Origin of the sequence: Streptomyces sp. NRRL S-920, assembly GCF_000717945.1 — a bacterium.
Taxonomy (GTDB): domain Bacteria; phylum Actinomycetota; class Actinomycetes; order Streptomycetales; family Streptomycetaceae; genus Streptomyces; species Streptomyces alboniger.
Window position 1 is genome coordinate 1 of sequence record NZ_JODF01000045.1, and the last position, 55402, is coordinate 55402.

Genomic DNA, 55402 nt, shown 5'->3' on the forward strand with positions numbered 1-55402 from the left:
GGTGGGGAACGCCGCGCAGCGGCGAAAGGGGCGAGGATGCGGTCCAGGCAGCCCCAGACCAACGCACCGGCGCAGGGCCGGACACGGCAGGCCGATGCAGGGCATGGGCAGCCGCAGGTCGATGCAGGGCTCGGGCCGGTGGGTGGGGAGCACCGGGTGGTGGGGGTGGCCGGTCAGTCGCGGGGCCCCGCCGAGGCGGGCCGGGGGGGAAGAAGGGCGGGCCACGTAGTGGGCTGGGCTAGCGGCCGTCGTAGCCTGCCGTCGGCATGGACAGGCGGCGGTGCACCCTGGCCTTCATACGGGAGTCGTACGCCGGCTCCGCGAGCCCCGCCGTCTCCACCCGCACCCCCCGCCGCGCGCACTCCGCCGCGAACTCCTCGGGGCACCGCAGCGCCCTCTCCAGCACCCTGCGGCTCGGGACGACGAAGAGGTCCACGAGGCCCGCCTCGACATCCCCCCACAGCACCACGTGGTCCGCGCGCAGCCCTCGTACGACCAGTTCCCGCGTGATCACATACCCCTGCTCGGCGGCCCACCGCGCGCACATCGCGTGCTGGCTGCGCGAGTCGACCAGGAAGGGGTCGGCGTCCAGTTCCTCCAGAGGTGTGAGGCTGGCGATCGCCGCCGCACGCACCACGGACGTACCGGCACCCGTGACCTCGCCCATAGAGTCCCCTTCACCGTCCGTGCGCCCCTCACCGTCCGTCCCGGCCGCAGACCCTACTCCTGGCCGTAGGCTCATAGACAGTCGTACGAAGGAGGAACCGGGTGCCGGTCGAGGTCACGTGGTGGGGCCATGCCACCTGCACGGTCGAGGACTCGGGCGTCCGCGTCCTGACCGACCCCCTCTTCGCCCGCCGCCTGGCCCATCTGCGCCGCCGCAGGGGCGCCCCGCCGCCCCCGGCCGCGGCGGTCGCCGATGTCGTACTCGTGTCGCATCTGCACGCCGACCACCTGCACGTCCCCTCACTCGCCCGGCTCGCCCCCGGCACCCTCGCGCTGGTCCCCCGCGGGGCGCCGCGCTCGGTGCCGGGACTGACCCGCAGGCTGCCCCACCTGCGCTTCGTCGAAGTCGTGGCCGGGGACGAGATCCCGGTCGGTGACCTCGTCGTACGCGTGGTCCCCGCGCTGCACGACGGGCGGCGGCTGCCCCTCGGTCCGCGGCTCTCCCCGGCGCTCGGCTATGTGGTGTGCGGGGAGGCGCGTACGTACTTCGCGGGGGACACCGGGCTCTTCGACTCGATGGCCGAGGAGGTCGGGGACGTGGACGTGGCGCTGTTGCCGGTCGGCGGCTGGGGCCCCTACCTGGGCCACGGGCACCTGGACGCGGGCCGTGCCGCCGAGGCGCTGACCCGGATCGCGCCGCGCAGCGCGATCCCGGTGCACTATGGCACGTACTGGCCGATCGGCATGGACGCCGTGCGCCCTCATGAATTCCACGCGCCGGGGCCGGAGTTCGTGCGCCGCGCGGCTCAGCTGGCCCCCGGGGTGGCGGTGCACCGGCTCGCGCACGGCGAGAGCGTGCTGCCGGAGGTGGCCCGGTGATACTCGCCGTGGCGGCCCAGGTGGCGCCGGACAGCACGCAGCAGGCGGTCGCCTATCCGTCGTTGTTCCTGTTGGTGGTGATCGGCGCGTTGGTGCCGGTGGTGCCGACGGGCGCGTTGGTCAGCTCGGCGGCGGTGGTGGCCCTGCATCAGACGGTGCCGTTCTCGCTGCTCATCGTCTTCGGCGTCGCGGCGCTCGCGGCGTTCCTCGGTGATGTCGGCCTGTACTGGCTCGGGCGGCGCGGCATGCGGTCCAAGAACGGCTCGCGTTGGCTCGCGGCGCTCCGCGACCGGGCGCCCGAGGAGCGGCTGGCGCAGGCGCAGGCCAAGTTGCGGGACCACGGCGTGATGGTGCTGGTGCTGTCGCGGCTCGTTCCCGCGGGGCGGATCCCGGTGATGCTGGCGTGCCTGATGGCGAAGATGCCGCTGCGCCGGTTCATTCGCGGTGACATACCGGCGTGCCTCGCGTGGGCGGTGACGTACCAGCTGATCGGCATCCTCGGCGGTTCGCTGTTCAAGGAGCCGTGGGAGGGCGTCGCGCTGGCGGTCGCTCTGACGGTGACGATCAGCGCGGCGCCGGCCGTGTGGCGCAAGGTCAGACGGGCCCCCGCGTAAGGCGCCCCTGGTTCACGAGGCCCCCGGGGCCCGGTCGAGCACCCGCGACGCCCCCACCGGCAGATCCCACAGGTCCTCCCGGGGCCGCCCCGTCTTCTCCCACGCCGTACGCACCCGGGTGAGCGGTTCGAGGACCGGCTCGGCGGAGAGCAGGAACGTGCCCCAGTGCATGGGTGCCATCCGCCGCGCGCCCAGGTCACCGGCGGCCCGGACCGCTTCCTCCGGGTCGCAGTGCACGTCGCTGAGCCACCACCGCGGGTCGTACGCCCCGATGGGCAGCAGCGCGAGGTCGATGCCGGGGTAGCGCTCGCCGATCCGCTCGAACCAGTGGCCGTAGCCGGTGTCGCCCGCGAAGTAGACCCGCTGTCCTTGGGCGTCCGTCATGACCCAGCCGCCCCACAACGTACGGCAGGTGTCGGCGAGGCTCCGCTTGGACCAGTGGTGGGCGGGCACGAAGTCGAAGCGCACGCCGCCCAGTTCGGCGCCCTCCCACCAGTCGAGTTCGGTGACGCGCGTGAAGCGGCGGCGGGTGAACCAGCGGCCGAGCCCGGCGGGGACGAAGACGGGGGTGTCCCTCGGGAGTCTGCGCAGGGTCGGGGCGTCCAGATGGTCGTAGTGGTTGTGGCTGATCACGACCGCGTCGACGGGCGGCAGCGCGCTCCAGGCGACGCCCACGGGGGTGACGCGGGCCGGGGTGCCGAGGATCCTGCGGGACCAGACGGGGTCGGTGAGGACGGTGAGGCCGCCGATACGGACGACCCAGCTGGCGTGGCCCGCCCAGGTGACGGCGACGGTGCGGGCGTCGACCTCGGGCAGCGGGCCCGGTTCGAACGGCAGCCGTCCGATGTCGGCGAGGCCTTCGGGGCGCGGTCGCAGGGCCCCCTCGCGCGCGAACCTCGCGAACCCTCGCAGTCCGGGCAGCGGCGCGGTCAGCCGGTCGGCGAACGTCCTCGGCCAGCGGCGCGCGGCGCCGGGCGCGGGGAGCGGCGGGGGCGGTGGGGACGGCGTGGGTGTCCGCGCCTGCTCCTGCACCTGCTCCTGGGTCTGCTGCTGCGCCTGTGGGGTCACCGAGGAGGCTCCATTCGCTGTGTGTCCGCGCGGAGATCGTCGAAGGCCGATCCGAACATGCTCAACGCCCTTTCCACGTGCGGCAATTCCAGGGGGTCCGGCGCGCCGAGAGACACCAGGCGTTCCGAGGGCGTTGAGCCGAGGAAGGGTCCCGTGGAGAGCCGTACGCGCAGGGCGTCGATGTCGTCGCCGAAGCGGTGGCCGCCGGGCGCGGGCATGCCGAGCCGTTCACCGAGGAAGTCCTCCAGGTCCTGTGCGTCGCCGACGCCCCGGGCTGCGAGCGCCGGCCGCAGCGGGCCGAGATCGGCGTAGAGGTGGCGGCCCGCCCGCGGGGGCCTGGCCAGCGCGCCCGCGGCGAGCACGGCGCGGTGCGCGGCGTCGGCCACGCGCGCGTGGAGGCGGACGGCGGCGGCCAGGCGCGCGGTGATCTCGTCCGGTTCGCCCAGTGCGTACGTCGCCGCGGCGGCGGCCGGGGCCGCTGTGGAGGCCCCGAGTGCGGTGAGGACGTCGAGGGTGCGGGCGCGCAGGTCCGCGCCGTCCTCGGTGGCGGGGAAGCGGGCCACGGCGGCGGGCAGCGACGGGGGCAGAAAAGGGCCGGTGAGGTCGCAGAGGACGGTCACCCGCTCGTGGTCCATCTCGGCGGGGCCGATCAGGACGGTCTCGTGGGGGTGGTGCAGCGTGTCGCGCCAGGTCTCGTCGCTGACGACGTGCAGACCCTCGTCCGCGGCCGCCTCGACGACCTCGTGCAGCACTTCCGGCGGCGGCACGGTGGCGGTCGGGTCGTCGGCGACGCTGAGCACGAGCAGCCGGGGCCTGCCGCCTTCGGCGCGGACGCGCCGGACGGTCTCCAGGAGGGCGTACGGGTCCGGGACGCCGCCGCACTCGGCGGGCGTCGGCACGTGAAAGACCCCGCGGCCGAGCAGCCGCGCCTGGGGCGCCCACCAGGCGGGGCACGGGCGGGGCAGCAGGACGTCGCCGCCGAGGGCCGCGGTGAGGGCGAGCAGCAGGGGCGGGGCGCCCGGGGCGGCGGCGACGTGGCCGCGTTCGACGGCGAGCCCGCGGCGGGACCAGTAGCCGCTCGCGGCGTCCAGGAGGGCGGGGCCGCCGCCGGGGGGCTCGCCGTGTGAGCGGCCGGCGGCCGAGGCGACGGCGGAGGCCAGCTCGGGCAGGACCGGGAGGCCCGGCTCGGGCGGGGGCGGGCCGTACCGGACGGGGCCGCGGCCCGCGGAGTCCGTCCGCCTCATACGTACCTCCGTGCACTCGCGTGACTGTCTCCTGCCCCGTGGGACGGATCTGTACCCAGGGCACGGGTACGGGTCTTACCCAGGTCACGGGCCTGCACCCACGGCACGGCTCTGTACCCAGGACATGCCCGCACGTGCCCGGCGCAGCCGTACATGCCCATCACAACGCGCTCCCGTGCCCGCCGCCCGCGCTGGGCCCCGCCCGGGTGAGCGCGCGGCGGCACGGCCCGAGCCGGTCGGTGTCGACCGGCTCGGGCCTTGGTGCGGGCTGGAGAGGCGGACCTCAGCGGGCCAGGGAGACCAGCTCCCGCTCCAGGCCGCGCCCCTTCGTCTCGACCAGCGCCGCCGCGACGTCCGCGAGCTTGCGGTTCGTCGTCTGGGAGATGCGCCGCAGCACGCTGAACGCGGCGTCCGCCTCGCAGCCCAGTACGTGCATGACGATCCCGCACGCCTGGTCCACCACGGGCCGGGTGCGCAGGGCCGTGCCCATCTGGTCCAGCTCGCTCAGCGCGGCGCGGTAGTGCCGGTCGCGCACGAAGCTGGCCGTGGCCAGGTCACCGAGCGCCTGCGCGGGGCCGTGCGGCGCGTCGTCGAGCGCGCCGGGGCGGAAGCTGAACAGGCTCAGGGTGACCGTGAGCCCGGCGCGCTGGAAGGGCAGGGTGACGCTGGAGCGTACGCCGGAGTCGAGGGCCATCGCACGGTACTCGGGCCATCGCTCGTCCCGCAGCAGGTCGTCGGAGTCGACCGGTGTCCCCCGCTCCTCGGCGGCCGGGATGGGCCCCTCCCCCGAGCGGAGCTGCACCGAGACGAGACCCGCGAGGTCGGGGTGGGTGACGGCGGCGGGGTGTTCGTCGCCGCCGTCGGTGACCGTGGTGCTCGCGCCGCAGCAGGCGGGGGTGCACCGTACGGCCTGTTCGGCGAGTTCGGAGAGCCTGCGGCCGGGAAGAGCTGATTCCGGTCGGAGCAGGTCCGGGTCCGGCAAGGGCGCCATGGGGTGTTCCTCCTCTCCCCTTCGGCTTCCCCCCGGGCCCTCCGGAAAACAGGATCAGCCGTTAGGTTCAACCCATGCACCAGATGGAGGAGTTCGGTGAAGACCTCACGGATTTCGTGCGCCGTGTCGCCGCGCTGAAGTCGGCCCGCTCCGTCCCGGGGGACGGCCTCGGCAGGGTACTTGACGCGGCGATCTTCGAACTCGACCACGTGGTCGGCCAGTTGTGGCCCACGTATGAGCGTCTGAGCGCCGAGGGGCAGTTGAGCGGCGCCTCGCCGGACCGGGACGAGCAGCGGCTGCTGCGGGCCATCTTCCAGCGGATGCCGCTGCCGGTGGCACTGATCGACAGGGAGACCGCGATCCGGCGGATGAACCTGGCGGGCGCCGCCCTGACCGGGGTCCGTACGGGCTTCGCGGCGGGCCGGCCGCTGACCGGGTTCCTGATGCACGCCGACCGGGTCGCGTTCCGTTCGCAGGCCGCCGCCGTCGCCCGTGGCGAGGGCGACCGCAGTCTCGTCGTACACCTCCAGCAGAGCCCCGCCACGCCGGTCCGGGCGACGCTCACCGCGCTGCGGCCCGGCACCGAGCCGCGCACGGCCGTCCTCGTCGTGCTCCAGCCCTCGGTGACCCGCGCGCAGCAGTCGCCGAGCGTGCCGCGGCCCGTGCCCGACCTCGGTGAGGCCACCCGGCACGCGGCGCAGCTCGACCTGGCGGACGCGATGACGACGGCGCTGCTCACGGCGCCCGCCGACCGTGCGGCGGTGCTGGAGCGGGCCGCCTCGGTGCTGCACGGGCGGTTCGCGGACTGGGTGGTCGCCGACGCGGGTGCCGCGCGGCTCCGGCGTACCGTCGTGCTCGGGCCGCCGGGCGCGCCGGTCGCCGACGTGCTGGCGCAGGACCCCGCCGCGTGCCCCCTCGTGGTGGAGGCGGCGCGCGGCGGGGCGGGGTCGTTGCAGGTGCGCCCCGAGGACCCGGACGCCTTCGGGCGGGACGCGACCGGCGCGCATGTCCTGGTCCGCGCCGAGGTCACGTCCTTGCTGTGCGTGCCGCTGAGCGCCCGCGCGGACGGCCCCGTGGAGGGTGTCCTCACGCTCTTCCGGTGCGGCGCGCGCCTCGCCTTCTCGATGGCGGAGGCGCGCGCGGTCGACGTGCTGTCCCGGCACATGGCACTCGCCATGCGGCGGTAGGCGGCGCCGGGCGGTGTCAGGCGGCACCAGGAGGTGTCAGGCGGCGTCGCGCATGACCTGGTCGCGCAGCCGGTCGCAGCAGCGGCTGATCAGCCGTGAGACGTGCATCTGCGAGATGCCCATCTCGTCGGCGATGCGGCTCTGCGTCATATCGCCGAAGAACCGCATGTAGAGGATGGTCCTCTCCCGCTCGGGCAGTTGCGCGATGCGCGGCTTGACGGCCTCGCGGTCGACGACGACGTCGAGCGCGGGGTCGGGGCCGCCCAGGGCGTCGCTGAGGGAGTAGCCGTCCTCGCTGCCCGGGAGTTCGGCGTCCAGGGAGAGCGCGGTGAAGCTTTCGAGCGCCTCCAGGCCGATCTTCACGTCCTCCTCGCTCAGATGGGCGTGCTCGGCGATCTCGGCGGTGGTGGGGGCGCGTCCGGAGACGGTCTGGGAGAGGTCCTGGCGGGCGAACCGCACGCGGTTGCGCAGGTCCTGGACGCGGCGTGGCACGTGCAGGGTCCACATGTGGTCGCGGAAGTGCCGCTTGATCTCGCCGGTGACGGTCGGCACGGCGTAGCTCTCGAAGGCGGTGCCGCGCCGCGGGTCGTACCGGTCGACGGCCTTGACGAGGCCGAGGGCCGCGACCTGGCGCAGGTCGTCGAGGGACTCGCCGCGGTTGCGGAAGCGGCCCGCGAGGCGCTGTGCCATGGGCAGCCAGGCCTGGACGATCTCCTGGCGCAGGGCGTCCCGTTCGGGGCCCTCCTCAAGATCGAGAAGGCGTTCGAAGGCCTCGGTGGTGTCCGGGGCGTCGTCGTGAGAGTGGCGCGTGCTCCTGGCCGGTGCGGCCGTGTTCCTGGGCGGTAACGCGGTGCTCGTGTGGGAACGCATGGTGCGTCGCAACTCCCTTGGGGGGTGCCTGGGGATGGACGGTCACCGTGGGAGTGCGGGCGTCGGACCACGACGGGAACACACCCGGGGCGCGCGATGCGACCGCTCCCACGGACGTGCCTCCGGTCCGAAGCACTGTTTCTTCGCCTGCCCCGCGTGGGGAGGACCAAACGCCCCCGATCCGGCCGTAGGTTTCCTCCGGGTCGCCCCGGACACCCGGGGGTGACCGCCGATTCCCGACCCGCCCGGAGGGTTCCGCCATGAGTGTCACGGTCGCCGACCACATCCTGGAGAGGCTGCGCGCCTGGGGGGTAGAGCAGGTCTTCGGCTATCCGGGTGACGGCATCAACGGCCTGCTCGCCGCGTGGGGCAGGGCCGAGGACCAGCCGCGGTTCGTGCAGGCGCGACACGAGGAGATGTCGGCGTTCGAAGCCGTCGGCTACGCCAAGTTCGGCAAACGCCTCGGCGTGTGCGTGGCGACGTCGGGGCCGGGCGCCATTCATCTGCTCAACGGCCTGTACGACGCGAAGCTCGACCATGTGCCGGTGCTCGCGATCGTCGGACAGACGCACCGCAGCGCGATGGGCGGCTCGTACCAGCAAGAGGTCGATCTGCACACGCTGTTCAAGGACGTGGCGTCCGAGTTCGTGGAGACCGTGACGGTGCCCGAGCAGCTGCCGAACGTCCTCGACCGGGCGATCCGCACCGCGTACGCGCGCCGCTGCCCGACCGCCGTGATCATCCCCGGTGATGTGCAGGAACTCGACTACACCCCGCCCCCGCACGCGTTCAAGATGGTCCCCTCCAGTCTGGACCGCAGCGGCTGGACGGCGATGCCGTCGCCGACGGCCCTGGAGCGGGCCGCGGAGGTCCTCAACGCGGGTGACAAGGCGGCGATCCTGATCGGCCAGGGCGCGGCGGGGGCCCGCGCCGAGGTCGAGGAGATCGCGGAGCTGCTCGGCGCGGGTGTCGCGAAGGCGCTGCTCGGCAAGGACGCGCTGAGCGACGAACTCCCCTACGTCACCGGGTCGATCGGCCTGCTGGGCACCCGTCCCTCGTACGAGCTGATGCGCGACTGCGACACGCTCCTGACGATCGGGTCGAGCTTCCCCTACGCGCAGTTCCTGCCGGAGCCGGGCTCGGCGCGCGGGGTGCAGATCGACATCGATCCGCACATGGTCGGGATGCGGTATCCGTACGAGGTGAATCTCGTCGGCGACGCACGGGCGACGCTGCGCGAGCTGATCCCGCTGATCGACAAGGACCGGCGCGCGGTCAGCCGCGAGTGGCAGGAGGAGATCTGCGCCAACGTGACGCGCTGGAAGGACGTCATGCGGCGCAGGGCCGAGCAGTCCGCGGATCCCGTCAACCCCGAGTACGTGGCGCGCGCCCTGGACCCGCTGCTGCCCGACAACGCGCTCATCACGTGCGACTCGGGCTCGGTGGCGAACTGGTACGCGCGTCATCTGACGATGCGGGGCGACATGCGCGCCTCGCTGTCGGGGACGCTCGCCACGATGGGGTGCGGTGTGCCGTACGCGATCGGGGCGAAGTTCGCGCATCCCAACCGTCCCGTGGTCGCCCTGGTGGGGGACGGCGCGATGCAGATGAACGGCATGGCGGAGCTGATCACGGCCGCCAAGTACCACCACCGCTGGGACGATCCGCGGCTGATCGTCGCCGTCTGGAACAACCAGGACCTGAACCAGGTCACCTGGGAGATGCGGGCCATGGGCGGCGCGCCGTCGTTCCTGCCGTCGCAGTCGCTGCCCGATGTGCCGTACGCGGAGTTCGCGCGGTCCATCGGTCTGACCGGGATCCGGGTGGAGCACCCCGAGGAGGTCGAGGCGGCCTGGCGGGCCGCTCTGGAGGCGCGGGAGCCGGTGGTCATCGACTTCCGCACGGACCCGGCGGTGCCGCCGATCCCGCCGCACGCGACGTGGGAGCAGATGGAGGCGACGGCGGAGTCGGTCCTCAAGGGCGACGCCGATCGTTCCTCGATGGTGAAGCAGGGGCTGAAGGCGAAGATGCAGGAGTTCCTGCCGGGGGCGGGCAGGGCGCGTGAGGACGGGAAGGGGCGCGGCCGCCGCGGCTAGGGCGTGTCCGCAATGTCCCGCGGGCGGCGCGAACCTGCCGGGTGGGCGGGGCATAGCCGTGGGGCACAGGGGTACTTCGGGCGGAGTCACCCCGAGGAGTGTCCGACGAACGAACGAACGCATGCAGGAAGGTCAGCCATGGCTGAATTCGTAAGGGACGTCATGACGCCGGGCGTGGTGGCGGTGCGCCCCGACGCTTCTCTCGTGGAGGCGGCGCAGCTCATGCGCGCCCAGGACATCGGGGATGTGCTGGTCGCCACGGACGGCCGGGTCATCGGTGTGCTCACCGACCGGGACATCGCGTTGCGTGCCGTGGCGGACGGCGCCGATCCGCTGACAGTCAGCGCCGAGGCCGTGTGCACGCCCAATCCCGTGGTGGTGGCCCCCGGTGACGCCGTGTCGGACGCGGTCGGTCTGATGCGCGACCACGCGGTCCGCAGGCTGCCCGTCGTCGAGGACGGGCACCCGGTGGGGATGGTGAGCCTCGGAGATCTCGCGCTCTCCCAGGACCCGTCGTCGGCGCTGGCCGACATCAGCCGCGCCGATCCGGACAGCTGGCCGGGCATCCACCAGGCCTGAGGGTCCCGCCGTCGCGCACCGCGCCCCCCGCCCGCCTTCCGGCGGTGCGCGGGCCGGTGTCGGGGCGACGTGGCAGAAGTGGCAGCGGAGCGGGATCGCGTCAGGGCGAGGTGGCCAGCCGCAGGGGCGTGGCGTCGTCGCGCGTACCGTCCCCGGGGGCCGTCCGCTCCTCCTGGGCCCACCAGGCGTCGCTGCCGTCCTCGATGTAACGCAGCAGGATCCCCTCGCGCAGCGCCCACGGGCACACGGTCAGCGCTTCGAGCCCGGTCAGCTTCATGGCCGTGTGGGCCACGACCGCGCCGGCCAGGCACTGTCCCGCGCGCGCGGCCGAGATGCCCGGCAGCTGCGCCCGCCGGTCGGCGGGCAGCTGCGCGAGTTCCTTGAGCGCCCTGCCCAGTTCGAGGCGGCCCAACTCCCGCTGGACGAACGGGCCGTAGCGCCCGGGGGCGGCGCCGCACAACCGGGCGAGCTGCTGGAACGTACGCGAGGTGGCGACCGCCGTGTGCGGCATCTCCCAGCGGATCCGCGCGGCCACGTCCCGCAGCTGGTGGCGCACTTGGCGCCGGACCGCCTTGATGTCGCGCCCGCGCGGCGGGTCCTGCCCGTCGAAGAAGTCCCGCGTGAGGCGGCCCGCGCCCAGCGGCAGCGAGGCAGCGTAGTCGGGCAGCCTGCTGCGGCCGAACGCGACCTCGAACGTGCCGCCGCCGATGTCGAAGAGCACCAGCGGTCCGGCGCGCCACCCCATCCATCTGCGGGCCGCGAGGAACGTCAGCTCCGCCTCGGCCTCCCCGGTCAGGGTGCGCAGCCGAAGCCCCGTCCCCGCCTCCACGGCGTCGAGCACCTCGGTGCGGTTCGGCGCGTCGCGCACGATGGACGTGGCGAAGGCGAACGGCTCCGCCACGCCCCACCGCCTCGCCTGTGCCCGTACGTCGCGCACCGCCTCGACCAGCTTGCGGACCGGTTCCTCGCCGAGCCGGCCGTCCCGGTCCACGTCCTCGGCGAGCCGCAGCCGACGCTTCACCGTGTGGACGGGCAGCGGCACCTGCCCGTCGGCGTCCGCGACCACCAGCCGTACCGTGTTCGACCCCACGTCCACCACGCCAACTCTCATGGCAGATCGGTTACCCCGCCGCGTGCGAAAGGAATCGGCCGTGGCCTGCCGCCGCCCCACGCGCCCCCGGTGCTCGCCGGTCTCACGCCCGGCGCCCGACCAGACTCAGCAGCCGCGTCTGCGCGTCGGCGTCCGGCGGCGGCTCCAGCGGCGGGTCGAAGAGGCCGCTCTTCTCCAGCTCCGCCGCGTACGGCGAGATCTCCCGTACGGAGAACTCGACGAGGTCCGCGGGCAGCGTCTCGTCGGCGCCGATCGCCCGGGACAGGTCCCAGGCGTGCACCACCAGGTCGGTGGTCATCTGGGCGCAGTAGAAGATGGCCGGGGTGTCGCCGAAGGAGAGGTGGACGGAGCGCTCCAGGGCGCCCGGTTCGCGGAACGCGGCGCGGGACGCGGTGGCCGCGGTGTCCCAGGACGCGACCGGGTCGGGGCCGAGCATGTCGCCGTCGAAGCTGTCGCCGACGGTGTCGACCGTGGCGCCGTCACGGAGCAGCGGCGGCACCCACAGTTGCTCGGACGTGAGGTGGTTGGCCAGGTCGCGCACCGTCCAGTCGGTGCAGGGGGTGGGCACGTCCCACTGGTCGTCGTGGACGGCGTGCACCCGGTCGGTGAAGAGTCTGAGTGCCTGGCCGTGCCGGTCGAGGACGTGCGGGGTGGTGGTGTCGTGCTGCGTCATGATGGCGTGTTCCCCCTCTCCCGCGCCCCCGTGCGGGTGCGGCCGGGCGCCACCGACCTGCGCGGATGGCGGCGCAGGTACTCGGCCTCCAGTTCCGCCATGCGCTCGTCGTGGGCCCGCAGGGCGTCGTCCGAGCCGTGCAGCAGGGTGGTGTGCCGGGTCCGGTGGATGGTCTCCAGCTCCTTGATGAGCTGCTGGTCGTCCAGCTGACCCGGGTCGACTCCGTTCATGGATCGCTCCGATCGCCTCGTCGCGTCGCTCCCTGCCCCCCGGGTACCCGCTCGGCGCGTACTACCCCAGGATGCACCGGGCGAGGTCCGGGCGCGCGGTACGGAACACGGTGGGCTACCGCGCGCGCTCCACCCTGCGCTCGTCCCAGACCGGCTCGGGGGTCTCCCGGACCCGGCCGTCGCTGCCGAAGACCAGATAGCGGTCGAAGGAGCGGGCGAACCAGCGGTCGTGCGTGACGGCGAGGACGGTGCCCTGGAAGCCTTCGAGGCCTTCCTGGAGGGCCTCGGCGGACTCCAGGTCGAGGTTGTCGGTGGGCTCGTCGAGGAGCAGGGCCGTGCAGCCCTCCAGCTCCAGGAGCAGGATCTGGAAGCGGGCCTGCTGGCCGCCGGAGAGGCGCTCGAACTTCTGCTCGGACTGGCCGGTCAGTTCGTACCGCCGCAGCCGGGACATCGCGGCGCCGCGGTCCTGCGCGTGCTCGCGCCACAGGATGTCGAGGAGGGTGCGGCCGAACAGCTCGGGGTGCGCGTGGGTCTGCGCGAAGTGGCCCGGCACGACGCGCGCGCCGAGCTTCCAGGCGCCGGTGTGCGCCACGTCCTCGCCGGCCAGCAGGCGCAGGAAGTGCGACTTTCCCGAGCCGTTCGAGCCGAGGACGGCGACCCGCTCGCCGTAGAAGACCTCCAGGTCGAAGGGTTCCATCAGGCCGGTGAGGCCAAGACCCTCGCAGGTCACGGCGCGGACGCCGGTGCGGCCGCCGTGCAGGCGCATGGTGATGTCCTGCTCGCGGGGCGGCTCCGGGGGCGGGCCCGCCTCCTCGAACTTGCGGAGCCTGGTCTGTGCCGCGTGGTAGCGCGAGGCCATCTCGTGGCTGACCTCGGCGGCCTGGCGCAGGGTGCGCACCAGCTTCTTCAGCTGCTCGTGCTTCTCGTCCCAGCGGCGGCGCAGCTCCTCGAAGCGTGCGAAGCGCTCCCTGCGGGCCTCGTGGAACGTCTCGAAGCCGCCGCCGTGCACCCACGCGTCGGCGCCCCCGGGGCTCTGCTCGACGCTGACGATCTTCTCGGCGGCGCGGGCGAGCAGCTCCCGGTCGTGGGAGACGAACAACACGGTCTTGCGGGTCTCCCGCAGCCGCTCCTCCAGCCAGCGCTTTCCGGGGACGTCGAGGTAGTTGTCCGGCTCGTCGAGGAGCAGGACCTCGTCGGTGCCGCGCAGCAGGGCCTCCAGGACGAGGCGCTTCTGCTCGCCGCCCGAGAGGGTGCGCACCTCGCGGAACTGGGCCCTGTCGTAGGGGACGCCGAGCGCGGCGGTGGTGCAGATGTCCCACAGCGTCTCGGCCTCGTAGCCCTGCACCTCGGCCCAGTCGGAGAGGGCCTGGGCGTACTGCATCTGGGCGGCCTCGTCGTCGACCGTCATGATCGCGTGCTCGGCGGCGTCGACGGCCTTCGCGGCCTCCCGGATCCTCGGCTGGGCGACGGAGACGAGCAGGTCGCGCACGGTGCTCTCGTCCCGTACGGAGCCGACGAACTGCGGCATCACGCCGAGGCCGCCGCTGACGGTGACGCTGCCGCCGTGCGGCTGTAGCTCGCCGGAGATCAGCCGCAGCAGTGTGGTCTTGCCCGCGCCGTTGGCCCCGACCAGGGCGACGACCGCGCCCTCGCCGACCCGGAAGGAGACGTCACCGAGCAGCGCCCGCCCGTCCGGCAAGTAGTACTCGAGGTGCGCGGCTTCCAGATGTCCCATGGGCGGGATTCTCCGTGTCCGGCCGCCGTCGCGGCAAACCGGTTTGTGCGGCGGTAGTGGCCGCGACCGGTCCGGGTACCCGGAGCATATGACCGCAGATGTCTCCCCCTCACGTCAGGACGGCCCGCGGGCCCGGCTGCTCGCCCTCGACTACCGCGTCTTCGAAGCGGTCGCCTCCCGGCACTGGCCGGGCGCCGACCGTCTCCTCCCCCGGCTGAGCCGCAGCGCCAACCACGGGCTGCTGTGGTTCGGCACGGCCGCGGCGATGGCGGCGACCGGCACGCCGAGGGCCCGCCGGGCCGCCGTGCGCGGGGTCGCCTCGCTCGCGCTGGCCTCCGCGACCATCAACACGCTCGGCAAGCGCTCGGTGCGGCGGGCCCGGCCGCTGCTCGACTCGGTGCCGCTGATCCGGCAGCTGAAGCGGCAGCCGATCACCACGTCGTTCCCCTCGGGTCACTCCGCGTCCGCCGTGGCCTTCGCCACCGGTGTGGCGCTGGAGTCGCGGGCCTGGGGCGCGGGGGTCGCGCCCGTCGCGGGCGCGGTGGCGCTCTCCCGTGTCTACACCGGCGTGCACTTCCCGGGTGACGTCGTCGCGGGCGCGGCTCTCGGCGCGGGCGCGGCCTTCGCGGTGCGCGGCCTCGCGCCGACCCGCGGTCAGCTGCCCGCCCCGGGCAGGCCGCGTCCCGAGGCGCCCGCCCTGCCCGGCGGCGAGGGCCTGGTTCTGGTCGCCGAGTCCGGTGCGCGCGCCGGTGAGCGTGCGAGGGCCCTGGGGGCCGTCCTGCCACTCGCCGAGGTCATCACCTGTGAGCCGGACGACGTGGGCGCCGAGCTGGAGAAGGCGGCGGGCCGCGCGCGGGCCCTCGGGGTGTGCGGCGGTGACGGCTCCGTCAACGCCGCGGCGGGTGTCGCCCTGCGCCACGGGCTGCCGCTCGCGGTGCTGCCCGGCGGCAGGCCGGACCACTTCGCCTACGACATCGGCGTGGAGGAGACGCGCGACCTGTGCCGTGCCGTGGAGGAGGGCGGCGCGGTGACGGTCGACGTGGGCCGCTTCCGCTCGCCGGACGGCACTCCCGAGGAGGACAGGACCGAGGGGATCTTCCTCAACACCTTCAGCCTCGGTGTCCTCCCGGAGACGGTCCGCCGCAGCGACCGCTGGGCACGCCGCCTGGGCGACCGGCCCGCGTCCGCCCTCGCCGCCCTGCGGACGCTGCGCTCGACGCCCGCGCCGATGAGCGCCGAGGTCCGGGGCCGCAGGCGGCCGCTGTGGCTGCTCTTCGCGGGCAACGGCTCGTACCACCGGTTCGGTCTCGCGCCGGGGCGGCGGCTCGACCTGGCGGACGGGCTGCTGGACGTACGCGCCGTGCACGGCGGGCGGAAGCCGGGCGTGCGGCTGCTCGCCGCCGCGCTCGCCGGTTCCGCGGTCCGCACCCCGGTCCAGGCGGCGGTGCGACTGCGGAGTCTGCGGGTGGACGACATCGGACCGGGCACGGTGGCGGCGTACGACGGTGAACTCACCGACGTCCAGGGCGCATTGCTGCTCGACAAGCTCTCGGAGGCGCTCACGGTCTATCGGCCGCTCCCCGTCATCGGGTGACCAGATACTGATACACGGGTCTCATTATTCGGCGCGGCGGCGTAGGTTCGGCGTACCGCAGCAAGCGTGCAGCGAACCTGGAGGAGTCCGCCATGCCGAAGGAAACCGCCGTCTATACGCACGGGCACCACGAGTCCGTGCTGCGTTCCCACACCTGGCGCACCGCCGCCAACTCCGCCGCGTACCTCGTCGGTTCGCTGAAGTCGGACATGACGGTCCTCGACATCGGCTGCGGGCCCGGCACCATCACCGCCGACCTGGCGGCGCTGGTTCCGCGGGGCCGTGTCACGGGCGTCGACCACGCGCCGGACATCCTCGGCACGGCACGCGCCACGGCTGGTGAACGCGGCCTGGACAACGTGGACTTCGCCGTCGCGGACGTGCACGACCTCGACTTCCCCGACGACACGTTCAACGTCGTGCACGCCCATCAGGTGCTCCAGCACGTGGGCGATCCGGTGCGGGCGCTGAGCGAGATGCGGCGGGTCTGCAAGCCGGGCGGCATCATCGCGGCCCGCGACGCCGACTACGCGGCGATGACCTGGTACCCGAAGGTGCCCGCCCTGGACGACTGGCTGGACCTGTACCGGCGGGTGGCCCGCGCCAACGGCGGCGAGCCGGATGCCGGGCGCCGCCTCAAGTCCTGGGCCCTGGAGGCCGGTCTCACGGACGTCACCGCGAGCGCCGGCACGTGGTGTTACTCCTCCGACGAGGAGCGGGCCTGGTGGAGCGGGCTGTGGGCGGACCGCACGGTCGCCTCCTCCTACGCCGAACGCGCGGTGTCGGGCGGGCACGCGGACGTCGAGCAGCTGCGGGCTCTCGCGGCGGCGTGGCGGGAGTGGGGCGGGGCGCAGGACGGGTGGTTCGTGGTGCTGCACGGCGAGATCCTCTGCCGCAAGTAGCGCGCGTTGCGCTCCCCCGCATCCGACGCGCGCGTCGTTCTCTGCCGCATCCGGCACGCGTCGTCCTCCGCCGGGCCGCATCCGGCGTGCGTCCCGGGCGCGGGCTCGACCGGCTCTCAGCGGCGGCCGCCCCCTCCGCCTCCGCCGGTGCTGGATCCTCCGGTCGTGGAGGTGACACAGCCGGTACAGGGGCCCGTGCCCTGCCGCAGATACCGGCGCTGGTTCGCCAGATCGACCGCGAGTCGCGGCGACGTCACCTCGGCGGGGACGCCGACGCCGAACCGGCCGTAGAACGCGAGCAGGCCGGCGTCGACGCGTGCGACGGCCGCGTGGGTGCGCTCGTAGGCCACCGCCGTCAGACGGCGGACGTCGACGCGTACGAGTCGGCCGCCCTCGGGCGGGGGCCGGCCGACGCCCTCGCCCCACCGGTGGAAGACCTTCTTCACCGGGCCGTCCTCCACCAGGCCGCCGAGGTACTCCTTGACCAGCTGCACGGCCTGGTTGTCGCCCAGGTCGAGGGCGTCGAAGGTGCGGGTGATCGCGAGGGAGGCCAGCTCGGCGAACCGGTCGGTCCGCTGCTCGCGTTCCGCGGTGCGCCGCTGGGTCTCGTCGAGCTGGGCGAGCCGGCCGTCGAGGTCGTCGGCCTCCGGGGTCGGCTCGGGTGGGGGCGCCGGTTCGTCGAGCGCGAGGGTGGCGGCCTGGAAGCGGCCGACCTGCCGGGCGATGTCCAGCGCCGTCCGGTTCACGGGCTCTCCGGGCGGCGAGGGAGCGGCCCGGTCCACGGCGAGGATCACGGCTCGCAGCCGGGCGGCGGCCCGGGGGTGCGCCGTGACCTGCTGGTGGATCTCCTTGTACGCGGCTGTGGCGCCCTCGGCGTACTGCCGACGCTGGACCTCCAGCGCGTATCTCTCGGCCATCGGCCGCTTCCACGCGCCCTCGGACACCGGGGCCAGCGCGACGAGGAACAGCAGGGCGACCATGATGCCGATGCTGACCCCTGACAGGGAGCGCCGGGCGAAGTTGGCGGTGAGGCCCAGCGGCAGCCGGGATTCGCCGAAGCGCGCCGGGCGCCACCGACGCCTGAGCCGCCCGACGCGGTCCGGCCATCGCAGGGCCGCGTAACTGCCGAGCGCCAGCGCCGTGTAGACCGCCAGCCAGTACAGCCAGTGCACCTCGGTCAGTCCTTGGATCCTCTCCACGACGCCGCGTACGACGCTGACTTGGCGCGGGCTGAACGACAGTACGTTGGCCAGCCACACCATCAACACGCTGAGCACCAGGCCGAGTTCCACGGACAGGACGATGTCGGCCGCCGCCTGCACCGTCGGCCGTGCCGAGTCCTTCAGCTTGCGCCAGCCGCGCCAGGAGAGCCAGATGGCGAGCGGGAAGAGGAATCCGGCGGCCGGCACGAGAGTCAGTACGTCCCCGGAGACGAGCTGCTCGACGGCGAGGACGACGAGGAACACGCCTGGCAGATCCGGAAGGTGCCGCACGATCAGGCGCTCGGAGACACCGCACCGCTTCACCGCGAGCAGCAACGTCCAGCCGCCGAAGAAGAGCAGGACCACCAGGGGGACCAGGCGGGAGGGGAACGCGCGGAACAGGACGACGAGCAGGGCCACCGGCGGGACGGTCGCGCACAGCGCGAGGACGGCCGCGGCGATGTAGCGGCGGTGCCGGAACCAGCGGATCACGGGCTCGACGATCAGGGCGCCGACTATTTCCGGCGCGGCCATGACGGCTGCCGCGAGACCGATGCCCGCGACCGCGCCGACGATTCCGCCGAGGGCGGCCCTGACGGCGGCGAGGAGTGCGGCGCCCGGACCGTCGATGCCCTGCGCGGTGCCGAGGTGCCAGGCCGCCCACGCGCCCACCCCGAAGGTGACGTACAGGGCCAGGAGTTCCGGCACTCCGGTCAGTGGTTCCGGATCGTCCCCGGGAGCCGGCGCGGGGCCGGTCGGCGCTGGCTCGCCCGAAGCCGCCGTCTCCGGAGTCGCCGTCTCTGGAGACGGTTCGGGCGCGGCGCGGGCCGTCCGCGGTCTGCGTGCGCGCAGCCGACGGGCGAGATCGAGGAAGATCTCCAGGTTGGGCACCCGACTCCCGGGCCGCACGAAATAGGTCGGGAAGTCGCTGCCCCGCGAGGTGACCACGAGGTCGCCCTCGGCCGTGAGCGAGAGCGAGTCGACGTCCTCCCAGGCAGTGAAGTCGTCCCGGCCGCGCCTACGCCGTACGGTCAGCCCGTCTCGGCTCAACACCAGCTCTCCGAAAGGGACTTCACCGCCGTTCAGAGCGGTCTCGGCGGCCGGGGCCAGCTGCTCGTCCCGGACACCCTGCCGGACCACCGGGCCCCACTCCCCCTCCGGGGGGAGCGTGACGACCGCCCCCTCGGGGTTGGACACCTTGTAGCGGTTCGGGCCGTGCGTGAAGACAGCGGCCGACCGCCAGGGATAGACCGCTTCCGTCCCGTCGCCCGCGATCGCGACAAGGCCCTTGTCGTAGAGGCGGAACTCCACTCTCGTGTGCCGCCGGTACCTCGACGCGCGGACGGCGAACGGCACCAGCAGCGCCAGTCCGGCGAACACCGCGGCCGCGCCGCCCGCGTCCCGGCCGAACACCGCGCCGAAAAGGAGCGTCAGGAGGTAGGTCAGGGCCGAGAAGGGGGTGAGGGTCAGCAGGAGCAGCGCGTACCCGGAGGGCTTGCCGCGCCGCGGGGGGCAGGTACGGCGATGCCGCCCCAGCCCCGGACGCTCCTCCGCCCCGCCCTCCGCGTCGTCCTCTGTGTCATCGTCTGCGCCCCCGACCTCATCCATCTCGGGAAGCGTCCCACACAACTCGCGGTAAGCGCCTAGTCCTTCGGCAGGAGCGAGCCCAGCGGACCGAGGTCCAGATTCAGGTCCTCGGCCCGCAGGCCGTACCGGTCGCGCAGCTCGGCCATCCGGTCCTCCAGGAGCATCAGCGTCAGTCCGATCCGCTCCTCCTGGTCCTCGGTGAGGTCACCGGTGTCGAAGCGGCGCACGGCCTGGCGCTCCATGAGCTGGCGCAGCAGCTCGATGATGGTCAGGACCAGTTTCACCAGGTCCCGCTCCACGGTGTCCGGATCGAGGTCCATGCGTTTGCGGTCGCCGCCATCCATGGGTTACTCCAATTCCGGCCACGGTGACGGCACTTGTTCGTTCACCGAGCTGATCAGGGCGTTCAAGTCGATACGTACGAGGTCGACGTCCGCGATCCGCAGCGTGATGTCGCCCTTGATGACGACCCCGCCCGCGAGAAGGCGGTCGAGCAGGTCCACCAGGGCTATCTCACGCCGCTCGACGACCGTCATCGGGAGCGCCCCGCGTCATCGGCGCCCGTTTTGTCGGCGCCCGTTTCGTCATGGGCGGTGAAGGAGTACGCCGCCCAGGGGCCCGTCAGCTCCACCCGCAGACCGGAGGATTCCCTCTCCTCGTCCTTGGTGCGGTCCACGAGTTCGACGAACTCCTCGGAGTGCGCGCGGGGCACCAGATAGGCGGCGTTGAGGATGTTCCGTCCGGGCGCCTTGGACAGGGAGGAGTTCTGCGGGGCGTGCAGCCTGGAGTCGTCGGCCCGGCGCGACAGCTTCTCGTGCAGGGCCTGGGCGAAGGCCTCGGCGCGTTGCCAGCTCTCGTCCTGGGCGGTCTGCCGGCTGCGCCGCTGGCGCAGATAGTCGCGCCCCGAGAGCGGCTTGCTCGCCGCCGCCCCGGCGGGCCGCTCCCGCGAGGACTCCTCGCTCTCCAGATGAACCTTGACGCCCCATTCCACGCATCCGTCGATCCGGTCGAGGACCCGCCGGAAGCGGTCCGCCCCCTCCTCCAGCATGGCGCGTACGCCGCTGTCGTCCCGGAAGACGGTCGCGAGCCGCAGCGGCAGCGGGCAGGTGACACTGGTCAGCGCCGCGATCACCCGCTGGTGTGCGCGGGCCGTGTCGGAGAGCCAGTCCAGGTCCTCCAGATGCCTGCGCAGCGGCTCCTCCGCGAAGTCCCGCTCCGGCACCGGGCCCACCACGGCGATGAGGCCTTCGTGGGCGAGCTGCCGGGGCGGCACGCCGCCGACCCCGGTCAGGTCGGCGGCGAGCGGCGCGTCCAGCGGGCGGCAGACCGCGTAGACGTAGCGCAGTTCCTCACTTGCCAGGCTCACGTGACTCCTTCTCGGCGGGCTCCAGGACGCCCTGGGACTCCAGTTCCTCCAGACGCCGCCTCAACTCGGCGTTCTCCTGGGAGAGTTCCTTGTGGCGCGCTCCGGACGACAGCGCCGGGTCCTGCTCCCACCAGTCGATACCCATCTCCTTGGCCTTGTCGACGGAGGCGACGATGAGGCGGAGCTTGATGGTGAGCAGTTCGATGTCGAGCAGATTGATCTTGATGTCGCCCGCGATGACGATGCCCTTGTCCAGGACGCGTTCAAGGATGTCCGCGAGGTTGGCCCCTCCGCCGCTGCTGCCGTAGGGGCCGGGCAGGCCGCCGCCCGGGGAGGCCGTCATCGGCTGTCCCGTCCGCCGTCGGCCGACCCGGCGTACTCGCGACGCTTCTCCTCGTCGACATCGGCCTCCTCATCGACCTCGTCCTCGGGCTCGACGTCCGTCTCGTCCTCAGGCTCGTCGTCCGTCTCCTCATCGACCTCGTCCTCGTCGACTTCGCCGTCGGCCTCTTCGTCGTACTCGGCCTCGGGCTCGTCCTCGGGCTCGGGCTCGGGCTCGTCGGCTTCCTCCTCGGCCTCTTCGTCGTACTCGGCCTCGGGCTCGTCGAGTTCCTCCTCGGGCTCGCCCTCGTCCTCGTCCTCGTACTCCGCCTCCGGCGCGTCCTCGCGGTCCTCGCCGTCCTCTTCGTACGCGTGGTCCTCGTCGTACTCGGCCTCGGGGCGCTCGTCTTCGGACTCCTCATCGGCCACGGCGTCCTCGTGACTGCGGACGACCTCGCCGTCGCGGATCTCACCGCGCCAGCCGTCGCTCGCCTCGCCGCGCAGCGTGATGTGCCGGGCGAAGTGCTTGAGGTCGAGGCGTGCCCTGCGGCCCTGGGCACGCCAGATGTTGCCGGTCTTCTCGAAGAGCCCCTGCGGGTAGTACTCGATGACCAGCAGGACCCGGGTGAGGTTCTCCGCGAGCGGGTGGAAGGTGACGGCGCCCTTCGCCGTCCCCTTGGCTCCCTCGGACGTCCAGGTGATCCGCTGGTCCGGGACCTGCTCGGTGGTGTGCGCCTTCCAACTGCGCTTGGACCAGAAGACCTTGAGCTTCCAGTCGATGTCCGTGTCGCTCGCGACGGTCGCGTCCTCGACGCCCTTCGCGAAGGTGGAGAACTCCTGGTACTGCGTCCACTGGTCGTACGCCTCACGGACCGGGACGCCGACGTCGACGTACTCCAGGATGACGGTGGGCTTCTTGCCCGCGCCGCCCTTCTTGCGCTTGCCGCCCCCGACGCCCTTGACGGCGTCGGTGACCTTCTCCTTCAGCCGGCTGCCGCCCAGTTCCAGCGCGCCACGCACCGGACCCTTGCCCTCGGCGACCTTCTTGCCCGCCTCCAGCGCGAGCTTGCGGAAGCCGGGGCTCTTGCCGTCCGCGATGTCGTTCAGCTTGACGGTGGCGTCGCCGAGGCGGTGGCCCACGCCGATGAGCATGCGCTCGATCTGCGCCATGAGGTAGGCCTGCGCCTCTTCCTTCAGGCGGTCGGCGGCGGGGCCGCGCGTGATGTTGCCCAGGGGTGACTCAGCCACGGTCGCCTCCCTTCGCCCGGCCGCCGCCCGTACGGGACGCCGAGGCCGTCTTGCGGGCGCCGCCGCGAGCCGCCGAAGCCGACTTCTTCTGGGCGGTCTTGCTCTGGGCCGCCTTGCTCTGGCCGGTCTTGCTCTCGGCCGTCTTGCTCTGACCGGTCTTGCTCTGGGCGGCCCTGCTCCGGCCAGCCTGCTTCGGCACGGTCTTGCGGGCCGTCTTCTTCGCCGCGGTCTTCTTCGCGGCCGGCTTCGACGGCCTCTTGGCGGCCGTCTTCCTGCCCCGCCCGGCCGGCTCGGACTCCGCGTCGTCCTCGTCCTCGTCCCGTTCGTCCTCGTCCCGGGGCGCGTCCGCATCGTCCGCGTCGTCCTCGTCGTCCCGGCCCACGTCCTTGACGTCGTCCGGCGCCACGCCGGAGATCCGGTCCTGGACGTCGAGGGTGCGGTCGTGCAGCCGGTCGGCGAGGCCTTCGAGCTGGCGGTTCAGGAGCGATCCCGTGGCGGCCTTGCCCACACCCCGCAGATCCTCGCGCAGCTGATCGCCGATCTCCTTGAACTGCGGGTTGTTCTCCAGCTGCTGGGTCACCAGCGACCCCAGCGCCTTCGGGCTCAGGTTCAGCCGCTTGCCCGCGACCATCGTGCCGACGGCGAACGCGAACTTCGCCTTCTTCGTGCGGCCGAGGACGTATCCCGCGCCCACGGCAAGGCCCATTGCCAGTCGGTTCATTGTCTGAAGTCCTGTCCTGTGCTGTGTTGCAGCCGGTCGAGGAGTTCGTCCTCGCCCCGTTCGAACTCGTCCTCGTCGATCTCGCCCGCCTCCAGGCGCTGCTCGAGGCGGGCGAGTTCGCGACGGATGGCCGAGGGGTCGTAGTACTGCCGCTCCGCCTCGTCGACGACCTGTCTCAGCACCCAGAGGGAGCCGCGGGCCGGGGCCAGCGGCAGCATGAGCAGTTCGCCGATGAGTCCCATCGCGTCACTCCGCCGGTCCGGCGGGGCCCGGGTCGACGAAGCTGTACGGCGGCAGCGGGCCGTGCACCGTGAGTTCCAAGTGCGGCTGGGTGGTGCGGAGTTCGTCCACCGCGGCGACGAAGCCCTCGGCGGACTTGCGGCTCACCAGGAACGAGATGTTGGCGAGCCAGCCGGTGCTCTCGGGCCCGTCGGCGACCGCCTCGGCCGTCGGTTCCAGCGCGCGCCGCACCTCGACGGCGTCGCTCGCCTCGCGGGCCCGCACCGCGGAGGTGACCGCCTCACCGAGCTGCAACTTCTGCTCCTGGCTGCCGCCGCCCTGGCGCTGATTGGCCTCGACCATGGCGCGCAGCTCCGGGTTCTCCGCGAGGACCTGGTGCAGCACCGCCTGTTCGTTGTGCGTGGCCTTCACGTTGTACTCGACCTTGCCGTCGAGGGTGCGCAGCCGTTCCGTGTAGTGATCGGCGCGCTCCCCGAGCACGGATACGACGGTCTCGTCGTCCGGCGCGAGGCTGCCGAAGCGCATCGGGAGCACGGAGCCCGCGGCGCCCGCCTCCGAGAGGACGTTCTGGTGGGCGAGCAGGTCACGCCGCTTGGGCTTGAGGTCCTCGGGGGCGTCGCTCACGATAGCGGCGAGATCACCCTGCTTGAGGATGCGCACGGGGCACGCAGGCTTCCCGATGCCCTCCATGCCGTCCGGCAGGGCCGGGTGGGAGCTGTTGGCGATGCCGTAGACGTAGGTGGTCACTCCTTCTCCTCCTTGCGGCGCGAGGTCGTGGACCGCCGGGCCCGCGGGCGCTCCTCGGTCTGTCGCTGGCCTTCCTCACGGGACTGCTTGAAGGCGTCCGATATGGTCTCGGCCGCTCCGGAGAGCGCGCCCTTGGACTTGCCCTTGGCGCCGGACTCGGTGATCTCACCGACGAGGTCGGGCAGGCCGGGGTCCTTCTTCGGCCCGGATTCCAGGTCGAGGCGGTTGCACGCCTCGGCGAACCGCAGATAGGTGTCGACGCTCGCGACGACGACACGGACATCGACCTTCAGGATCTCGATGCCGACGAGCGAGACGCGTACGAAGGCGTCGATGACGAGACCTCGGTCGAGGATCAGCTCCACGACGTCGTACAGGCCGCTGGAGCCGCCTCCACCGCCGGACTGTTGTGCCGGGACTACGGTCATACCGACTGAGCCTCCTTGCTGTGGGTCCGTTACTGGTTGCCTTGTTGCCTTGTTCCGTTAGGTGTTGCGGGGGTCCGAACGTCCGCGCTCGTACCGGCGGATCCGCCGGTAACCGGTCAGCTCGCCCTGCGAGTCGAGCCGCACCTCGTACGTCGCCAGCAGGCTCATCGTGTCCGGGACGCGGGCCAGTTCAAGCACCTCGATCTCCAACAGCCATCCCTCCTCGGTGCGTTCGAAGGACGCCACCGATTCGGCTGTCATCCCGGTCAGCTCGGCGAGCTGGGTCTGGGCGGCCCGCAGAACGGCCATGGGGCCCGGCAGTTCGTCCTGCGCGGTGTCCGATGTCTTGTTGTTCTTCTCGTTCTGCGCGGTGTCCGATGTCTTGTCGTCTGTTGTCTTACGTGACGTATTGGCCATGTTCACCTCCCGGTACGTGTGTCCCGGTGTCCCTTGGCCAAACCTCGCCTCAGCCACGCAGGGCGCGCAGCTTGCGGCGGGCCGGTCCAAGGGCGCGTCCGTTGCGCGGGACGCCGGCCCACGGGTCGGTGCGGGCCTGTTCCAGGGCGTTCTCGATGGTCCAGCGGCGGGCGTGCACGGCGGGGTCGTCGAGCTGTTCCCAGGCGAGCGGGACGGCTACCGGGGCGCCGGGCTCGGCCCGCACGGAGTAGGGGGCCACCGCTGTCTGCGCGTACCCGTTGCGCTGCACGTCGAGGTAGAGCCGGTCGCCGCGCGCCTCTTTGCGGGCGGCCGTGGTGAGCCGGTCGGGGTGCGCGGCGGCGAGCGTGTCGGCGACGTCCTTGGCGAACTCGCGTACGTCGTCGAAGTCGTGGTGGCCATTGAGGGGCACGACGACGTGCAGTCCGCGTGAGCCGGTCGTCATCAGGGCGGACGGCAGGCTCATGTGGTCGAGCAGCTCCCCGAGCAGCCGGGCCGCGTCGCGCACGGCGCCGAAGTCGTCCTTCGCCGGGTCCAGGTCGAAGACCAGCCGGTCGGGGTGGTCGATTTTGCCGGTGCGGGAGAGCCAGCGGTGCAGGGTGAGACAGGCCTGGTCGGCGAGGAAGAGCAGCGTGGCGGTGTCGTCGCACACGGTGTGCGTGACCGTGCCGCCCTTCTTGGCGACCTCGGCGCGGGTGATCCACTCCGGGTAGTGGTCCGGTGTGTCCTTCTGCATGAAGCGGGGGCCGTCGACACCGTCGGGGTGGCGCTCCAGCATCAGGGGGCGGCCGCGCAGGTGGGGCAGCATGAAGGGGGCGACGGACCGGTAGTAGTCGAAGAGGTCCGCTTTCGTGTAGCCCCTCCCGGCGCCCTCGCCTTGCGCACGGCCCTCGCTGCTGCCGCCGCCGCTTCTTTCCCTGCCGCCGCCGTCGTCGTCACCGGCCGGGAAGAGGACCTTCTCCGGCCGGTGCAGCTCCACGGTGCGGCGGCCCGCCCGCACCGTCCGTACGTCGCTCATGGGCGTTTCCTTCCGCTCGGGTCACCGGGTCGGACGGACTCGTCGGGTACCCCGGGGCGGCCCCGGTAGTCGCCCCGGGCCCCCTGGCGCGGTGGGGTTCACCCTGGTCGGGAGGGTGGCTGGCACCACCGGGAACCAGGGGGACGGCGGGCGTGTCCGGCGGCGCCCCGGCCGGGAGGATCGAAGGCACCGAACGGCACTCCCGCATCAACGACCCTCTGTGAGGCCCGCCATGACGCACGACTCGGACCTGCGTTCCGGTCCGCGGCACACCCGCCCCCGCCCCAGCCCCCAGCCGTCGGCGCCGCTGGCCCGTGTGCTCCCGAGAACGGACGAGCCGCCCGCTCCCACGCCCGTCAGGGCGGCCTTCGCGCTCTGGCTCACCGCGGTCGCCGCCGGTGTCTTCGAGACGGTGCTCGCAGTGATCGGGGAGGTGGCCGACGGCGGCGCGTCCACCGGTGACCTCGCGGGCGGTCTCGCCCTGCGCGTGGCCGTGTACTCGGCGGCCGTGCTGGTCGCGGTGCGGATGCGGCGCGGCGGGAACTGGGCGCGGCTCACCCTGGCAGGCGTTCTCGGCGTCCTCGGCACGCTGTCCCTGCTCGTCGGGCCCGTACGCCGGCTGGCCGACGGGCATCGGATCGGCGAGGCCTTCCGCGACCTGGACGCCGTGGACGTCCTGTTCGCCGGGAGCCGCCTGCTGCATCTGGCGGCGGTGCTGACGGCGGTCGTCCTGATGTTCCGCCCCGCGGCCAACGCGTGGTTCAGGAGGACGGCCCGGTGAGCCCCGAGCAGCGCCGCAGGGAGATCACCGCACCACCGCCTCCTCCACCAGCAGTCGGGCCGCCGCGGCGATCGACTGGGCGTCGATGCCCGCCGCGCGCAGCTGCTCCTCGGGGGACGCCGAGCCGGGCATCGTCCGCACCGCGAGCCGGACCAGGCGCGGCACCGGGCCGCCGTCGGTGAACGCGTCGAGGACCGCGTCGCCGAGGCCGCCCTCCTCGCGGTGGTCCTCGACGGTGACCAGGCAGCCGGTCTGTGTGGCCGCCTCGCGCAGGGTCTGGCGGTCGACGGGCTTGACGGAGTACAGGTCGATGACGCGCACCGGAATGCCCTCGTTCTCCAGCAACTCCGCCGCGGACAGGGCCTCGTGGACGGTCACCCCGGCGGCGACGAGGGTCAACCGGTCGGCGTCGGAGGAGCGCAGGACCTTGGAGCCGCCGATGGGGAACTCCTCGCCGGGGCCGTAGATGACGGGCGTGTTCCCGCGTGACGTACGCAGGTAGCGCACGCCGTCGAGATCGGCCATCTGGGCGATGAGCCGCCCGGTCTGGTGGGCGTCGCACGGGTAAAGGACCGTCGAGCCGTGCACCGCGCGGAACATCGCCAGGTCTTCGAGGCCCATCTGGGAGGGACCGTCCTCGCCGATGGCTACGCCCGCGTGGGAGCCGACGAGGTTGATGCCCGCGCCGCTGATCGCCGCCATCCGTACGAAGTCGTGGGCGCGCGTGAGGAACGCCGCGAACGTCGACGCGTACGGCACCCAGCCGCGCGCCGCCATGCCGACGGCGGAGGCGACCAGCTGCTGCTCGGCGATGTAGCACTCGAAGTAGCGGTCGGGGTGTTCCTTGGCGAAGTACTCCGTGCGTGTCGAGTCGCCCACTTCGCCGTCGAGGGCGACCACGTCGCCGCGGGCGGTGCCGAGGGCGGCGAGCGCCTGCCCGTAGGCGTCGCGGGTGGCGATGTCCTCGCCGACGTCGTGGCGGGGCAGTTCGAGGTGGCCGGCGCGCTCCGCGTGCAGGGTGCGCGCCGCGGCCGGCTTGCGCACCTCGACGCGTACGTCGCGTACGCCGCCCAGCTCCTCGACGGCCGACTCCGCGTCCGGCAGCGGCTTGCCGTGCAGCCCCTCGCGGTTCTCGATGGAGGCGACGCCCTTGCCCTTGAGGGTGCGGGCGAGGATGACGGTCGGCTGCCCGGCGGTGGAGCCCGCCTCCTGGAAGGCGCGGTCGACGGCGTCGACGTCGTGCCCGTCGGTCTCGACGACGTGCCAGTCGAAGGCCTTGAAGCGGTCGGCGTAGGCCTTCAGGTTCCACTCGTGGCGGGTCGGCCCTCGCTGGCCGAGCCGGTTGACGTCGACGATCACGGTGAGGTTGTCGAGGTGTTCGTATCCGGCGTGCTCGGCGGCCTCCCAGACGGAGCCCTCGGCGAGTTCGCTGTCGCCGCAGAGCACCCAGACGCGGTAGGGGATGCGTTCGAGCCGCTTGCCGGAGAGTGCCATGCCGACGCCGACGGGCAGGCCCTGCCCGAGCGAGCCGGTGGCGACCTCCACCCACGGCAGGGCGCGGGGTGTCGGGTGCCCCTGGAGGCGGCTGCCCTCCTTGCGGAAGGTCAGCAGTTCGTCGTCGGTGAGGGCGCCCGCCGCCTTGTACGCCGCGTAGAGCAGCGGGGAGGCGTGGCCCTTGGAGAGGATGAAGCGGTCGTTGCCCGGATGGTCCGGGCGGTCGAAGTCGTAGTGCAGATGGCGGGCCGTGAGCACCGCCATCAGGTCGGCGGCGGACATCGACGAGGTGGGGTGCCCGGAGCCGGCGGCGGCCGCGGCGCGGACCGAGTCGACACGCAGCTGCTGGGCGAGGGTGGAGAGGTCACTGCTGGTCATGAGGGGGTCTCCTTGCTGTGCGGGGCCGCCTGGGCGTGGCGGCCCTAGGGGTCGCGGTCCGGCACGGGCGTTCGGGCCGTCTTCGGTGCGGGGCCTGTCGGCGCGGGCGTCCGGGGTGCCTGGGGTGCCTTGGTGTCCGCCGGGAGCGGCGACGAGCGGACCGGGCTGGGCCGGGGGGTGCCGAGCCGGGGGCGCCGAGCCGTACGCGGCCGACCCGCGCGTCCCGGCGCGGCGGTACGGCGTCCAGGAGCCAGTCTGCTGCGCCCCGGACGCGAGCGCCCGGCATGACCGCCAGGTGGTGGCCGCGCGCGCGGGCCGCGGCGACGCGCCCCGGCGGCACGGCCCGGCGCGCCCGGCGCCGGGCGGCCCGGGGGCGGGCGGCCCGGGGGCGGCGACGGCCGCCGTGTCCGCACCGGGTCGGCCGGACCTGTGGGGTCGGCCGGGGCCGCCGGGCCGGGGTGTGCGCCGCACGGTGACGGGCGGACCCGGCTCCGGCGATGACGGTGCGGGGTCGGCTCATGGTGTGCCTCCGGCGGGGTCGGGTCCGGCGGGCTCGGAACCCTCCGCGTGCCCCGGCCCGCCGGGCGGCAAACTCCGGATGCGGGGGCGCCGGGCCCGGACCGGCGGGCGCCCGGAAGCAGAGGAGGGCGGCTGCCCGGAAGCAACGCCTCCGGGGGCCGAAAACCGAGGTCCGGCACGCTTCGGACGCCGTTTGCTGCCGCGTCCCGGGGTTACCCGAGGCCGTAGTCCCTGAGTTACCCGGAGCCATAGCCCCGGCGTTACCCGGAGCCATAGCCCCCGGGTTACCCGGAGCCGAAGTCCCGGGGTTACCCCGAGCCGTATCCGACCCGTTTCCCTCGACCCTCGACGCACCGGAGACGCATCCCCACGCCCCCGGCCGCCGCGCCCTGCGCGCGCACCTGTCCCGCGCCCGCGCCCCCGAACCCCCCGCGCACGATGAACCGAGGAAGTCCCAGATGAAGGACGCAGTCGCGATCGAACGGCCCGTCGTCTCCGCGTACACGGTGCCCGCGGACGCACCCGAGGCGGACGGCACCTTCGCCTGGGACACCACGACGGTCGTCATCGTGGAGATCACCGCGGGCGACGCGACGGGCACCGGCTGGACGTACGCGCCCGCATCCGTCGCCGTGCTCGTCGACGAGCAGCTCACCCCCGCCGTCCTCGGCCGGGACGCCCTCGACATCCCCGCGGCGCACGACGCGATGACGAAGGCGGTACGCGACACCGGGCGCCCCGGCGCCGCGGGCTGCGCGATCTCGGCGGTCGACATCGCGCTGTGGGACCTGAAGGCCCGCCTCCTGGAACTGCCGCTCGTACGTCTCCTCGGCGCGGCCCGCGACGAGGTTCCCGTCTACGGCAGCGGCGGCTTCACGACGTACCACGACACGCATCTGGCGGCGCAGCTGAACGGATGGGTGCACGGCCAGCACATCCCGCGCGTCAAGATCAAGATCGGCGAGCGGTGGGGCCGGGCCGCGGGCCGCGACGTATCGCGCGTGCGCACCGCGCGTGACGTCATCGGCCCCCAGGCCGAGTTGTACGTCGACGCGAACGGCGGCTACACGCGCAAGCAGGCCGTACGGGTGGGCAGGGTGCTCGCCGAGCACGGCGTGGGCTGGTTCGAGGAACCGGTGTCATCGGACGACCTGCGGGGCCTCGCGCTGGTCAGGGACGCGCTGATGTGTGACGTGACGGCGGGCGAGTACGGCTACGACCTGCCCTACTTCGCCCGCATGATCCCGTCCGTGGACTGTTTGCAGGTGGACGCGACGCGCTGCGGCGGCCTCACCGAGTGGCTGCGCGCGGCGGCTCTCGCGCAGGCGCACGGCCTGGAGGTCTCGGCGCACTGCGCGCCGCACGCACATGCCGCGGTCGCCGCGTGCGTGCCGAACCTGCGGCACATCGAGTGGTTCCACGACCACGTGCGGATCGAGTCGATGTTCTTCGCCGGGGCCCTCGACCCGACCGGCGGCGTCGTGCGCCCGGAGGGTGGCGTCGGGCACGGCTTGGAGCTGCGCACGGCCGATGTGGAGGAGTTCCGGGTGGTGTGAGGGGTTCCGGGTGGTGTGAGGACCCTCGTCCCAGGCCCCCGTCCCCCGGCGGCCGCACACGGCTCCGGCTCCCGGCGTCCGCCGCCCGCGCCAGCGCCGTCAGCGCTCGTCGCGCCGAGGCGTCTCGGGGGCCTCGGCGGGCGCCGCGGGCACGGAGGGCGGCATCGGCGGCGGTGCGGGGGTGCCGGGGGGAACGACCGGGGCGGCGAGGCCGTCGCCCGTGACGCCCGCGGCACCCGCGGCACCCGGAGCCCCCGCTGCCGGATCCGCGTACTGGGCGGCGGCGCCGGGGTGGGCCGCCGGGCGCTCGGCGCTCGGGCGTGCCGCGTTGCGCAGCAGCATCGCGGCGACGGCGAGCAGCGCGCCGACGATCAGGGCCGCCGCCCAGTCGGGCAGCACCAGGGCGAGCGCGAGACCGGCGGCGAGGGCGGCGGCGGCGCCCGCGTAGAACGCGGTGGCGCCTGAACCGGCGTAGAACACGGCCTTGCGCCGCTGCTTCTTGGTCTGCTCGCGCAGTTCCTCCCGCAGTTCGCTACGGATCGTACGGACCAGCTCGTCGGTCAGGGCCTTGTCGAACGGCTGCTTGCCGAGGCCGGTCTGGGGTTTGTCGAAGCCAGTCATGGCGCCCCGGGTACCCGGGGCGCGCGGCCCGTAACGGCACTGTCCCGAGGGGGGGTGGGTCCGCGCGACATCACACGCGATGTGACGCAGGTCACATCATAACGGGATCACGCTTTGGGTAGGCGGCGCATGATCGCCTGGGTTCGCACCTGGGAAGCACCACCGAAACACGGAGGTATCCATGTCCTCGAAGCGACGTCGCAAGAAGAAGGCCCGCCGCAAGAACGGCGCGAACCACGGCAGCCGTCCCCAGTCCTGACGACGGGTGACGGCAGGAGGGCGGCACCGTACGGTGCCGCCCTCCACTGTGTCTGCCCGGCACGGGAGTTGAGGGAGCGTCCTCGCGGGAGGCGGTGGCGAGGGAGCGGGCAATCATGAAATCGTTGCGGAGCCGTTGGCGGGCCACAGAGGTGAGGGCGTTCCAATCATGGAGATCCTGGGAACCACGCTGCGCATCTGCGTCGAGGACCTGGAGTCCTCGGTCGCGTTCTACGAGCGCCTCGCGGGCGGCAAGGCGATGCGCTTCGAGCGCGGCGGCGTCTCCGTGGCCGCGATCGGCTGCTTCCTGCTGATGAGCGGCCCGGAGCAGGAGCTGGAGATCCTCCGCAAGGTCTCGGCGACCATCGCGGTGCGGGACGTGGACGAGGCGTACGCCGTACTGAACGCGTCCGGCGCCCGCGTCATCGCGGGCCCCGTCCCCACCCCCGCCGGGCGCAACCTCATCGCGATGCACCCCGACGGCGCCGTCTTCGAGTACGTGGACCGCCGCGCCACAGCGCCCTGACCCACCCGGCCCGACCGGCCCCGGTTCCTTCCGCGCCCCCCTAGGGCCGTACCCGGAAGTCGTAGCGCGCCGGGATCTTCTCGCTGCCGGTGGCCGCCGTCCACAGGTCGCCCAGGGTCTCGGCGCCCTCCCGCAGGTCGGCCGCCTCGAAGCCCTCGTCGAAGACGGCGCGCACCGCCGCCATGTCGCCCTCGGCATAGAGGATTTGGGCCTCGACGAGGCGGAAGCGGCCCTCGGCGCGGGTGGTTTCGTGGAGGCGGTCCCACACCGCGCGTGCCGCCTGCGGGCGGTCCGCCGCCAGCAGCGCGGATATCGCCTCGCGGCCGAGCGCGGCCGTCGCCGCCGTCCAGGCGGCGCCGTCGTCACGCCGCTCCTGGCACAGGTCGTCGAAGGCCTCCGCGTACCGGTCGGCGGCCCGCTCCAGGTGTCCCTCGACGGCGTCCGCGACGGCGAGGCATCGCAGCAACGGCCAGCGGGACGAGGCGAGTTCGAGCCCCCGCTCCCAGCTGCGGACGGCCTGCGCCCGGTCGCCCTCGTGCCACTGCGCGACCCCCAGGTGGTACTCCGTGAGCGGTCGCGCGGGCGCGGTCTCCAGCATGTCGCGCCAGTTCCGGTTGACGAGCGTCGGGCCGGGCGGGGCGACCTCGCGCGGCTCGGGAAAGGCTCCGGAGCGCAGCAGTTCGAGCCAGGGCGCCTGCTCGGCGCCGAGCGTCGACTCGTCGAAGGGCGTGCCCGGCAGCTTGTACTCGGCGCGCAGGACCTCCAGCGCGCCCCAGCCGGAGCCGACCGCCAGCACCTCCCCCGGCTCGGTGTCGGCGCGGGCCAGCCAAGCCGCGTAGGCGGCGTCGACGGCCTCCTCGGGCAGGGCGTCCGCGAGGCGCGCCCCGGTCTCGGCGCACGCTTCCGCCCAGTCGCCGTGCACGAGGTCGGCGCGGGCGGACAGCGGCCCGTACGACTCCAGCCAGCTGAACTCGGCTCCGGCCTCCAGGCGTACGTGCTCCAGCTGCGTGCGCGCGAGGCCCGACTGGATCTCCGCGTAGCCGCCGGTGCCGGGTTCGGTGAGCCACTCCTGCCAGCGCCGCCCGCCGCTGCCGGTGCCCCAGACGAAGAGCTTGCGGCCGCGCGGCAGATCCGTGGAGGTCTGCACGATCCCGTGGCCGTCCCCGTCCAGCGCGGCGATCCAGCGCCGGGCGCCGTCAGGGACGTCGTAGAAATAGTCGGCGGAGTACTCGCTGCGCGGCGGGTACGTCCGGTCGGCGCCGTCGGACACGGGCACCGGCACCCGCCGCAGCCCGCCCGGGTGGGCGAACCGCCATGCCTCGTCGGCGGGGGCGAGCACCCTGCGCTCCTCGGGCACCGCGATGTTCGACCACCAATAGACCGGCGCCGGCTTCTCGTGCGGGTTGCGGATCCGCACGCCGACGTGGAGGAAGTCGGAGTCCTCGGGGAGCCACAGGTCCACTTGGAAGGGCAGGTCGCGCAGCCGCTCCCACTCCCACAGGCGCAGCATCTCACCGCCGTCGGGCGCGGTCACGCGGGCGGCGTGCACGGGTGCGCACGACAGGGTGGTGTGGCCGGTGGCGCCGATGCTCCACTCGATGCCCCCGGAGAACCACGCGCCGTTGAGTGCGAAGCCCGCGGGCTGCAACACCGGGTTGCGGTAGAGGAGTTCGCGTCCGGTCGGCTTGTGGAGGAGGGAGTGGACGCGCCCTCCATACCCGGGCAGGACAGTGGCGCGCAGCCGGTCGTTCTCGATGACGAGGGTGTCGAGCGGCGTCTCTGTGCGCTTGCGTCCGTAGCCGTCGAGGAGCCGCACGGGCAGCAGGCTGCGCAGCGGCTCGTACCCGACCTGGCGTGCCATGTCGCGCGGCAGGCCGTCCTTGGCGCGCTCGTCCGGGATGTGCGGGTCGCCGGGCGGCCGCAGCGGGGGCAGCGGGTTCTCAGGGCCGGTCGGGGCGACGGGCAGGGTCAGTACGTCACGGCGCACGGTGGTCTTCACGATCACCATGGAACACGGTCACGGCGGCGCCGCCCAGGGGCCCTTCGGGCCAGGATTGCGTAAAGGCCGCACCGCGCACGCCGAACGCGCCCCGCCGATATTCCGTGGGCGGCCCACCCCCGGCGACGTACCCTGGTCCCTTTGGCCGTGGGCCGGCCGGGAGACCGGTGGTCGAGAGAGAGAAGAGCGCGAGGACATGGGCACCCAGCACACCTACCGAGTGATCGTCCGAGGGACGTGGGACGAGCTGACCGACGCGTCACGCGCGGCGCTCCTCGCGGAGGTCGAGGAACACGGCCTGGCCCGGATGAAGTTCACGCCCGAGGGCACCCTGACCTACGACCGCGCGCTCAAGCACTTCTCGCTGCGCTATGTGGTGGTCTCCGACGCCGAGGACGGCGAGGAGATGGCGGGGGCGCTCGCCGAGGAGCAGGCCGAGACGATGCTGAGGGAGCGGGGCCTCGGCTTCCGGGACCTGCGGTCGAGCGTGACGGACATGGACACCATGAAGATCAACCGAAAGCCTTCACGCCGCTGACGGGGACCGGCACCGGCGCCATGTCGGCGGTGATGGCCCAGCGTTCGTGGTCGCGCCAGGCCCCGTCGACGTAGAGGAAGTCCGGGGAGAAGCCCTCCAGGCGGAAGCCGGCGCGGCGCACGAGGGCGATGGAGGGGGCGTTGTCCGGCTGGATGTTGGCCTCCAGGCGGTGCAGCCCCAGCTCCCCGAAGGCGTACGCCATGACGAGGCCGAGTCCCTCGCTCATCAGCCCGCGCCCCGCGGCATGCGCGAAGGACCCGTAGCCGAGGGCTCCGCTGCGGAAACCGCCCCGCACGATGTTGTTGATGTTGATGAACCCCGCGATGGCCCCACTGTCGCGCTCGCACACGAGGAAGCCGGCCCTGGCCGGGTCCTCGTCGAGCGCCTTCGCGTACGCGCGGTAGGTGTCGTCCGAGGCCGGCGGGAAGAGCCAGGGCCGGTGCAGTTCCCGGCTCTCGCGGGTACGCGCGGTGAATTCGGCAGAGTCCGCGCAGGTGAAGGGGCGTATGGCCACGCGGGAGCCGTCGGCCGGTCGGGGGGCTGTGTCGGGCATCGGGCCACGCTACCCGTGGCTACCCGTGTGCCGCGAAGCCCGGCGGCCGGGTCACCCGGCGGGGCACTTCTCGGCCTTCTTCACGACGCCGATCGTGACGGCCTGGCCGTTGAGCTGCCGGCCCGCGGCCGGGGACTGGGAGCACACCTTCCAGTTGAGGGGCCACAGGACCGTGCGGCGGTAGCCGCTGACGTCGTGGACGTCGACGCGAGTGCGGTAGTCGAGGGTCGAGAAGACGTGCACCAGGCCCCGCCCCCGGAACTCCGGCATCGGCGGGCCCGCGGCCGCGGCGGTGGTGACCGTCATGAGGGACGCGGCGAGCGCGCCGCCCGCGACCACGCCCGCGCGCCTGGCCCGGGCCCTCACTTGCGCCTCCCGACGAAGTAGACCCCGCACAGGGCGCCGATCAGCCCCGTGCCGAGCAGGGCCATCCACAGGGGCATGGTCACTTCGGGGATCAGCAGGCGGATCTTGGTGCTGCGGGTGTTCTCGAAGATGAAGACCAGGGTGAGGACGGCGACCGCGGCGACGGCGACCCTCCCGGGCGTCATCAGCCCGCCGCCGGTGCCGCCCGCCCGGGAGCCGCCCGTGGAGGTCTTGGGGCTCATGATGTGGACCCTTCCGTCGGAGGTACGTCCGGCCTCCCCCGGCACCAGCATGGGCGGCTGGGCCGGGTTCGCGCGCGGTGGGCGTGCCTCCGGGGTGGGGCGGTGGGCCGTGCGGGTGACGTCAGCGGGCGGCCACGGGCGGAGCCAGGACGCTGGTGCCGTTCGACGCACAGGAGATTGCTACCGACCGGTAAGCACCTGCTCGGCACCTGGTCTGACGCGCGTCAGCGCGTCAGCGCGTCAGGCGAGCGCCGGCACATCCAGTGTCAACGTGCCCGCGTCCGCGTCCAGTTGGCCCGGTACCCCGAACGGCACGGTCAGCGCCCCGTCGCAGTGCCCGAACCCGAACTCCTCGACCATGGGCACGCCGAGCCCGCCGAGCCGGTCGGCGAAGAGCGCCCGCAGCTCGTCGTGGGGCCCGCACTGCTCCCAGGAGCCGAGTGCGATGCCCGTGACGCCCTCCAGCAGGCCGGCGCGCAGCAGCTGCGTGAGGCTCCGGTCCAGGCGGTAGGCCTCCTCGCCGATGTCCTCCAGGCACAGCAGACCGCCACGCGCGGACGCCCGCGCCCCGGTCGTGCCCAGCTCCGCGGCGAGCAGCGAGACGCAGCCGCCGAGCGTGACGCCCCGGGCCCGGCCGCCGACCAGCGCCTTCGCGCGCCCCCGTGCGGTGATCACCTGGGCGGCCTCCGGAGTGAACAGGGTCGTGCGCAGATGCTCCTGGGCGTGCGCGTTCTTCAAGAAGTCGGCCGCCGCGGTCATCGGGCCGTGCAGCGTGACGATCCCGAGCCTCGTGGCGAACGCCTCGTGCAGCGAGGTGACGTCGCTGTAGCCGAGGAACACCTTGGGTCCGGCCGTCCGCGTGGCCGCCCGCATGGCCGCCCAGTCGACGAGGTCCACCATGCGCTGGACGCCGTACCCGCCGCGCGCGCAGAACACGGCGGCCACGGACGCGTCGCACCACGCCCGCTCCAGGTCACGGGCGCGGTCGGCGTCCGCCCCCGCGAGGTAGCCGAACTCCCGGTGGGTGTCCAGGACATGGGGCATGACGACGGGATCCAGGTCCCAGCCGCGCAGGATGTCGAGGCCCGCTTCGAGCCGGTCCTCGGGGACGGGGCCGCTCGGCGCGACGACGGCCACCCGCGCGCCGGGCGTGAGGCGCGCGGGCCGTGCGAGGGATATCACTTGCCCAGCTCCAGGGTCGGCACGGTCCCGGCGAGGTCCAGCCCGAACACCTGGGCGTAGAGGGAGAGTTCGGCTTCCAAGGCGCGGACCATGGTGCCGACGCGGCGGAAGCCGTGCCCCTCCCCCTCGAAGGCGATGTAGGCGTGCGGGATCCCGCGCCCCGCGAGCCGGGCGAGGAAGCGCTCGGACTGCGCGGGCGGACAGACCACGTCGTCGAGCCCTTGCAGGATCAGGAAGGGCACGGTGACACGGTCGGCGTGCTCCAGCGGCGAACGCTCCGCGTACCTTCCGGGCACCTCGTCGAGCGGTCCGACGAGGGAGTCCAGGTAGCGCGATTCGAGGTCGTGGGTCTCCCCGGAGCCGAACGCGGCGAGGTCGAGCACGGGGTAGATGATCGTCCCGCAGGCGTAGACGTCGGTGGTGGTCAGCGAGACGGCCGCGGTCCAGCCGCCCGCGCTGCCGCCGCGGATCGCGAGCCGGGCGCGGTCCGCGGTGCCCTCGTCGGCCAGCGCCAGCGCGACGGCCGCGCAGTCCTCGACGTCGACGATGCCCCACTGCTCGCGCAGCCGGTCGCGGTAGGCGCGCCCGTACCCGGTGGAGCCGCCGTAGTTGACCTCGGCGACGCCGATGCCGCGCGAGGTGAAGTAGGCGATGGCCAGGTCGAGGACGAGGGGCGAGCGGCCGGTGGGGCCGCCGTGCGCCCACACCACGTAGGGCGGCAGTTCGTCGTCGGGCGCGACGTGGCCGGGGTGGTGGGGCGGGTAGATGTGCGCGTGGACGGTGCGTCCCGCCGGGCCCGAGAAGGTGCGGATCTGGGGCTCCGGGTAGTACGTGGGGTCCACCGGGTCGCCGTGGGCGGCGCCGACGACGCGGGCGTGTCCTGTGCACGTGTCCAGTTCCACGACTTCGTACGCGCTGCGCGGGCTCGCGGCGATGCCGACCACGCGGGGGCCGTGCGCGGCGAGCGTCGAGGCCCACTCCGTCCAGGGGCCGGCCGCGTCGACGACCTCGCCGGTCTCGGGGTCGAGTATGCCGAGGGCGGTGGCGCCCGTGCCGTGCACGACGGCGATCAGGCCGGTGTCCAGCGGCGCGAACCAGGTGAGGCCGACCTGCCACAGCGGGCCGGCGAACTCCTCCTCGCGCGGGCACAGGGCCTGTACGCCGGTGGGGTCGTCCGGGGCCGCACGGTACAGGTTCCACCAGCCGGTGCGGTCGCTGGAGAACAACAGCCGTCCGTCGGCGGCCCATTCGACCTGGGCCACGGACTCCTCGGGGCCGCCCGCGAAGGTCCGGGGCGCACCGAACGCGCCGTCCGGGGAGACGTCGGCGAGGATCAGTTCCGTGCCGTCCCACGGCATGCGGGGGTGGTCCCAGGCGATCCAGGCGGCGCGGGTGCCGTCCGGCGAGACACGGGGGCCTGTGACGAACCGGTGGACGCCGTCGGACAGTTCGCGGACGGCGCCGCGGTCCTCGGCCGCCGAGCCGTCGAGCGGCACGGCGGCGATGACCCGGCGCACGTCGGTGGGCGCCTCGCCGGTGAACTCCTCAAGGACACACCAGACTTCGCCGCGGTCGGGGCGCAGCACCGGATCGGCCCAGCGCAGGCCGCCACCCACGGCCGAGAGCGGGGTCAGCGGCCGGGGCGCGGCGTCCGGGACGTCGGGTTCGCACGCGTACAGGCGCTGGTCGGCGAAGTTCGCGAAGACGAGCAGCGGCCCCTCGGGGCGGTCGGCCCCGGCCCAGGGGCGGCCGCCGTACTCGACGACGCGGCTGCGCACGTTCCACGGCGCGGGCAGCACCGAGCGCTCCTCGCCGTCGGGCAGCCGCCGCACCAGGGCGCGGCGCCCGCCCTCGGTGGGCCGCGGCTCGGTCCACCAGGCCTCGGCGCCGACGAAGCCCACGTACCCCGGGGCGCCGTCGTGGGTGGCGGCCAGCTCGGCGTCGATCGGCGAGGGCCATGATCCGTACGCCCGGGTCTGCGTCATGTCCTTTACTTCCCCCATTTTCTAGGCCGTGCGCAGAAAGCGGTCGAGGACGCGGACGCCGAAGTGCAGGGCGTCGACCGGAACGCATTCGTCGACCCCGTGGAAGAGTGCCTGATAGTCGAAGCCCTCCGGTGTCCTCAGCGGCGAGAAGCCGTAGCCGGTGATGCCGAGCCGCGAGAACTGCTTGGCGTCCGTACCGCCCGACATGCAGTACGGCACGACGTGCCCCTCGGGCGCGAACTCCTCGACGGCCGCCCGCATCCTCGCGTACGTCGGCGAGTCGACCGGCGCCTGGAGCGCCACCTCGCGGTGGTGGAACTCCCAGTCGACGTCAGGGCCCGTCAGCAGGTCAAGCGTGTGGCGGAACTCTTCCTCGCCGCCGGGCAGAAACCGGCCGTCGACGTAGGCCACTGCCTCCCCAGGAATCACATTGACCTTGTAACCCGACTGGAGCATCGTCGGGTTGGCGCTGTTGCGGACCGTCGCCTCGACGAGCGCGGCGGTCGGGCCGAGCTTCTCCAGGAAGGCGTCGACGTCGAAGCCGGGCGCCTCGGGGTCGGGTTCGAGGCCGTAGAGCGCGGCGAGTTCGACGAGTGAGGCGCGTACGGTCGGGGTGATCCGCACCGGCCACCGGTGCTCGCCGATGCGGGCGATGGCGGCGGCCAGTCTGCTGACCGCGTTGGCGCGGTTGACCTTGGAGCCGTGTCCGGCCTTGCCGCGCGCGGTGAGCTTGAGCCAGCCCGTGCCGCGCTCCCCCGCCGCGATCGGGTACAGCTGGTTGCCCCGCCCGTCGTGGAAGGTGAAGGCACCCGATTCGCTGACGCCTTCCGTGCAGCCCTCGAAGAGCGCGGCGTGCCGGTCGGCGAGGAACCCGGAGCCGTCGACGGCGCTGGCCTCCTCGTCCGCGGTGAAGGCGATCACGATGTCGCGCCTCGGCCGCACTCCGGCGCGTGCCCAGCCCCGTACGACCGACAGGATCATCGCGTCCATGTTCTTCATGTCGATCGCGCCGCGGCCCCAGACGACGCCGTCGCGGATCTCCCCGGAGAACGGGTCCACGCTCCAGTCGGCGGCCTCCGCGGGTACGACGTCCAGGTGGCCGTGGACGAGCAGGGCGTCGGCGCCGGGGTCGGTGCCCTCGATGCGGGCGACGACGTTGGTGCGCCCCGGGGTGCGCTCCAGGAGCGTCGGGGTGAGGCCCGCTTCGGCGAGGCGTTCGGCGGCGTACTCGGCGGCGGGCCGCTCGTGGCAGTCGCCCCCGCCGCGGTTGGTGGTGTCGATGCGGATCAGCTCGGAGGTGAACGTCACGACCTCGTCGAGCGTCAGCGCGTCCACCTGATCCCCGGGCTCCTGCTCCTGGTCCTGCTGCTGGCTAGCCATACTGCTCCTCCACGGCGGCGGAGGCGATCGTCGTAACCGCCTTGAAGGTACGGATCCCCTCGTACATCGTCTCGCTGTCGTACGCGACCTTGCGCTCCCCCGTACGGCGCACTCCCGGTACGACGGTCGTGGCCATCGACAGGTGCTCGGCGTCGAACTCGACCTCCACGGTGAACGGGCCGCCGGCCACCGGCTCGTGGCGCACGGCGAGCGCGGCGGCGTCCTTCGCCGCGGCCCGGATGTCGGCGGTGGTGCGGGCCGGGGTGCGGCATACGGCGGCGTACCGCGAGACGTGGTCCTTGACGGCGACCTTCAGCGCGCCGGGCGCGTAGCCGAGGGCGTCCTCGCAGGCCACGTCGTCGCCGGTGACGAGCACCACGGGGACGCCGTACTCGGCGACGACATGGGAGTTGAGCAGCCCTTCGCTGGCGCGTACGCCGTTGAGCCACACGCCGGTGATCTGGTTGGAGAGGTAGGTGTGCGCGAGGACGCCCTCCATGCCGGCGCCCGCGTGGTAGCCGATGAACGCGATGCCGTCCACGTCGCCGTGCTGGACGCCCTCCACCATGGAGAGCGACTTGTGCCGGCCGGTGAGCATCTCGGCCCGCTCGTCCAGCTCTTCGAGGAGCAGATTGCGCATGTTCCAGTGCGCTTCGTTGATGAGCACGGCGTCGGCGCCGCCGTCGAAGAATCCGAGCACGGCGGCGTTCACGTCCGAGGTGAACATGGTCCGGCACCGCTCCCACTGCGGGGTGCCCGGCAGCACATCGGCCGGCCAGGTCACGCCGGTGGCGCCCTCCATGTCGGCGCTGATGAGGATCTTCACAACTTTCCACCATCCCCTCGGGTCTGAGCCACAGACAGCTCACACTGACATCACCCGTCGACATCAGTTGCCGGGCTACGCCGCAGCGTGAGTGTAAAGGGACGCGCGTCCCCGCCCTCTCCGAAGGAGCCCCCGTGCCCGAACAGCCCGTACTCGTCCTGGATCCTGCCAGTTCCGACCACCATGCCGAGCACGAGGCCCTGCGCGCCCGCGGGCCAGCCACGCGCGTGGACGTCCTCGGCGTGACGGCCTGGTCGATCAGCGACCCCCAGCTCCTCAAGCAGCTCCTCAACAGTGCGCAGGTCTCCAAGGACGCCCGTGCCCACTGGCCGGACTTCGCCGAGGCCGTTCCGACGTGGCCCCTCGCCCTGTGGGTGGCGGTGAACAACATGTTCACCGCCTTCGGGGACGACCACCGCAGGCTGCGCCGCATGGTGGCGCCCGCCTTCAGCTCCCGGCGCGTGCGGGCCATGCGTGCCGACGTCGAGTCGATGGTCGACTCGCTCCTCGACGATCTCGCGTCCCGCCCGGCCGGGGAGAGCGTGGATCTGCGCGAGCACCTGGCCTACCCGCTGCCGATCGCGGTGATCGGCCGCCTCATGGGCGTGCCCGACAGCCGTCGCGAGAGCTTCCGCGCCCTGGTCGACAACGTCTTCTCCACCACCCTCACCGCCGCGCAGGCAGCCGCGAACACCGCCTCCCTGTACGAGGCCCTCGACCAGCTGATCGCGGCCAAGCGCGCCGAGTCCGAGCCGGGTGACGACATGACCTCGCTCCTCATCGCCGCGCGCGACGACGAGGGCGACGGCAGCGGTTTCACCGACGCCGAGCTGCGCGACACGCTGCTGCTGATGATCAGCGCCGGGTACGAGACCACCGTCAACGTCATAGACCAGGCCGTCACCGCCCTGCTGACGGACCCCGAGCAACTCGCGCACCTGCGGGCCGGCCGCGCCGACTGGAACGACGTCGTCGAGGAGACCCTGCGGCACGAGCCCGCCGTCAAGCACCTGCCGCTGCGCTTCGCCGTCGCGGACATCCCCCTGCCCGACGGGCGGACGATAGCCCGGGGCGAGGCGATCCTCGCCTCCTACGCCGCCGCCAACCGCCACCCCGACTGGCACGGCCCGACCGCCGACCGCTTCGACGCCACCCGTCCCTCGAAGGAGCACCTGGCCTTCGGCCACGGAGTGCACTTCTGCCTCGGCGCCCCGCTCGCCCGCCTCGAGGTGGCCACCGCCCTCCGGTCGCTCTTCGAGCGGTTCCCCGACATCGAACTCGCGGTCCCGGCCGAGGAGTTGCGGCCGCTTCCCTCGCTGATCAGCAACGGCCACCGCTCCCTGCCGGTCCGCCTGCGGCCCTGAGAGGGCCGGGTCAAGGGTTGCGGGTGTCCTCCGCCGAGTCCGTCAGGGCGGCCATGCGGCGGAGGACGTCCGGGCGTACGACGACGAGAGCGCGCTGCCTGCGGATGACGACCCCGCGCTCGCGCAGTTCCTTCAGCAGGCGTGCCACCGTCTCCCGTGATCCGCCGATGGTCCCTGCCAGCTCCTGCGAGGTCAGGGGCACCGTGACCTCGATGCCCTCCTCGGTGCGGCGGCCGTGGCTCCGGGCGAGGTCGAGCAGCAGTTCGGCGAAGCGCTCGCGTGCGGTCGCCGAGGCGAACCGCAAGCGGCGCCGGTCGGCCTCCCGGGTCTGGTCGGTGCTGAAGCGGAGCATCTCCAGGGCGGCTTCGGGCGACCGCTCCAGGAACGCCCGGAACCGGGCGCCTTCGACCACGACCGCGCCGACCGGCCCCAGCGCGGTCACGGTGGCCGAGCGGGGGCGGCCCCAAAGGGCCTCGCCCTCACCTACGATGTCGCCCGCGCCACGCAGGGCGAGCAGCGTCTCGTAGCCGTTGGCCGCGGTGGCCGAGACCTTGACCCAGCCGTCGACGATGAGCAGGACGTGGGTGGACAGCTCGCCCTGGCTCAGCAGCACCTTGCGCGCGGCGAAGGACCGGTGGTGGCCGAGGGAGATGAGGGTGGTGCGGTCTTTCGCCTTCAGGCGGGCCATGAAGGGCGTGCGGTCGGACGGGCCGCCGGGGCCGGGCGCGGGCGGGGCGGCGTCCGGTTGGGGGGCGGAGTCCGGTTCGGGGGCGGGCCCCGGGTCCGGGGTGGTCACGTCGAACCGCACGATCGGCGTAACGGAGACGGTGAGGCCGGACTTGGCCGTCACCAGGCCGACGACAGCGCCTGTCTCGTCCAGAACCGGTGAGCCGATCCGCACGACGATCGCCTCCAGCAGCCGCAGGCTGACCGGCGACACCGCTCTCGCCCTCGTGCGGAAGAAGTCCGCCCGTCGATCGCCCGTGGTGGTCACCACCGTGTACGTTTCCGCCGGACGCAGCGGGGTCCCGAAGCGGCACTCGACAGGGCCATCCGTTCGAGCGGTCCACAGAGCGCCCGCCAGCTCCAGCACTGCCAAGTGGCCCGCCACCGCCACCACCTGCGCGTCGACCGCATGATTCCCGTCCTGGGTGACGGTCAGTCGGCCCTCGCCCCTGATGTAGGGCGCGATCACGGTCCGTCCCGAGTCGCCGAGGACACCGACGTACAGCTTGCGGGAGTCCTCCGCGAGGATCTTCACCAGATCGCCGGCCGGGTCCGGGTGGGCGGACGACGCGCGGATGAGTGCGTCGCGGAGCAGCGCCGGGGGTTCGCCGGGGCAGCCCGGGGCCAGTACGTTGTGCGCGAAGTCGTTGACGGCGTAGGCGCCCGTGACCAAGTGGGACCGGGGTTCTTCCCGGCGGTGCCTCCGCAGGAAACTGAGACCGGGGGCCCACTCGCTCGTCGCGAAGTCGAGTGCGTGCGCCAGCCAGATGGGGTCGTCACCGAGGGCGCTCCACTCGCTGACCGTGAGGTACGCGGGTACCACCTCGGCGAGCGTCCCGGCGGGCAGCGGCGCCGCATGACCCAGGCGCCGGGCGTCCACCGCCGCGTCGATCACGGCTCGCGCCCCCGGGGGCGCCGCGCGGTAGCGGTCCATGACGTCCGGGCCGAGCGCGAGGCAGCGCGGCACGTGTCCGTCGGGGGAGCGTTCCAGCGCCGCCGCGAGGTGGTGATCGGCTTCCGCGGCCTGGCGGGCGCGGTGCAGTTCGGCCGCGCTGAAGGCGGCGGGGACGTGGATCTCCCGCGCGGCGGGGTGCAGGGTCCCCTCCGCCCAGGACGACGTGGCGATGGTGGCGAGCACCAGGGGGGAAGCCCCGCCCCGGTCGAGGAGTTGGCCGGCGTTGGGGAACCTTTCGAGGCCTTCGAGCAGGACAGCCGTGCGGGGGCGCAGCGTGCCGAGTCTCTCCAGGACCTCCTCGTCCGAGCCCGGAACCCAGAAGTCCCACCCCGGTGGCAGCTTCCGCAGGGCCTCGACGGCCGAACGCATCATGCCGGACCACGCTTCCCCGGTCAGCACCACGAACATGGGCTCGCCCCCGAGGGCGCGGGCGATGAGGTCGTGCAGCTCGGCGTCGAAGTCGCGGGGCACATAGGTGGCGGGCAAGGTGGTGCCCGTATCCCGGGCCGTGGCCCCGGACGTGTCCGGCTCCCCCGGCACCGGCACCGGCGGAACCACCGCCGCCGCCGGCTTCTCGGCGAACGGCACCGCCCCCGCCCGGATCCGTCGCCCGCCCGTGCCGTTCGCGGTCGTACGCACAGCCGGGAAGTCGCCGCCCCCGGCCTCGCGGCGGCCGACGAACTCCCCCACCTGACGGCGTACCAGTTCCTGGACGGCCGTGATGTCCGGGCGCAGTTGGGCGCCGAGCAGGGCCTCCCGTACGCCCGGCAGGAAGTGGAACTCGAAGCGGTCCGGGTCGAAGGTGCCGTCCGCGCCGGGCCAGGGCGCGAAGAGGCCGCTCAGGGCGACTTCCGCGAGGTGGCCGTGGACCGACTGAGGCAGCATCACCCGGCGGACCACGCTCATCACCGGGAGGGTCAGCGGCACGGCGGACAGATAGCCGGCGAGGTCCTGGGCGGCGGGTGAGGCGCCCTCCTGGAAGCGGCGGATGGCCTGCGCGGGATCGGCCCGGCCGGGGGCCTCGATGGGGATGTCCGGCTCTCCCGGGCCCGTGCGGGCCACGGCGTCGGCGCCGACGGCCGACCGGGCGATCGTCAGGCACGGCACGCGGGTCCAGCGGCCCGCGCCGGACAGCAGGGACGCCAGCGCCCCGAGCCCGGCCGGGGACGCCTCGACGACCGGGATCGCGACGCGGTCCGCGAGGCCGCCGGCGCCCGGGGCGGCGGAGCGCGCACGGGCCCTGGCGGGGAGGGTGTTCCCGGGCCTCGCCAGCCGCCACGACGCGTTCGGTGCGGCAGGTCTGGCCGCCCGGACGAGTACGCCCTCGGGGGTCACCGCGCCCCTGTCCCACAGGCGCCTCGGCAGGAGGTTGAGGACCGCGAGCGCGCCGTGCGACGCCCACTGGCGCAGCACGGCCTCGACGCCGGGACCGCTCCAGCCCGCGGCGACGGTGTCGGTCACCACCAGGACCAGGCGCCGCCCCGACGGGTCGGCGATCTCGTGGGGGCTGCGGGGGGCGCCGCCGGAGCGCCGCGCGACGGCCGGGGTGGCGCCCGCCCCGGTGCCGGTGAGCGTCCAGACGCGTACGTCGCGGAAGATCCCGCTCTGTTCCAGGGCGCGGCGCAGCTCGGTGACGACGTCGTGCCAGAGCAGCATCGAGTGGTGGGTGTCGACGACGAGGGCCAGGTCGAGCCAGCGGCCGCGCTCCGGTTTGAGGACGGCCACCGTCATGCGCTGCTCGGCGCTCGCGGTGACGCTGCGCTCCTCGTCCAGTTCGGTCGGCGCCCTGCGGTCGGCGACGGCCCGGCGGCCGAGGGGGCGCAGGGCCCGCATCAGGCCGAGCGGGTCCTCCAGGGCGGGCGCGCGCGGCACCAGGACGGCTTCGCCGCGCCGCCCGCCGGGGCCGGGGGCGCTCCCGGCCCGCGCCGGCGTGTCCTCGACGGCGCCCGCGCTGTAGTACGAGGCGCCCGCCGCTTCGGCGCCGCTCGCTGCCACGTCGGCCTGCTCGCCGTCGGCGGTGGACGCCCCCGTGGCGCCAGGGGGCTGCCGCTCCTGGGCGTCGATGCGCTCGGCGAGCCACAGGATGTCGGCGAGTTCCTCGGGGCCGACGCCGTCGTCGGCCCGGGACAGCGCGGCGAGCAGGTCGTCGATCATCGCGGGGGCCTCATACGGACGTCGGGCCGGTGAGTCGCTGCAAGACCGTTTCCAGGAATTTCTCGCGCTCGTCGGCCGCGCTCCAGGCGCCCCGCATGCGCAGTTGCACGGCGTTGAGCAGCTGGTCGGTGGCGAGGTCGCCTTCCTTGCGCCGTTCGACGAACGCCTCGACGAGGTCGCCGAATCCGTCGTCGCCGTCCAGGCCGAGGCGCTGTCGCACGATCTGGGTGAGCTTCTCCTTGCCGGGCGGTTCCATGTGCAGGCGGATGCAGCGGCGCAGGAACGGCGGCGGGAAGTCACGTTCGCCGTTGCTGGTGAGGATGACGACGGGGAAGGACCGGCAGCGCACCCGGCCGTCGTGCACCCAGGCGCGCTCCTGGGCGTCGTCGTGCGTGCCGATGCGCACGGACCGCTCGTGCCGGGCGACCCGCGCCAGTTCGGGGATGTCGAAGGAGCCCTCCTCGAAGACGGTCAGCAGGTCGCCGGGGAGGTCGATGTCGCCCTTGTCCAGCTCGTCGACGAGCAGCACCCTCGGCCGGGAGTGCGGCAGGAGCGCGGTGCCGAGAGGTCCGAGGCGGAGGTAGGGCTCGATGGATCCGCCGCCCGTTCCGGGTGCCTCCTGGAGCTGGCGCAGATTGGCGTCGTGCAGCCGTCCGATGGCGTCGTACTGGTAGAGGCCGTCGCGCAGCACGGTGCGGCTGGTGATGGGCCAGTGCAGTACGGGGCCCAGTTCCAGGTCGGCCGCGATGCTGTACGCGAGCGTGGACTTGCCGATGCCGGGCTTTCCGGTGACCAGGAGGGGGCGGCGCAGGTACAGGGCCGTGTTGACGGCGTCCTTCTCCTCGGTGTCCGGGACGTATCCGCGGCCGCGGCGCTCCGTCTCCCGCCAGCTGGGCGTGTCGGTGTCGGGCGGGGGCGCGTACTCGTAGTCGGAGAGGTGTCCGGGCGTGAAGTCCCGCCACGGGGGCCGCTGTTCGGCCAGCTTCCTGTTCCGCTCGTCGGCCGTTCCCGGCCCTTGGTAGATCCACCACTTCTTGGGTGTCATGTTCTTGGCCGTCATGACAGTGGCCGCCTTTCCGGTACGCGTTCGGGGTCGTCCCACAGGAGGGCCGGCGGGGACGGCGGCCGGGTGTCCGCCGCCGCGGCTCCCGGGCGGGGTATGCGCAGGGCCTTCAGGACGCCGGGGAGGCGGCCGACGTCCGGCGTGCCGGTGCCGCCGCAGGTGCGCAGGGCGGTGGCCAGTTCGCCGCGGGGGCGTCCTTCGCGGCCGGGACGCGGCCAGAGCGCGATGGGGATACCCGCGTCGAGCACGGCGTCCAGGGCGTCCATCAGGTGCTCGTCGGAGACTTCGGCGAGGACGCAGACGGGCGGTTCGGTGGCCTGGAGGCAGGCGCCCAGTTCCCCGGAGACGTCGCTGTCGGTGACCTGCTGGACCGCCTCGGGGTGGGCGCCGCCGTGGGACTTGAACCACTGCCACTTGCGGTGCCAGTGGCTGCCCGCGAGGCCGTCGCGTTCGTCGGGGCAGCGCACGACGACCTCGTAGGACCAGCCGAGTTCGACGGCTTTGCCGCGCCGTCCGATGGGCAGCCGCCAGCGCTCGAACTCCGTGGTGAGCAGGCCGTAGGGCACGTGGAACTCGATACGGGCCGGGGCCGCCGCGCCCCCGGTGAGGAGCTGTCCGGCGAGGTGCTCGCGGACGGCGTCCAGGGTGAGCGGCAGCTCGGCGTCCCTGACGGCCTCGAAGGCGCCGTCGCGGTGCAGCCACATGCGGGTCCAGTAGCCGCCGCCCGCCGGGTCCTCGGTGAGGCGTACGTGCAGTGCCGCGGGTTCGGGGTCGGCTTCGGGGGCGGCGGGGACGGGGGCGGCGCCGAGGCGTTCGCGGGTGGCGTCGACCCAGGCCTCGGCCCGTTCGGCCCAGGCGGGGTCCGGTGAGCGGGCCGCGAGGTGGCGTACGAAGGGCAGGGTCAGGGGCAGGTCACCGCGCCGCCCCTGGCGGGCGTCCAGGTCGTGGGCGATGCCGGTGAGGCCGCCCGTGGGCAGGCCCCGGTGGGCGGGGAAGACGCAGCCGGTGATCTCGAAGGCCCAGCGGTACGCGTCGTGCGTGTGGGCGGGTGTGCCGCCGCCGCGCAGCAGCGGTCCGAGGGTGTTCCAGGCGGTCTGGTCGAGGTGGGCCGCGGTGGCGGGGGCGGTGCCCGGGGCGGCCCAGTGGTCCCCGAAGATCGTGGAGTCGTCCCAGTCGCGGTCGACGAGGAACTGCGGGTTCTGCCAGGCGTGCCCTGCGGCGCGCAGTTCGCGCAGGTCGGCCTGGACGGCGCGGGCGAGGGCGACGGCGCCGTTGACGCTCTCGTCCAGGGTCCGTTCGGCGAGGCGCCGCATCAGGGTGTCGGTGAACTGGCCCGCTCCCCGGTCGGCGAGGTTCTGGGCGAGTTCCCCGGCGCGTGCGGCGTACAGCGTGAACTGGCGCCGGTGCGGGTTGAGTCGTAGTCCGCCGTACTCGGAGTCGCCGAAGGTGAGCGACCTGGCGCGGTCCGCTTCCACCCGGCAGGCGTCGCCGAGCACGATCTGGCGCGGGAACCGGTCGGCGGGGACCTCCGACTTCCACCACCGCAGCGCCGCCTCCAGGTTGAGGTGGACGGTCCGGGTGGTCGTGGCGTCGGTGTATGGCAGGAGGAGCTGTCTGCGCGGGTCGAGGTAGCCGTGGCCGGCCCAGTAGATCCACAGCAGGTCGCCGTCGCACGCGGGGAGTTCTTTGAAGAGGATCCGTTCGACGTTCTCGCGGGTCGGTACGAGGTGGTGGCGGGCGGGGGCGGGCGTCGCGGCCTCGGTGCGGTCCAGCGGGGAGAGGAGCAGGTGCACCTGGTCGGCGGGGACCCGGGCCGGGCCGGTGAGCCAGTCCGCGACGCGCTCGGCGTCGCGGGCGGCGCCCGGCAGGTCCCAGCGGGCGCTGATGTCGTACGACTCGATGCCGACGACGAGTGCGAACACGCGGCGCGGGTCGACCGGTCGGGGTGTTTCGGTGGTCACCGCTCGGCCCCGGCCTCGATCCCCGTCCTGATGCGGTCGTACACCGCGTCCAGTTTCCAGTAGGCGCTGTGGCTGAGCGGGAACGGCTGGCGGCTGCGCACCTCGTGGTCGGTGACGCGGGGGTCGCCGGGGAAGACCGGTTCCGCGCGGTAGGCGAGGAGGTCCTTGCGGTCGTAGATGTTCAGCCAGTTCGGGAAGCCGGGCGGCAGGCGGTCCGCGGCGGGCGGGAGGCCGGTGAGGGCGCCCAGTTCGTGCAGGAACGGCGCCTGGGAGCCGACGGTCACCAGGAGCAGCGCCGGGGTGGGCGGCGGGGCCTCGCCCGGCGTGCCTGCGGCGGCGAGGGCGTAGAGGTCGACGAGTGCGATGCCGCCGAGGCTGTGCCCGATCACGACGGGCGGCTCGTCGCTCGCCGCGATGCGGCGCGCCAGCGAGTCCCGCAGGGGGCGGCCTCGCGCCTGGTAGCGCAGGATGTCGCCGAGCGCGGGAACGGTCCCGCCGGTGAGCGGGGGCCGCCAGTGGTCGAGGGCGGGCTGGACGGTCAGCTTCAGGGCGAGGGCGCCGAGGACGGCCGCGGCCCGGCCGCCCGGGAAACGTCCGGTGCCCCCGAGGCGGTCGCCGATGAGGTCGACGAGGCGGTCGCGTTCGTCTCCGGTGCACAAGGCGTCGTCCCCGGCCGCGCGCAGCACCGCGGCGACGACGGCACGCGCCGCGACCGCGACCAGCTCACGCGCGGCCACGGCGTCGTGAGCGGCGGCGCAGGCCCGCGTGAACTCGGCGGAGTGCGCGACGACTTGAACCGCGCCGGGGAAGTGGGGGGCGAGACCGGTGGCCCGCAGAAGCGCGGTCCGCTCGGTGGGGGTGGGGGCTGGGGTGGGGGCGGGGGCGGCGGGTGCGGTGGCAGCGTCCGGCGCATGGCTGCTCGCGGGAGCGGCTTCGGCCGCATGGCCGCTCGCGGCAGCAGCTTCGGCCGCACAGCCACTCGCGGCAGCGACTTCGGACACGCGACCGCCCGCGGCAGCAGCTTCGGACACGCGGCCGCTCGCAGAAGCGACTTCGGACGCACGGCCGCCCGCAGGAACGACATCGGCCCCACGGCCGCCCGCGGCAGCAGCTTCGGCCCCACGGTCGCCTGCGGGAGCGGCTTCGGACACGCGGCCACTCGCGGGAGCCACTCCGGACACGCGGCTGCTCGCAGAAGCGACTTCGGACACGCGACCGCCCGCAGGAGCGACTTCGGCCCCACGGCCGCCCGCGCCAGCAGCTTCGGCCCCACGGTCGCCCGCGGCAGCGACTCCGGACACGCGGCCGCTCGCAGGAGCGACTTCGGACACACGGCCGCCCGCGGCAGCAGCTTCGGACACGCGGCCACTCGCGGCAGCAACTTCGGACACGCGACCGCCCGCGGCAGCAACTTCGGACGCACGGCCGCCCCCAGGGGCCGCCGGCGGCGCAGGCGGCAAGGTCGGAGCGGGTTCGAGCGTCAGCTCGGCGAGCCTGGCGGCGACTTCCTCGCCCGCGCCGCGCACGCCGGGCATCCCGAGGCCGTCGTCACCGGCAGCGGCGATCTGCGCCAGGACGCGCAGCTCGCAGAGCGGATCGGTGAGCAGCAGCTGCCAGGCCGCTGCCTCCTCGTCGAGCGGGCCCCAGCTCTCGGCTCCGCGCACCCCGTCGACACCGGGGATCGAGGCGCCGCCCGCCGCGAGGGTCGCGCCGTGGTCGCCTCCCCAGTAGGGGGCCTCGACGCGGGCGCCGGGGAACCGGTCGGTCAGCTTGGCCGTCACGAGCCGCGTCAGCTGTTCGTAGCGCTCGCGCCGCACACCGGTCCCGTGGACGAAAATGAACCGCATGCGCGCCGGACCTCCCCCTTGTGCCGCCTGCCAGCAGGAGGATAGCGGGTAACCGTGCGGCCACGCAGCGGAGTTGAGGCGGCGATCTGGCCCCGTGACCCCACCCCGTCTTCCGCGTGAGCGGCGTGGCCAGATCCTTTCGGGTCGGGGCCATCCGGCCACTGGTTGGCGCCGGGGCGGGGCTCGCAGGATCGGGGCATGAAGGTTCTCTGGATTTTCGCCCACCCCGAACAGCGCTCACTGGCCGGCTCCCTGATGGCCGAGGGGCTCCGCACGCTGGAGGCCCTCGGCCACGAGCACCGCGTCAGCGACCTGTACGCCATGGGCTGGAAGGCCGTGGTGGACGCCGACGACTTCGGATCCGAGGGCTCCCGCCCCACGCCGCGCGATCGCCTCTTCGTCGGGGCGGAGCAGGAACGCGCGTACAAGGAAGGCCAGTTGAGCGCGGACATCCGCGCCGAGCAGGAGAAGATCACCTGGGCGGACACGCTTGTCCTCCAGTTCCCGCTCTGGTGGTTCGGGCCGCCCGCGATCCTCAAGGGCTGGTTCGACCGCGTCCTGGTGCAGGGCTTCGGATTCGGCCTCAAGGGGCCCGACGGCCGCACCTTGCGGTACGGGGAAGGCGGCCTCGCCGGGAAGCGCGCGCTGGTCGTCACCTCGGTCGGCGCCCGGGAGTCCGGCTTCGGCCCGCGGGGCATCCACGGGCAGCTGGACGAGGTGCTGTTTCCGTTGCTGCACGGCACGTTCTGGTACACCGGCATGGCCGCGCTGCCGCCCTTCGCGGTCTACGGGGCGGACCGGCTCACGCGGGCCGGCCACGCCCGGAGCACGGAGGCCCTGCGTGAACGCCTGCGCACACTGGAGACCACACCGCCGCTGCCCTTCCGCCACGAGAACGGCGGGGCGTACGACGAGGATCTGGTGCTGCGCCCGCGGTTCGCCCCGGGCCGGTCGGGAGTGGGCGTGCACCGCTGAGGCAGGACCGGCCCGGCAGGGCGCTGCCGCCCCTCAGCCGAGGTCGTCGTCCCGCGCGGGCAGGTCCCGCGCGCCGAGGCGCAGATGCTCGATGTGGTAGACGGCCTCGTCCAGGAGCTGGGCGACGTGGTTGTCGTAGAGGCTGTAGACGATACGGCGGCCCTGCCGCGAGCCGGTGACCAGGCCGAGGGCGCGCAGCAGGCGCAACTGGTGGGAGACCGCCGACTGTTCCATGCCGACCGCCTCGGCGAGCGCGCCGACGCCGCAGGGCCCCTGGCGCAGCTTGGTGAGGATCATCAGCCGGGACGGGGTGGCCAGCGCCTGGAGAGTGGCGGCGATCGTGGCGGCGGAGTCCGCGTCCAGGTGCGTCACAGGGGTGATCTTGCTGTCGACTCCGTGTCCCATGCGGCAATCCTACTCGTCGTACAGTTGAAGACCTCTTCATGTGTTCCGCTATGGTGGGTGTGCCGCTTCCCCGACCGACCATGAGGTGTGCTCCGATGTCTTCCGCTCTGGTGGGCGACCGGCCGGCTCCGGCCTCCGCGCAGGCCGCGCCCGCGAAGGCGCGCCGCACCCGGCTCGTCGCCCTGCCCGAGGTGCGCTGGGCGGCGCTGGCCACGGCCGCGTTCCTGCTCGCGTTCCCGCTCGACCTCGCAGGGGCCCCCGCCTGGGCGTGGGGCCCGCTCTACGCCCTGTGCTACGCGGCCGGCGGCTGGGAGCCGACCGTGGCAGGGCTCCAGGCGCTGCGGGAGCGGAGCCTCGACGTCGATCTGCTGATGGTGGTCGCGGCTCTCGGCGCCGCGGCCATCGGGCAGTTCCTCGACGGCGGACTGCTCATCGTCATCTTCGCGGTCAGCGGCGCGCTGGAGGCCCTGGCGACCCGGCGTACCGCGGACTCCGTGCGCGGACTGCTCGACCTGGCCCCCGCGATGGCGCTGCGGCTGCCCCCGGACGGCGCCGACGGGGCCGGGGGCGGCGAGGGTGCCGAGGAGCGGGTGGCGGCGGACTCGCTGCGGATCGGCGACACCGTGCTCGTACGGCCCGGGGAGCGGCTGCCCGCCGACGGTACCGTGCTCGACGGCAGCAGCGAGGTCGACCAGGCCACCATCACCGGTGAGCCGCTGCCGGTCGCCAAGGAGACGGGCGACGAGGTGTTCGCCGGCACGCTCAACGGCACGGGCGCGCTGCGGGTGCGCGTCGGCCGTGACCCCAAGGACTCCGTCATCGCCCGCATCGTGGCGATGGTCGAGGAGGCGAGCGAGACCAAGGCGCCCACGCAGCTCTTCATCGAGAAGGTCGAGCAGCGGTACTCGGTGGGCGTGGTGGTGGCCACGCTGGCGCTCTTCGGCATTCCCCTCGCGTTCGGCGCCGCCTTCACCGAGACGCTGCTGCGGGCCATGACCTTCATGATCGTGGCCTCGCCCTGCGCGGTGGTGCTCGCCACCATGCCGCCGCTGCTCTCCGCGATCGCCAACGCGGGGCGGCACGGCGTGCTGGTCAAGTCCGCGGTCGTGATGGAGCGGCTCGGCGCGGTGACCAAGGTCGCCCTCGACAAGACGGGCACGCTCACCGAGGGCGCGCCCCGCGTCACGGACATCCGCGTGCTGCCGGGCACCGGCCTCACCGAGGACGAGGTGCTCGCCCTGGCCGCGTCCGCCGAGCACTCCAGCGAACATCCGCTCGCCCGTGCCGTAGTCGCCGCCGCCCGGGGGCGCGGGCTGCCCCTGGAGAGCGCCCGGGACTTCGCCGCTGCTCCGGGGCTCGGTGTCCGCGCGGTCGTCGCGGGCCGCGTGGTCCAGGTCGGCAGCCCGGACCGGCTCCTCGCCGACGCCGAGGCGGACTCCCGTAGGGACGAGGCCCCCGGAGACGCCAGGACCGCCGTCCTGGTGGCGGTCGACGGCACCCCCTCGGCTCTTCTGCGCCTGGCCGACCTGCCGCGCCCCGGAGCCGCCGAGGCCGTCGCGGGGCTGCGTGAACTCACCGGTTCCGCGCCGGTGCTGCTGACCGGCGACACCCAGTCCGCCGCCGCGCACCTCGCGGCGGAGACCGGGATCGAGGACGTGCGCGCCGGGCTCCTTCCGCAGGACAAGGTGGCGGCCGTACGGGAGTGGGAGGCGCGGGGAGAGCGGGTCCTGGTCGTCGGGGACGGAGTGAACGACGCGCCCGCGCTCGCCGCCGCGCACAGCGGGATCGCCATGGGCAGGAGCGGCTCCGACCTGACCCTGGAGACCGCCGACGCCGTGGTGGTGCGGGACGAACTCGCCACCGTGCCCGCGGTCGTGGCGCTCTCCCGGCGGGCCCGGCGCGTGGTCGTGCAGAACCTGGTCATCGCCTCCGTGTGCATCGGCGCCCTGGTGGTCTGGGACCTGGCGGGACACCTGCCGCTGCCGCTCGGCGTCGCGGGCCACGAGGGATCGACCGTCCTGGTCGGGCTCAACGGGCTGCGTCTGCTGCGCCGTTCGGCGTGGCGCCAGGAGGGCGGCACGGCCGGCAGACGCCGCTGAGTTCCAGGGTGTGCTCCAGATCGGCGAACCCGGTCGTCTCACCGAGGCGGTCCGCCCAGGCCTCGACGTCCCGCGCGTCGACCGGCTGACTGCGGCCGCAGCGGCGGCAGATGAGGTAGTGCCGGTGCTCGTCGGTGGGCCGCCGCAGATAGAGCCGCTCACCGGTCTCGTCCCGTACGACGTCGACGAGACCGGCCCGGTCCAGAGCCCGCAGCGCGCGATAGACGGTGGTCAGCCCGACCGCGCTGCCGCACCCGGCGAGCAGGGCGTGCAACTCCTGCGCGGAGACGAACTCCCGGCACCGGCCGAGGGTTTCGAGCACGGCGTCCCGCTGCGGAGTCCGGCGCACACCGACCCCCGGCCTCGCATGCTCCGCGCCCTCGGGCATGCCCCCCGGCCTCGCATGCCCCGCCCCCTCGGACATGACCCCCGTACCACCGCCCGCCCGGGACCGACGCGCCCCGCCCATCACGGCATCCCCTCCCCCATGGCCGCGGGCAGGTCGGGCGTCCCGCACGCCGTGCCGCGGAAGCTGAGTGTGCGGTAGACCCGCACGCCGCCCGCCAGCTCCGCGCACGCCTGGGCCGCCGCCGTGACGCGGCGGGTGTACGCGGGGTCCGTGGCGTCGAGGAGGATGCCCAGGGTCGTACCGCTGTGCCCGACGGCGATGCCCAGGCCGCCGACCTCGCGGCAGACGGCCCGCATCGGGTCCAACAGCCTCTTGTGGCGCAGGCGTTGGTTCATCAGGGCGCTGCGGGTCGCGACGCGGCCGACCTCCGCGAGGTCCCGGTCCCGCACCGCGTCGGTGAGGCTCGCCAGCAGGCCCGCGTAGGCGCGCCGGTCCGCGGCGGTGAACGGCTTGGGGATGCGGTTGAAGTCCACCGTGTCGACCGAGCC

The 55402-nt window shown here is 73.5% G+C and carries 53 protein-coding genes (1 of these 53 cut by a window edge); 15 read left to right on the forward strand and 38 right to left on the reverse strand.

Annotated elements, in window-relative coordinates; all coding sequences use genetic code 11:
• Window positions 1–238: 238 nt before the first annotated feature.
• Entirely contained in the window at window positions 239–667 is a 429-nt protein-coding gene (locus tag IG54_RS0126890; protein WP_030789739.1) for a hypothetical protein, read from the reverse strand.
• 101 nt (window positions 668–768) lie between these two features.
• Here IG54_RS0126890 and IG54_RS0126895 point away from each other — a divergent pair, with 101 nt between their 5' ends.
• Both IG54_RS0126895 and IG54_RS0126900 read left to right on the forward strand, forming a co-directional pair.
• Window positions 769–1545 carry an MBL fold metallo-hydrolase gene (locus tag IG54_RS0126895; protein WP_030789742.1) on the forward strand — a complete coding sequence of 259 codons (777 nt, stop codon included), beginning with the start codon at window positions 769–771 and terminating at the stop codon, window positions 1543–1545.
• Entirely contained in the window at window positions 1542–2159 is a 618-nt protein-coding gene (locus tag IG54_RS0126900) for a DedA family protein (protein ID WP_106977095.1), read from the forward strand. The genes IG54_RS0126895 and IG54_RS0126900 overlap by 4 nt, the downstream gene beginning before the upstream one ends.
• 12 nt (window positions 2160–2171) lie before the next feature.
• Here the strand turns inward: IG54_RS0126900 and IG54_RS0126905 are convergent, their stop codons facing one another.
• From IG54_RS0126905 to IG54_RS0126915, 3 genes are all read right to left on the reverse strand, one after another.
• Window positions 2172–3191, reverse strand: a complete 1020-nt coding sequence (locus tag IG54_RS0126905) for an MBL fold metallo-hydrolase (RefSeq protein ID WP_051820016.1) — start codon at window positions 3189–3191, stop codon at window positions 2172–2174.
• Between the two features lie 32 nt (window positions 3192–3223).
• Entirely contained in the window at window positions 3224–4471 is a 1248-nt protein-coding gene (locus tag IG54_RS0126910; protein ID WP_030789751.1) for an aminotransferase class I/II-fold pyridoxal phosphate-dependent enzyme, read from the reverse strand.
• A gap of 283 nt (window positions 4472–4754) precedes the next feature.
• Window positions 4755–5462: an ANTAR domain-containing response regulator gene (locus IG54_RS0126915; RefSeq protein WP_051819998.1), complete on the reverse strand. Its 708-nt coding sequence runs from the start codon at window positions 5460–5462 to the stop codon at window positions 4755–4757.
• Between the two features lie 74 nt (window positions 5463–5536).
• Here IG54_RS0126915 and IG54_RS0126920 point away from each other — a divergent pair, with 74 nt between their 5' ends.
• Window positions 5537–6649 carry a PAS domain-containing protein gene (locus IG54_RS0126920; protein WP_030789757.1) on the forward strand — a complete coding sequence of 371 codons (1113 nt, stop codon included), beginning with the start codon at window positions 5537–5539 and terminating at the stop codon, window positions 6647–6649.
• A gap of 36 nt (window positions 6650–6685) precedes the next feature.
• On the opposite strand, the gene IG54_RS0126925 is transcribed toward IG54_RS0126920, so the two are convergent.
• Complete coding sequence (locus IG54_RS0126925; RefSeq protein ID WP_030789760.1) at window positions 6686–7519, reverse strand: RNA polymerase sigma factor SigF; 834 nt, start codon at window positions 7517–7519, stop codon at window positions 6686–6688.
• A gap of 260 nt (window positions 7520–7779) precedes the next feature.
• Here IG54_RS0126925 and IG54_RS0126930 point away from each other — a divergent pair, with 260 nt between their 5' ends.
• The gene (locus tag IG54_RS0126930) at window positions 7780–9615 is read left to right on the forward strand and encodes a thiamine pyrophosphate-requiring protein (protein ID WP_030789763.1); all 1836 of its coding nucleotides are present in this window, start codon (window positions 7780–7782) and stop codon (window positions 9613–9615) included.
• A 138-nt stretch (window positions 9616–9753) separates the two neighbouring features.
• Entirely contained in the window at window positions 9754–10194 is a 441-nt protein-coding gene (locus IG54_RS0126935; protein ID WP_030789766.1) for a CBS domain-containing protein, read from the forward strand.
• 100 nt (window positions 10195–10294) lie between these two features.
• Here IG54_RS0126935 and IG54_RS0126940 read toward each other — a convergent pair whose 3' ends face one another.
• The 4 genes from IG54_RS0126940 to IG54_RS0126955 all read right to left on the reverse strand — a co-directional run bounded on the left by IG54_RS0126940 (window position 10295) and on the right by IG54_RS0126955 (window position 13943).
• Window positions 10295–11305, reverse strand: a complete 1011-nt coding sequence (locus IG54_RS0126940; protein ID WP_030789770.1) for a hypothetical protein — start codon at window positions 11303–11305, stop codon at window positions 10295–10297.
• Window positions 11306–11387: 82 nt separating this feature from the next.
• Window positions 11388–11978 (reverse strand): TIGR03086 family metal-binding protein, encoded by a 591-nt coding sequence (locus IG54_RS0126945; protein ID WP_030789773.1) that lies wholly within the window; start codon window positions 11976–11978, stop codon window positions 11388–11390.
• Entirely contained in the window at window positions 11975–12208 is a 234-nt protein-coding gene (locus tag IG54_RS0126950; protein ID WP_030789776.1) for a DUF6158 family protein, read from the reverse strand. Before IG54_RS0126950 ends, IG54_RS0126945 begins: the two co-directional genes overlap by 4 nt.
• Before the next feature lie 115 nt (window positions 12209–12323).
• Window positions 12324–13943, reverse strand: a complete 1620-nt coding sequence (locus tag IG54_RS0126955; RefSeq protein WP_030789779.1) for an ABC-F family ATP-binding cassette domain-containing protein — start codon at window positions 13941–13943, stop codon at window positions 12324–12326.
• 88 nt (window positions 13944–14031) lie between these two features.
• Between IG54_RS0126955 and IG54_RS0126960 the strand changes: the two genes are divergently transcribed.
• Together IG54_RS0126960 and IG54_RS0126965 are read left to right on the forward strand one after the other, a co-directional pair.
• Window positions 14032–15537 (forward strand): bifunctional phosphatase PAP2/diacylglycerol kinase family protein, encoded by a 1506-nt coding sequence (locus tag IG54_RS0126960; RefSeq protein WP_030789782.1) that lies wholly within the window; start codon window positions 14032–14034, stop codon window positions 15535–15537.
• Window positions 15538–15629: 92 nt separating this feature from the next.
• On the forward strand, window positions 15630–16439 hold the full coding sequence (locus tag IG54_RS0126965) for a class I SAM-dependent methyltransferase (RefSeq protein WP_030789785.1): 810 nt from the start codon (window positions 15630–15632) through the stop codon (window positions 16437–16439).
• Between the two features lie 116 nt (window positions 16440–16555).
• Here the strand turns inward: IG54_RS0126965 and IG54_RS0126970 are convergent, their stop codons facing one another.
• Genes IG54_RS0126970 through ligD form a run of 12 tightly spaced genes read right to left on the reverse strand, consistent with a single transcriptional unit; the run spans window position 16556 to window position 25752 of the window.
• The gene (locus IG54_RS0126970; protein ID WP_030789787.1) at window positions 16556–19249 is read right to left on the reverse strand and encodes a hypothetical protein; all 2694 of its coding nucleotides are present in this window, start codon (window positions 19247–19249) and stop codon (window positions 16556–16558) included.
• A gap of 35 nt (window positions 19250–19284) precedes the next feature.
• Complete coding sequence (locus IG54_RS0126975; protein ID WP_030789790.1) at window positions 19285–19572, reverse strand: gas vesicle protein K; 288 nt, start codon at window positions 19570–19572, stop codon at window positions 19285–19287.
• Window positions 19573–19575: 3 nt separating this feature from the next.
• A complete protein-coding gene (locus tag IG54_RS0126980; protein WP_030789793.1) occupies window positions 19576–19764 on the reverse strand; it encodes a gas vesicle protein in 189 nt (62 codons plus the stop codon).
• Window positions 19761–20594: a GvpL/GvpF family gas vesicle protein gene (locus tag IG54_RS0126985; protein ID WP_234336358.1), complete on the reverse strand. Its 834-nt coding sequence runs from the start codon at window positions 20592–20594 to the stop codon at window positions 19761–19763. Before IG54_RS0126985 ends, IG54_RS0126980 begins: the two co-directional genes overlap by 4 nt.
• Entirely contained in the window at window positions 20578–20937 is a 360-nt protein-coding gene (locus IG54_RS0126990) for a gas vesicle protein (protein WP_030789799.1), read from the reverse strand. Before IG54_RS0126990 ends, IG54_RS0126985 begins: the two co-directional genes overlap by 17 nt.
• Window positions 20934–22163: an SRPBCC family protein gene (locus tag IG54_RS0126995; protein ID WP_051820000.1), complete on the reverse strand. Its 1230-nt coding sequence runs from the start codon at window positions 22161–22163 to the stop codon at window positions 20934–20936. The genes IG54_RS0126990 and IG54_RS0126995 overlap by 4 nt, the downstream gene beginning before the upstream one ends.
• On the reverse strand, window positions 22156–22884 hold the full coding sequence (locus IG54_RS43110; RefSeq protein ID WP_030789805.1) for a hypothetical protein: 729 nt from the start codon (window positions 22882–22884) through the stop codon (window positions 22156–22158). Before IG54_RS43110 ends, IG54_RS0126995 begins: the two co-directional genes overlap by 8 nt.
• Window positions 22881–23126, reverse strand: a complete 246-nt coding sequence (locus IG54_RS0127005) for a gas vesicle protein GvpG (RefSeq protein WP_030789808.1) — start codon at window positions 23124–23126, stop codon at window positions 22881–22883. Before IG54_RS0127005 ends, IG54_RS43110 begins: the two co-directional genes overlap by 4 nt.
• 4 nt (window positions 23127–23130) lie before the next feature.
• Window positions 23131–23871 (reverse strand): GvpL/GvpF family gas vesicle protein, encoded by a 741-nt coding sequence (locus tag IG54_RS0127010; protein WP_030789811.1) that lies wholly within the window; start codon window positions 23869–23871, stop codon window positions 23131–23133.
• Window positions 23868–24299 carry a gas vesicle structural protein GvpA gene (locus tag IG54_RS0127015; RefSeq protein ID WP_030789826.1) on the reverse strand — a complete coding sequence of 144 codons (432 nt, stop codon included), beginning with the start codon at window positions 24297–24299 and terminating at the stop codon, window positions 23868–23870. The genes IG54_RS0127010 and IG54_RS0127015 overlap by 4 nt, the downstream gene beginning before the upstream one ends.
• 57 nt (window positions 24300–24356) lie before the next feature.
• The gene (locus IG54_RS0127020; protein ID WP_030789829.1) at window positions 24357–24716 is read right to left on the reverse strand and encodes a gas vesicle protein; all 360 of its coding nucleotides are present in this window, start codon (window positions 24714–24716) and stop codon (window positions 24357–24359) included.
• A gap of 49 nt (window positions 24717–24765) precedes the next feature.
• Window positions 24766–25752, reverse strand: coding sequence for a non-homologous end-joining DNA ligase (gene ligD, locus IG54_RS0127025; protein ID WP_030789832.1), 987 nt, complete (start codon window positions 25750–25752; stop codon window positions 24766–24768).
• A 232-nt stretch (window positions 25753–25984) separates the two neighbouring features.
• On the opposite strand from ligD, the gene IG54_RS42185 reads away from it, so the two are divergent.
• The gene (locus tag IG54_RS42185) at window positions 25985–26533 is read left to right on the forward strand and encodes a hypothetical protein (RefSeq protein ID WP_051820002.1); all 549 of its coding nucleotides are present in this window, start codon (window positions 25985–25987) and stop codon (window positions 26531–26533) included.
• A 24-nt stretch (window positions 26534–26557) separates the two neighbouring features.
• Here the strand turns inward: IG54_RS42185 and IG54_RS0127035 are convergent, their stop codons facing one another.
• Entirely contained in the window at window positions 26558–28405 is a 1848-nt protein-coding gene (locus IG54_RS0127035; protein ID WP_030789837.1) for a transketolase, read from the reverse strand.
• A 977-nt stretch (window positions 28406–29382) separates the two neighbouring features.
• Between IG54_RS0127035 and IG54_RS0127040 the strand changes: the two genes are divergently transcribed.
• A complete protein-coding gene (locus IG54_RS0127040; RefSeq protein ID WP_030789840.1) occupies window positions 29383–30480 on the forward strand; it encodes an enolase C-terminal domain-like protein in 1098 nt (365 codons plus the stop codon).
• A 99-nt stretch (window positions 30481–30579) separates the two neighbouring features.
• On the opposite strand, the gene IG54_RS39395 is transcribed toward IG54_RS0127040, so the two are convergent.
• The gene (locus IG54_RS39395; protein WP_051820003.1) at window positions 30580–31101 is read right to left on the reverse strand and encodes a phage holin family protein; all 522 of its coding nucleotides are present in this window, start codon (window positions 31099–31101) and stop codon (window positions 30580–30582) included.
• A 181-nt stretch (window positions 31102–31282) separates the two neighbouring features.
• On the opposite strand from IG54_RS39395, the gene IG54_RS43860 reads away from it, so the two are divergent.
• Window positions 31283–31360: a 50S ribosomal protein bL37 gene (locus IG54_RS43860; RefSeq protein WP_370443954.1), complete on the forward strand. Its 78-nt coding sequence runs from the start codon at window positions 31283–31285 to the stop codon at window positions 31358–31360.
• A gap of 168 nt (window positions 31361–31528) precedes the next feature.
• Window positions 31529–31885: a VOC family protein gene (locus IG54_RS0127050; RefSeq protein WP_030789844.1), complete on the forward strand. Its 357-nt coding sequence runs from the start codon at window positions 31529–31531 to the stop codon at window positions 31883–31885.
• 40 nt (window positions 31886–31925) lie between these two features.
• Here the strand turns inward: IG54_RS0127050 and IG54_RS0127055 are convergent, their stop codons facing one another.
• Window positions 31926–33893 carry a DUF5107 domain-containing protein gene (locus IG54_RS0127055; protein ID WP_030789846.1) on the reverse strand — a complete coding sequence of 656 codons (1968 nt, stop codon included), beginning with the start codon at window positions 33891–33893 and terminating at the stop codon, window positions 31926–31928.
• 187 nt (window positions 33894–34080) lie between these two features.
• On the opposite strand from IG54_RS0127055, the gene IG54_RS0127060 reads away from it, so the two are divergent.
• Window positions 34081–34422: a DUF6204 family protein gene (locus IG54_RS0127060; RefSeq protein ID WP_030789849.1), complete on the forward strand. Its 342-nt coding sequence runs from the start codon at window positions 34081–34083 to the stop codon at window positions 34420–34422.
• Here IG54_RS0127060 and IG54_RS0127065 read toward each other — a convergent pair.
• The 7 genes from IG54_RS0127065 to IG54_RS0127095 form a co-directional block, all read right to left on the reverse strand.
• Window positions 34397–34975, reverse strand: coding sequence for a GNAT family N-acetyltransferase (locus tag IG54_RS0127065; protein WP_030789854.1), 579 nt, complete (start codon window positions 34973–34975; stop codon window positions 34397–34399). The genes IG54_RS0127060 and IG54_RS0127065 overlap by 26 nt on opposite strands.
• Before the next feature lie 51 nt (window positions 34976–35026).
• On the reverse strand, window positions 35027–35341 hold the full coding sequence (locus IG54_RS0127070) for a hypothetical protein (protein ID WP_030789857.1): 315 nt from the start codon (window positions 35339–35341) through the stop codon (window positions 35027–35029).
• Complete coding sequence (locus tag IG54_RS0127075; protein ID WP_030789860.1) at window positions 35338–35583, reverse strand: LapA family protein; 246 nt, start codon at window positions 35581–35583, stop codon at window positions 35338–35340. The genes IG54_RS0127070 and IG54_RS0127075 overlap by 4 nt, the downstream gene beginning before the upstream one ends.
• 240 nt (window positions 35584–35823) lie before the next feature.
• Window positions 35824–36765 (reverse strand): S66 peptidase family protein, encoded by a 942-nt coding sequence (locus IG54_RS43115; protein WP_030789863.1) that lies wholly within the window; start codon window positions 36763–36765, stop codon window positions 35824–35826.
• The gene (locus tag IG54_RS43120) at window positions 36762–38750 is read right to left on the reverse strand and encodes an LpqB family beta-propeller domain-containing protein (RefSeq protein ID WP_234336359.1); all 1989 of its coding nucleotides are present in this window, start codon (window positions 38748–38750) and stop codon (window positions 36762–36764) included. The genes IG54_RS43115 and IG54_RS43120 overlap by 4 nt, the downstream gene beginning before the upstream one ends.
• Before the next feature lie 21 nt (window positions 38751–38771).
• Window positions 38772–40130, reverse strand: coding sequence for a M20/M25/M40 family metallo-hydrolase (locus tag IG54_RS0127090; protein WP_030789868.1), 1359 nt, complete (start codon window positions 40128–40130; stop codon window positions 38772–38774).
• On the reverse strand, window positions 40123–40956 hold the full coding sequence (locus IG54_RS0127095) for a M55 family metallopeptidase (RefSeq protein WP_030789871.1): 834 nt from the start codon (window positions 40954–40956) through the stop codon (window positions 40123–40125). The genes IG54_RS0127090 and IG54_RS0127095 overlap by 8 nt, the downstream gene beginning before the upstream one ends.
• Window positions 40957–41090: 134 nt before the next feature.
• Between IG54_RS0127095 and IG54_RS0127100 the strand changes: the two genes are divergently transcribed.
• Entirely contained in the window at window positions 41091–42320 is a 1230-nt protein-coding gene (locus IG54_RS0127100) for a cytochrome P450 family protein (RefSeq protein ID WP_030789874.1), read from the forward strand.
• A gap of 10 nt (window positions 42321–42330) precedes the next feature.
• Here IG54_RS0127100 and IG54_RS43865 read toward each other — a convergent pair whose 3' ends face one another.
• Genes IG54_RS43865 through IG54_RS42190 form a run of 4 tightly spaced genes read right to left on the reverse strand, consistent with a single transcriptional unit; the run spans window position 42331 to window position 51026 of the window.
• Entirely contained in the window at window positions 42331–46155 is a 3825-nt protein-coding gene (locus IG54_RS43865) for an SAV_2336 N-terminal domain-related protein (protein WP_420712286.1), read from the reverse strand.
• Between the two features lie 10 nt (window positions 46156–46165).
• A complete protein-coding gene (locus IG54_RS0127110) occupies window positions 46166–47215 on the reverse strand; it encodes an AAA family ATPase (RefSeq protein ID WP_234336360.1) in 1050 nt (349 codons plus the stop codon).
• Entirely contained in the window at window positions 47212–49179 is a 1968-nt protein-coding gene (locus IG54_RS39400; RefSeq protein ID WP_051820007.1) for a caspase family protein, read from the reverse strand. The genes IG54_RS0127110 and IG54_RS39400 overlap by 4 nt, the downstream gene beginning before the upstream one ends.
• Window positions 49176–51026 carry a hypothetical protein gene (locus tag IG54_RS42190; RefSeq protein WP_158708932.1) on the reverse strand — a complete coding sequence of 617 codons (1851 nt, stop codon included), beginning with the start codon at window positions 51024–51026 and terminating at the stop codon, window positions 49176–49178. The genes IG54_RS39400 and IG54_RS42190 overlap by 4 nt, the downstream gene beginning before the upstream one ends.
• 198 nt (window positions 51027–51224) lie before the next feature.
• Here IG54_RS42190 and IG54_RS0127130 point away from each other — a divergent pair, with 198 nt between their 5' ends.
• On the forward strand, window positions 51225–52001 hold the full coding sequence (locus IG54_RS0127130) for an NAD(P)H-dependent oxidoreductase (protein ID WP_030789890.1): 777 nt from the start codon (window positions 51225–51227) through the stop codon (window positions 51999–52001).
• A gap of 33 nt (window positions 52002–52034) precedes the next feature.
• Here IG54_RS0127130 and IG54_RS0127135 read toward each other — a convergent pair whose 3' ends face one another.
• Entirely contained in the window at window positions 52035–52406 is a 372-nt protein-coding gene (locus tag IG54_RS0127135) for an ArsR/SmtB family transcription factor (RefSeq protein WP_030789892.1), read from the reverse strand.
• A gap of 95 nt (window positions 52407–52501) precedes the next feature.
• On the opposite strand from IG54_RS0127135, the gene IG54_RS0127140 reads away from it, so the two are divergent.
• On the forward strand, window positions 52502–54505 hold the full coding sequence (locus tag IG54_RS0127140) for a heavy metal translocating P-type ATPase (RefSeq protein WP_030789895.1): 2004 nt from the start codon (window positions 52502–52504) through the stop codon (window positions 54503–54505).
• On the opposite strand, the gene IG54_RS38320 is transcribed toward IG54_RS0127140, so the two are convergent.
• Together IG54_RS38320 and IG54_RS0127150 are read right to left on the reverse strand one after the other, a co-directional pair.
• Window positions 54435–54893, reverse strand: coding sequence for a Fur family transcriptional regulator (locus IG54_RS38320; protein ID WP_051820012.1), 459 nt, complete (start codon window positions 54891–54893; stop codon window positions 54435–54437). The two genes, IG54_RS0127140 and IG54_RS38320, sit on opposite strands and share 71 nt — an antisense overlap.
• Before the next feature lie 80 nt (window positions 54894–54973).
• On the reverse strand, window positions 54974–55402 hold the final stretch of the coding sequence (locus IG54_RS0127150; protein ID WP_051820014.1) for a kinase. The gene runs 504 nt beyond the window's last position; only the last 429 of its 933 coding nucleotides appear in the window; the start codon falls outside the window, past its right edge; its stop codon occupies window positions 54974–54976.

Coding starts and splice junctions, on each gene's coding strand:
- IG54_RS0126890 (WP_030789739.1), bottom strand. CDS start 667: ATGGGCGAGGTCACGGGTGCCGGTACGTCCGTGGTGCGTGCGGCGGCG.
- IG54_RS0126910 (WP_030789751.1), bottom strand. CDS start 4,471: ATGAGGCGGACGGACTCCGCGGGCCGCGGCCCCGTCCGGTACGGCCCG.
- IG54_RS0126915 (WP_051819998.1), bottom strand. CDS start 5,462: ATGGCGCCCTTGCCGGACCCGGACCTGCTCCGACCGGAATCAGCTCTT.
- IG54_RS0126920 (WP_030789757.1), top strand. CDS start 5,537: ATGCACCAGATGGAGGAGTTCGGTGAAGACCTCACGGATTTCGTGCGC.
- IG54_RS0126925 (WP_030789760.1), bottom strand. CDS start 7,519: ATGCGTTCCCACACGAGCACCGCGTTACCGCCCAGGAACACGGCCGCA.
- IG54_RS0126930 (WP_030789763.1), top strand. CDS start 7,780: ATGAGTGTCACGGTCGCCGACCACATCCTGGAGAGGCTGCGCGCCTGG.
- IG54_RS0126935 (WP_030789766.1), top strand. CDS start 9,754: ATGGCTGAATTCGTAAGGGACGTCATGACGCCGGGCGTGGTGGCGGTG.
- IG54_RS0126940 (WP_030789770.1), bottom strand. CDS start 11,305: ATGAGAGTTGGCGTGGTGGACGTGGGGTCGAACACGGTACGGCTGGTG.
- IG54_RS0126945 (WP_030789773.1), bottom strand. CDS start 11,978: ATGACGCAGCACGACACCACCACCCCGCACGTCCTCGACCGGCACGGC.
- IG54_RS0126950 (WP_030789776.1), bottom strand. CDS start 12,208: ATGAACGGAGTCGACCCGGGTCAGCTGGACGACCAGCAGCTCATCAAG.
- IG54_RS0126955 (WP_030789779.1), bottom strand. CDS start 13,943: ATGGGACATCTGGAAGCCGCGCACCTCGAGTACTACTTGCCGGACGGG.
- IG54_RS0126960 (WP_030789782.1), top strand. CDS start 14,032: ATGACCGCAGATGTCTCCCCCTCACGTCAGGACGGCCCGCGGGCCCGG.
- IG54_RS0126965 (WP_030789785.1), top strand. CDS start 15,630: ATGCCGAAGGAAACCGCCGTCTATACGCACGGGCACCACGAGTCCGTG.
- IG54_RS0126970 (WP_030789787.1), bottom strand. CDS start 19,249: ATGGATGAGGTCGGGGGCGCAGACGATGACACAGAGGACGACGCGGAG.
- IG54_RS0126975 (WP_030789790.1), bottom strand. CDS start 19,572: ATGGATGGCGGCGACCGCAAACGCATGGACCTCGATCCGGACACCGTG.
- IG54_RS0126980 (WP_030789793.1), bottom strand. CDS start 19,764: ATGACGGTCGTCGAGCGGCGTGAGATAGCCCTGGTGGACCTGCTCGAC.
- IG54_RS0126990 (WP_030789799.1), bottom strand. CDS start 20,937: ATGACGGCCTCCCCGGGCGGCGGCCTGCCCGGCCCCTACGGCAGCAGC.
- IG54_RS43110 (WP_030789805.1), bottom strand. CDS start 22,884: ATGAACCGACTGGCAATGGGCCTTGCCGTGGGCGCGGGATACGTCCTC.
- IG54_RS0127005 (WP_030789808.1), bottom strand. CDS start 23,126: ATGGGACTCATCGGCGAACTGCTCATGCTGCCGCTGGCCCCGGCCCGC.
- IG54_RS0127015 (WP_030789826.1), bottom strand. CDS start 24,299: ATGACCGTAGTCCCGGCACAACAGTCCGGCGGTGGAGGCGGCTCCAGC.
- IG54_RS0127020 (WP_030789829.1), bottom strand. CDS start 24,716: ATGGCCAATACGTCACGTAAGACAACAGACGACAAGACATCGGACACC.
- ligD (WP_030789832.1), bottom strand. CDS start 25,752: ATGAGCGACGTACGGACGGTGCGGGCGGGCCGCCGCACCGTGGAGCTG.
- IG54_RS42185 (WP_051820002.1), top strand. CDS start 25,985: ATGACGCACGACTCGGACCTGCGTTCCGGTCCGCGGCACACCCGCCCC.
- IG54_RS0127035 (WP_030789837.1), bottom strand. CDS start 28,405: ATGACCAGCAGTGACCTCTCCACCCTCGCCCAGCAGCTGCGTGTCGAC.
- IG54_RS0127040 (WP_030789840.1), top strand. CDS start 29,383: ATGAAGGACGCAGTCGCGATCGAACGGCCCGTCGTCTCCGCGTACACG.
- IG54_RS39395 (WP_051820003.1), bottom strand. CDS start 31,101: ATGACTGGCTTCGACAAACCCCAGACCGGCCTCGGCAAGCAGCCGTTC.
- IG54_RS43860 (WP_370443954.1), top strand. CDS start 31,283: ATGTCCTCGAAGCGACGTCGCAAGAAGAAGGCCCGCCGCAAGAACGGC.
- IG54_RS0127050 (WP_030789844.1), top strand. CDS start 31,529: ATGGAGATCCTGGGAACCACGCTGCGCATCTGCGTCGAGGACCTGGAG.
- IG54_RS0127055 (WP_030789846.1), bottom strand. CDS start 33,893: ATGGTGATCGTGAAGACCACCGTGCGCCGTGACGTACTGACCCTGCCC.
- IG54_RS0127060 (WP_030789849.1), top strand. CDS start 34,081: ATGGGCACCCAGCACACCTACCGAGTGATCGTCCGAGGGACGTGGGAC.
- IG54_RS0127065 (WP_030789854.1), bottom strand. CDS start 34,975: ATGCCCGACACAGCCCCCCGACCGGCCGACGGCTCCCGCGTGGCCATA.
- IG54_RS0127075 (WP_030789860.1), bottom strand. CDS start 35,583: ATGAGCCCCAAGACCTCCACGGGCGGCTCCCGGGCGGGCGGCACCGGC.
- IG54_RS43120 (WP_234336359.1), bottom strand. CDS start 38,750: ATGACGCAGACCCGGGCGTACGGATCATGGCCCTCGCCGATCGACGCC.
- IG54_RS0127090 (WP_030789868.1), bottom strand. CDS start 40,130: ATGGCTAGCCAGCAGCAGGACCAGGAGCAGGAGCCCGGGGATCAGGTG.
- IG54_RS43865 (WP_420712286.1), bottom strand. CDS start 46,155: ATGATCGACGACCTGCTCGCCGCGCTGTCCCGGGCCGACGACGGCGTC.
- IG54_RS0127110 (WP_234336360.1), bottom strand. CDS start 47,215: ATGACGGCCAAGAACATGACACCCAAGAAGTGGTGGATCTACCAAGGG.
- IG54_RS42190 (WP_158708932.1), bottom strand. CDS start 51,026: ATGCGGTTCATTTTCGTCCACGGGACCGGTGTGCGGCGCGAGCGCTAC.
- IG54_RS0127130 (WP_030789890.1), top strand. CDS start 51,225: ATGAAGGTTCTCTGGATTTTCGCCCACCCCGAACAGCGCTCACTGGCC.
- IG54_RS0127135 (WP_030789892.1), bottom strand. CDS start 52,406: ATGGGACACGGAGTCGACAGCAAGATCACCCCTGTGACGCACCTGGAC.
- IG54_RS0127140 (WP_030789895.1), top strand. CDS start 52,502: ATGTCTTCCGCTCTGGTGGGCGACCGGCCGGCTCCGGCCTCCGCGCAG.
- IG54_RS38320 (WP_051820012.1), bottom strand. CDS start 54,893: ATGCCCGAGGGCGCGGAGCATGCGAGGCCGGGGGTCGGTGTGCGCCGG.